This window comes from Pseudomonas zhanjiangensis (genome assembly GCF_041027545.1).
Taxonomy (GTDB): Bacteria; Pseudomonadota; Gammaproteobacteria; order Pseudomonadales; family Pseudomonadaceae; genus Aquipseudomonas; species Aquipseudomonas zhanjiangensis.
The window spans coordinates 55,817-111,812 of sequence record NZ_JBFTEG010000005.1; the positions used below are offsets into that span (position 1 = coordinate 55,817).

Sequence of the window (55,996 nt, forward strand, 5' to 3'; positions counted from 1 at the left end):
TAGTCTAGACCCGCCGCAGCAGCTATAGCGCGGGGCAAATGCAGGGCGGAATCGACAGGCCGGCGGATCGAAAGCCTGCCCGGCGAGCACTTGCGTATAATGCCCCGCTCGATTCGGAGGCCTCCCATGCTCGACCCATCACTGCGCATCCTCAAAGACGTGTTCGGCTACGACAGCTTTCGGGGGCGTCAGGGGGCGATCATCGAGCGGGTGGCCGGCGGCGGCGACGCCCTGGTACTGATGCCGACCGGCGGCGGCAAGTCGCTGTGCTTTCAGGTCCCCGCGCTGTTGCGCGAGGGCCTGGCGGTGGTGGTTTCGCCGCTGATCGCCTTGATGGACGATCAGGTCGCGACCCTGGACGAGCTGGGGGTGGCGGCGGTGGCCCTGAACTCCAGCCTGGGCGCCGATGAACAGCGCGAGATCGCCGAGCGCATCCGGCGCGGCGAGGTCAAGATGCTCTACCTGGCGCCCGAGCGCCTGGTCCAGCCGCGCATGCTGGCGTTCCTGCAAGGCTTGCAGATCGCCCTGTTCGCCATCGACGAGGCCCATTGCGTGTCGCAGTGGGGCCACGACTTCCGCCCGGAATACCTGCAGCTGGGCCAGCTCGCCGAGCTGTTTCCCGAGGTGCCGCGCATCGCCCTGACCGCCACCGCCGACCGGCGCACCCGCGAGGAAATCGTCACCCGCCTGCACCTGCAGGACGCCGAGCGCTTCCTGTCGAGTTTCGACCGGCCGAACATCTTCTACCGCATCGTTCCCAAGGAGCAGCCGCGCAAGCAGCTGCTGAACTTCCTGGCGGCGCGCAAGGGCGATGCCGGCATCGTCTACTGCCTGTCGCGCAAGAAGGTCGAGGAAGTCGCCGCCTTCCTCAGCGAACAGGGCTTCCCGGCGCTGCCGTACCACGCCGGGCTGGCCAATGACCTCCGCGCCTATCACCAGAAGCGCTTCCTCAACGAGGAGGGGCTGATTATGGTGGCGACCATCGCCTTCGGCATGGGCATCGACAAGCCCAACGTGCGTTTCGTCGCCCACCTCGACCTGCCCAAGTCGCTGGAGGCCTATTACCAGGAGACCGGCCGGGCCGGTCGCGATGGCCTGCCGGCGGATGCCTGGATGGCCTATGGCCTGCAGGACGTGATCTTTCTCAAGCAGATGCTCAACAACTCCGAGGGCGACGAGCGGCACAAGCGGGTCGAGCAACACAAGCTCGATGCCATGCTCGCCCTCTGCGAGGAGACCCGCTGCCGACGCCAGGTGCTGCTGGCCTATTTCGACGAGGAGATGGCACAGCCCTGTGGCCACTGCGACAACTGCATCGACGGCGTGCAGACCTGGGATGCCACCGAGCCGGCGCGCCAGGCCCTGTCGGCGATCTACCGCAGCGGCCAGCGCTATGGCGTCGGTCACCTGGTCGATCTGCTGCTCGGCCGCGACAACGACAAGGTGCGCAGCCTAGGCCATCAGCACCTGTCGGTGTTTGGCGTCGGCAAGGCGCTCGGCGAGAGTGAGTGGCGCTCGCTGTTCCGTCAGCTGGTGGCCCGCGGCCTGGCCGATGTCGACCTCGAAGGCTTTGGCGGGCTGCGCCTGTCCGACAGTTGCCGACCCCTGCTGCGTGGCGAGGTGAGTCTGCAGTTGCGTCGCGACCTGAAACCGGCGCAAGGCAGCAAGGCCTCCAGCAGCGCGGCCAGCCAACTGGTTCGCGGCGATGAGCGCGAGCAGTGGGAGGCCCTGCGCGCCCTGCGCCGCAAGCTCGCGGAGGAGCATGGGGTGCCGCCTTATGTGATCTTCCCCGATGCCACCCTGCTGGAGATGCTGCGCAGCCAGCCGACCACGCTGGCGCAGATGGCGACGGTCAGTGGCGTCGGCGCGCGCAAGCTGGAGCGCTACGGCGAGGCCTTTCTCGAGGTGCTGGCTGGCACGGCCGAGGCGCCGCAGGTGGTCAGCGACCTGCGCCATGAGCTGACCAGCCTGGCACGCGCCGGCATGACCCCGCAGCAGATCGCCGGCCAGCTCAACTGCAGCGAGAAGAGTGTCTATGCGCTGCTGGCCGAGGCCATCGGCAGCCAGCAGTTGTCCCTCGAGCAGGCGCTGGATTTGCCCGAGGCGCTGCTGGGCGAGATCCAGGATGCCTTCCTCGACGGCGAAGGCGAACTGCCGCCCGTGGCGGCGATCAGCCAATCCTTCGCCGGCCGGGTCGAGGAGGGCGTGCTGCACTGCGTGCGTGCTGCACTGCAGGCGGAGTTCGAGGCCTGATGCCAGGCGCGGCAGGTTCGATCGGAGTGTCAGACTGCTGACGCGGTTAATCGACAATCTTGTGGCGTTACCGGCTTGCGGCTAAGGTGTGCGCAAGCCTCCAGCAGATGAGTTCAAGGTGTCCCTTCCTCACGCCTGGTTGGACGATGTGCGTCCCAGCCCCTATGCCGATCAGCTTGCCCTGGGGTTTCGCTGGCTGCGCTTCGTCCGGCCGCTCGAGCGGGAATACCGCAGCTCTAAATCGGACGACTATTTCGAACTCAAGCGTATCGCCCTGAGCGTCGCCATGCTGTTGTGGCTGGCCTTTGCGGTGTTCGACGGGATCCAGGTGCAGCAGCCTTTTCTCGCCTGGATCCTCATGGTGCGCCTGGCGGTGTTCGTGCTGTTGCTGGTCTGCGCGGGGCTGATCCTGCAGCGCAAGCATCGGGACCTGCTGCAGCCCTTGAGCCTGCTGTGCATTCTGGCGCTTGGGGTGGGCGCCGCCCTGGTCGTGGGGATCGCTCACCAGGCCGACCCGAATTACCCCTATGAGGGCTTGCTGCTGGTCAGCATGGCCGCCTACTTTGTGGTCGGTTTGCGCCTGGGCGAGGCCCTGTTCTGCGCCGCGGTGGTGCTGCTGGTGTACCTGTGTGCCGAGCTGTGGGCGGGATTGCCGGCCGCGCGGCTGATCAACAACCTGCTGTTTCTGTCGTTTGGCAACCTGATCGGCGCCATCGGCTGCTACCTGCTCGAATACAAGTCCCGCGAGCATTTTCTGATCAGCCGGCTGATGCAGGTGCTGGCCGAACACGACAGCCTGACCGGGCTGCACAATCGGCGCAGTTTCAACCGTCATTTCGCCCGCCTGCTGGGCCAGGCGCGGCGTGCGCATCAGTCCCTGGCCCTGCTGCTGTGTGATATCGACCACTTCAAGGCCTACAACGATTGCCACGGCCACCAGGCCGGCGACCACGCGCTGCAGCGCGTGGGGGCGCTGCAGCGCGTGGGGGCGCTGCTACAGGACGCTGCGCGGCGCCCGCTGGACATGGCCGTGCGCCTGGGCGGCGAGGAGTTTGCCGTGTTGCTGTACGACATCCCCGCGGCCGAGGCGCTGGGGCGGGCCGAGGCGCTGCGTATCGGCCTGGAGCAGCAGATGATCGAGCACCCCGGTTCCGCCACCGCTTCGGTGTTGACCATGTCCATCGGCGTCGCCTACCTGTCGCCAGTCGAGGGTGGCGAGTTGACCCAGTTGTACGAGCGCGCCGATCGGGCGCTGTACGAGGCCAAGGCCTTCGGTCGCAACCGGGTCGCGACCTAGCCGCTGCCTTCGCCCATCGCTGCCGGCGCTGCAGTCTGACCGATTTTGCCCCAACAGATGGCGTCGCCGGTGAATGCCCGGACCGCTACGCCGGTGCTAGCATCGACGGCCTTTGCCTGGGAGTTTCTATCTGATGGATCGACTGATTCAAGCCAACGGCCAACCCCATTTCGGCATCTTTGCCGAGGCCCCCGGGCTGATCAATCACCGCGACTTCGACTTCCGCTCACCCATGGGCCGGCGCCTGGGAAGCCTGGCCAAATGGCGGCGTTTTCACCAGTTCCAGTACTTCGGCCTGATCAGCGACCAGCTGATCGGCGGCTGCGCCCTGGCCGACTTGAGCCTGGCCGGGGTCGGTTTCGTCTACCTGTTCCATCCGCCCAGCGGGCGCATGCTCGAGCGCCAGTTCAAGCTGCCCCTGGGCCTGGGCACGCGTTTCTCCCAGCGGCCGGACGACGGCATCTGCCAGCTGCGCAGCGGCCGCAACCTGTTGCGTTTGGAGAACCTCGGCGCCTCGCGGGAAAAGCGCCTGCTGGTCGAGCTGGATGACGGCCTGCGCATCGATGCACGCTTCTCCGAGAGCGAGCCCGGTTTCCAGCCGATGTGCCTGAACACCCCCACTGCGGTGAATGGTTGGACCTATGCCCAGAAAGTGGCCGGTGTGCGCTGCAGTGGCCGGGTCAGCAGCAGCCTGGGCGATTTCGACCTGGCGGCCATCGACGCCTTTGCCCATCACGACTGGACGGCCGGCTACATGCGCCCGCAAACCCACTGGAACTGGGCCTGCCTGTCCGGCCAGGCGGCTGGCCGGCGGGTCGGCCTGAACCTGTCCTGTGGCGTCAACGAGACCAGCTTCACCGAGAACTGCTACTGGCTGGACGGCGAACTGATCAAGGTCGACACCGTGCGCTTCGCCTTCGACCGCGAGCAGCCGCTGCAACCCTGGGCCATCGACTCCCATGATGGCCAGGTGGCGCTGCGTTTCGAGGCGCGGGGGTTGCACCGCCAGCGCAGTAACCTGGGTATTCTCGCCAGCGACTTCAAGCAGGTGTTCGGCCGCTTCTGCGGCGTCCTGCGCCCGGCCGGGCGGGACCAAGTGGTGATCGACAACCTCTGGGGTTTTGTCGAGGATCAGTACGTGAAGTGGTGAGGCGAGTGTGCGTGGGGCTTGCCTCCGTCGAGTTGTTCTGGTTAGCTGGCTAATTATTAGTTTTTGACGATTATAAGAGCCGTTATCCATGTCGCAATCCGATCAACACCGCTTCGCCATGCAAGTCGCTCAGCTATCCCGTGCCTGGCGCGCTGAAATGGACCGCCGCCTGGTCGGCCTGGGTCTGTCCCAGGCGCGCTGGCTGGTGCTGCTGCACCTGTCGCGCTTCGATGAGCTACCTACCCAGCGCGAGCTGGCGCAAAGCGTCGGCGTCGAGGGGCCGACTCTGGCCCGTCTGCTCGATGGTCTGGAGTCGCAGGGGCTGGTCAGCCGTCAGGCCGTGCCGGAGGACCGCCGGGCGAAGAAGATCGCCCTCAGCCCCCAGGCCCAGCCATTGATCGAGAAGATCGAGGCCATCTCCACCCAACTGCGCCTGGAGGTGTTCGCCGGCATCGACGAGGACGACCTGCGCCGCTGCCAGCAGGTGCACAAGCGGATTCTGAGTAACCTGGAAAAGCGCTGATGGGGCAGGACCTGCCCGCCCTGCAGGCGCGCTTCGGCGCGCGCTACCCGCAGTGGCTGCTGGCGGTATTGATGATTGGCAGCATGGCCATGGTGCTGGCCTCGACCAGTATCAACGTGGCGCTGCCGGCGATCATGGCGGATTTCGCCATTGGCCGGCCGCTGGCCCAGTGGCTGTCTACCGGCTTTCTCGCCGCAATGACCGCGGGCCTGTTGCTGGCCGCCTGGGCCCATGCGCGCTTGGGCGCGCGCCGCACCGCCCAGTTCGGCTTGCTGCTGTTCATCCTCAGCTCCCTGCTGGCCTTGGTGGCCCAGGCCGCCTGGCAACTGATCGCCCTGCGCGTGGTCCAGGGCCTGTGCGCCGGGATCATCCAGCCGCTGGCCGTGGTGCTGCTGTTTCGCATCTTCAGCGGCGGCGGGCGCGGCATGGCCCTGGGTCTCTACGGCCTGGGGGTGATGGTGGCGCCGACGCTGGGGCCGACCATCGGCGGCTATCTGGTCGACCACTTCGGTTGGGTGGCGGTGTTCTGGCTGCCGCTGCCGATGTGCCTGCTGGCCTTGTTCGGCGGGCAGTGGCTGTTGCCCAGCCGGCGCGAGAAAACCACGCCGTTTCTGGATGTCTGGGCCTTCGCGCTGCTGTGTCTGGGGCTGTTCGGCCTGCTCGGTGCCTTGGCCGAGGCGCAGCGTTTCGCCTGGCAGGCGCCAAGGGTGTGGGCGACTGCGTTGCTGGGCGTGCTGGCGGTCGCCGGTTTCCTCTGGCGCAGCGCCCACAGCGCGCATCCGCTGCTGCCTCTGCGGCTGTGGCGCCACACCGGCTTTCGCAATGCCGGCTGGGTGGCGTTGACCCTGGGCGTCGGCCTGTATGGCTCGACCTACCTGATCCCGCTCTACCTGCAAACCATCGAGGGCTACAGCGCCGGGCGCGCCGGCCTGTTGTTGCTGCCCACCGGCCTGCTGATGGGGATTGCCTCCTTTGCCGGCGGCTGGCTGAGCGATCGGCTGTCGGCGGCCATGCTGCTGGTCAGTGGTCTGCTGGTGTTCGCCGTGTCGGCCGGCGGCCTGGGCTGGCTCGGGCAGGGCGCCTCCTTTGCCGTGTTGTGTTTCTGGGCCTCGATCGGCCGGATCGGTCTCGGTCTGCTGCTGCCGGCCCTGAGTACCGGGTCACTGGACGTGCTCGGGCCGGAAGAGCTGGCCCAGGGCGCCGGCAGTATCACCTTCGTGCGTCAGCTTGGCGGGGCTTTTGGCGTCAATATTTTAACGTTTTTCCTCGAGTGGCGGCACGAGGCGGAGGGCGGCAATCTTCTCGCCGAGGCGCAGGCCTTCCAGCAGAGCTTCTGGTTGCTGGCCGCGGTCTTTGCCCTGACGGTTCTGGCCGCCTGGCGAGTCCGTGCGGTCAAGAGCTGACTGCTCGTCCGTCAGCTTGTCAGTTTATTGACTAATGCCCTGGGCTTTTGCGTATGATGGCCAACTGCTTTGATGCGGCCGGCGCGCGCGGGTGCGCAAGTCTGCGATTCACGGCCATACTGACTGACTAGCCGGGAGCGACAAGGAACGTAATTCCCGACGCAATAAATTTGCTGCGCCTTTCTCTCGTCACCGGCGGGATGCACACGCCTCGGTGTGGGTGATGCTATGAACGGCAGCAGGGTAACCGGGAGCGTCGATATGACTCGGGTTCAACAGTGGCTGCTGGGCCTCGCCTCCAGTTCGGCTTTTTATTCGGGCGTCGTGCCTGCCCTGGGGTTGGGTGAGATCACCCTGCATTCGGCGCTGAATCAGCCGCTGGAAGCTGAAATCGAGTTGCTGCAGGTCGCCGACCTCAGTGCCAGCGACCTGTCGGTGCGCCTGGCCCCGGCAGAGGTGTTCAGCCGTGCCGGCGTCGATCGCCTGGTATTTCTCAACGACCTGCGCTTCACCCCCCTGTTGCGCGGCAGCACCAGCGTGATTCGCGTGGTGTCGAACCAGCCGGTGCGTGAGCCCTACCTGAATTTCATCGTCGAGGTGGCGCGCCCCAACGGCCAGTTGCTGCGTGAGTACACCGTTCTGCTCGATCCGCCGGGGTCCTCCGCCTATCGGGCGCTGGCGACGGTTCCTGCCGCGCCCGCCGCGCCGGTGCGCACCTCGACCCTCGCCACGCCAGCGGTCCAGCCCGCCGCTACGCACGGGCAGCGTTATCGGGTGGTTGCCGGTGACAGCCTGTGGAAGATTGCCGCGCGTCTGCGCGCCGCCGGCAGCGAGGCGTCCCAGCATGCGCTGATGGGCGATATCCTGGCCCTCAATCCCCAGGCCTTCAGCAATGGCGACAGCAGCCAGCTACGTCTCGGCGCGGATCTGCTGCTGCCGGACTCCGCCGGTGTCGCCGCCGCGCCGCCGGTCGAGCCGCAGCTGGTGGCCGCCGCGCCTGCTGCGCCGGCGCCCGAGCCGATCGATTCGCAGGTCGAAATGCTTGCCCAGGCGCAGCAGCGGGTGGATCAGGAGCTGGCCGAGCAGGCAGCGGAGAATACCCAGCTGCAGCAGGGGCTGGCCGAGCTGCAGGCGCAACTGCAGCAGCTGCAGGCGCAGATGAGCGACAAGGATCGCCAGCTGGCCGAGTTGCAGGCCCAGTTGGCCGCGCGCGAGACGCTGCCCCAGGCATCCCAGGCGTCCGAAGCGCCAGTGCCGGTGCTGGAGGCGGCGCCAGCGACGGAACCGGCGAGCGGCGCCACTGGAGGCTGGCGAGCTGCGGGAGTGGCGGCATTGGCGGCGTTGCTGGCCGCCATTCTCGGGCTGGTCTGGCGCGGACGACGTCAGGCCGAGCAGCCGGCTCGGCACGAGCCGCAGCTGCCCGAGGTCGCTGCAAGCGAGGCTGGCACCCCGCAGCCATCGGCCCCGGTTGCGCCAGCGCCTGTGGCCGCACCTGTGGTGGCCACGCCGGCGGCGAAGGCGCCAGCGGCGCCGGTGGTGGTACCCGGCGATGCCCTGGAAGGCGCCAATATCTACATCGCCTTCGGCCGTCTTGGCGAGGCCGCCGCCGCCCTGCGCAAGGCACTGCAGGCCAATCCGCAGCGTAGCGATATCCGTTTCCGGCTGCTGGAGGTGCTGGCGCAGCAGGGCGATGCCCAGGCGTTCGCCCGCGAAGAGGCGATTCTGCGCGCCGCCGGCTTTACCGCGGCGCGGATCGACCAGCTCAAGGCGCGCCACCCGGAACTGTCTGCGCTCAACAGCGACCCGCTGGAGAATGCCGTGCTGGAGCTGGACGAGACGGCGCCCCTGGCTGGCGCCGAAGCCATGGTCGAGGACGACTTCCAGCTCAATCTCGACGACCTGTCGTTGGATGCGGACTGGGACCTGGTCAGCCCCTTTACCCCCGGTGGCAGCAACAAGGCCGACAGCGCGCCGGACTCGTTCGCCGATGCGCCGCCGCTCGGCCAGCCCGATGCGGCCGAGCTGGATGGCGATCGCGATCCGCGCAACCCCTTCGCCAAGTCGATGCTGGTGGAGGAAACCACGGCCGATGGCTGGCTGCAGGAAGGGCAGGAAACGGGCGAGCATGCCCTGGTGGGCGATGAGGCGACCTTTCTGGATGACCTCGATCAGTTGGCCGGCAGCCAGGCCAATCTCATCAAGCTCAACCAGGCCCTGGCCTACATCGAGCAAGGCAATCTGGGCAGCGCCTGCGACATGCTCAACGAGGTCATCAATGACGGCGATGACCAGCAGAAGCAGCAGGCGCGCAAGCTGCTGGCCAGGATCGCCTAGGCCGCGGCGGCGCGTGCCGGTCGGGCAGGCGCCGCGAGCCGAGGGCGTTATCATCACGGCCCAATATTCCGGAGTTCGCCATGGCCCCGCGCAAAGCCGAAGTGATCATTACCTATTGCACGCAGTGCCAGTGGCTGCTGCGTGCCGCCTGGTTGGCCCAGGAGTTGCTATCGACCTTTGCCGACGATCTGGCCAGGGTCAGCCTGGAGCCCGGGCGTGGCGGGGCGTTTCGTATCACCTGCGACGGCGTGCAGATCTGGGAGCGCAAGGCCGATGGCGGCTTCCCCGAGGCCAAGGTGCTCAAGCAGCGGGTACGCGACCAGATCGATCCGGGGCGCGACCTGGGCCACAGCGACCGGGTAGGCCAGGCCTGATCAGCGCGCCAGGCGGGCGGAGACGAAGATCGTCAGGATGATCAGGCAGCCGCCCAGGAACATGCGCAGGGTCGGTACCTCGCTGAACAGCCACCAGGCGAAGGCGATGCCGTAGACCGGCTCCAGGGCGAAGATCAGCGCGGCGCTGCGTGCCTTGAGCACGCGCAGGCTGGAGACGAACAGGCTGTGCGCCAGGCCGGTGCAGAATATCCCCAGCAGGGCCAGCCACAGCCAGCTGGACAGGCTGGTCGCGGCCAGCAGCGGCCAGGCGGCGGGCATGAAGCACAGCAGCACCGTGAGGTTCTGGCAGAGCGCCGCCCTGACCGGGTCGACCCCTGCCGTGCTGGCGCGGTTGAGCAGCGACAGCAGGGCAAACAGCAGGCCGGAAAATATCGCCCACAACAGGCCGGCGGTGGCCTGGCTATGCAGGTCGAACTCCGGCGTCACCAGCACCAGGCCCAGGCTGACCATGGCGACCATGGCGAACTCGCTGGGGCGCGTGCGCTCGCGAAACAGCAGGCCCTCCAGCAATACGGTGAAGGCCGGAAAACTGGCGAAGCCGAGGGTGGCGATGGCCACCCCGGAGACATTTACCGCCTCGAAGAAGCTCATCCAGTGACTGCCCAGCAGCAGGCCGCCGAGTGCCAGCGGGAGCAGTTGCCGCACGCCGCTGCGCGCGCCGCCTTTCTGGCCGAACAGCTGGGCGAACAGGGCCAGCGCCAGCACCGCGAACAGTGCGCGGCCGGTGGCGATGGCCAGGGCGTCGCTGGCCGCCAGCTTGCCGAAGATGCCCGACAGGCCGAACATCAGGGCGCCCAGATGAATGGCCAGCAGGGCCTTGCGTTCGCTCATGCCAGGCGCGAGCCGTTGGGTAGCGCACGGTCGAAGCCGGCCAGCACCACCTTGCCGTCGGCGTCGTGGACGCCCGTTACCAGAACCTCCGAGCGTACCCCGGCGATGCGCTTGGCGGCGAAGTTGCACACGCACAAAACCTGGCGCCCGAGCAACTCGGCGCAGCCATAGTGCTCGGTGATCTGGGCGCTGGAGGTCTTCACACCCAGCTCGCCGAGGTCAATGGTCAGTATGTAGGCCGGCTTGCGCGCCTTGCTGTTGGGTTCGGCCGACACGACCGTGCCCACGCGCAATTCCACCCGCTGGAAATCGTCCCATTCGATCTGCTGCATGCTGCCTCCGTTGCGATAACCGCGAGCAGTCTAGGGGCGCCGCGGGGCGATTGTCTGTCGCCGGACTCGCGGATTTTGTCGCGCTACTCGCGGCGCTGGCGCAAGGCGCGCGGGGTGCAGCCGAAGCGCCGTGAGAGGGCGGCGGTGAAGGCGCTCTGCGAGCCATAGCCGACCCGCGCGGCGATCTCGCCGACGGCCAGCGGGCTGTTCTGCAGCAGGTCAAGGCCCAGCTGCAGGCGTCGGTTGCGCACGTGCTCCATCGGCGTCTGCCCGGTCTCGGCAAGAAAGCGCGCGTGGAAGCGCGCGGCGCTGAGCCCCGCCAGGCGCGCCAGGTCGGCGACCTGCAGGGGGTGGGCGGCGTGCTGGTCGATATAGGCATCGATGGCCGCCAGCGGCAGGCGCCGCGCTTCGCCCGGGTGGCCGCTCTCGCTGACCAGGCTGGCCAGCAGCAGTGCGGCGCCCTGCTCGGCGATCACCGGGTCGTTGCTCGGGTTGGCGGCGAGCCAGCCGACCAGCTGGCCCTGTGCCGGCGCCAGCTGCAGTGCGCCGGGATTGTCGAGCAGGCTGCGGCCGGCATCGGCATGCCGGCCCAGGCGCTGCAGCAGCCACTGCTCGGAGGGTACGTCGAGGACCAGGCAGCGGCTGCCGTCGCGGCTGCCGCAGGCATGCTGGGTGTCGGCCGGGACCACGGCGAAGGTCAGCTGGCTCACCTGGCTGCCACGACCGCAGACCTCGAAATCCAGCTGGCCACTGAGGCCGAAGACGATCTGCGCATGGCTGTGACTGTGGCTGAGCAGTTCATGGCTGTAGTGACGCAAGGAGAGCAGCGATGTCATGGCAAAGTCCTCTAACGAGCTGGTCAGTCTACCTGCCGCCGGGGCAAAGGCCAGCGTCATCGAACCGCCATGTGGGTGTCACAAACCCTTCACCGCCGCCGCGCAAGCTCGTCGAAACCCTGCCGGAGGCCGCCCATGAGCAGCGCACAACTGGCCAAGCCCAGCCACAAGCAACGTGTCCGAACCCTGTGGATCTCCGATGTGCACCTGGGCACCCGGGATTGTCAGGCCGAGCACCTGGCCAGCTTTCTCAAGCGCTACCAGGCCGACAAGGTCTATCTGGTCGGCGACATCATCGATGGCTGGCGGCTCAAGGGCGGCATCTACTGGCCGCAGGCGCATACCAATGTGATCCGCCGCCTGCTGACCATGAGCAAGCGCGGCACCGAGGTGATCTACGTCACCGGCAATCACGACGAGTTCCTGCGCGGCTACTCCAGCCTGGTGCTAGGCAATATCCAGCTGGTCGACGAGGCCGAGCACGTCACCGCCGATGGTCGCCGGCTGCTGGTGATCCATGGCGACCAGTTCGACGTGATCACCCGCTATCATCGCTGGCTGGCCTTTCTCGGCGACTCGGCCTACGAGTTCACCCTGACCCTCAATCGCTGGCTCAATCACTGGCGGCGGCGCTACGGCTACGGCTACTGGTCGCTCTCGGCCTACCTCAAGCACAAGGTCAAGAGCGCGGTGAACTTCATCAGCGACTTCGAGGAGGCCATCGCCCATGAGTGCAGCAAGCGCGGCTTCAATGGTGTGGTCTGCGGGCATATTCACCACGCCGAGATTCGCCCGATGGGCGAGGTCGAGTACCTGAACTGCGGCGACTGGGTGGAATCCTGCAGCGCGCTGATCGAGCACCTGGACGGGCATATCGAGCTGTACCGGCTGGCCGACGACCAGGCCCTGCAGGCCCAGCTGCCCGGCGTGGCGGAAGCCGCGATCGAGCCGGCGGCATGAGGATCCTGATCGTCAGCGATGCCTGGCTGCCCCAGGTCAACGGCGTGGTCACCAGCCTGCAGGCCCTGGTCGGCGAGCTGCGTGGCCTGGGTCATCAGGTCAAGCTGCTGTCGCCGCAGGACTTTCGCGCCTGGCCTTGCCCGTCCTATCCGGAGATCCCGCTGGTCTGGGATCTGTGGCGAGTGGGGCCGGCGATTCGCGCGTTCCAGCCCGACTGCGTGCATCTGGCCACCGAGGGGCCGCTTGGCTGGGCCGCGCGGCGCTGGCTGGGCAAGCGTGGCCTGGCGTTCTCCAGCGCCATCCATACGCGCTTTCCCGAGTACATCCATACCCGCTGGCCGTGGCTGCCCTTGCGCTGGGGCTACGCCTTCCTGCGCGCGTTCCATCGACCCAGTCGGCACGTGTTGGTGACCACCGAGCGGCTGCGCGAGGAGTTCGCCGGCCGGGGCCTGCAGCGCCTGGCCCTGTGGCGCAAGGGCGTCGATACCGCTCTGTTCCACCCCGGCGAGGGGCGGCCAGCGCCGGCCGCGCCGGTGTTCCTCTATGTCGGGCGTATCGCCCCGGAGAAGAACCTCGAAGCCTTGCTCGAGCTCGACCTGCCCGGGGAAGTCCGCGTGGTCGGCGATGGCCCGCAACGCGAGGCCCTGCAGGCGCGCTACCCGCGGGTCAGGTTTGTCGGCTACCGGCATGGCCAGGCCCTGGCCGATGCCTATCGCCAGGCCAGCGTGCTGGTATTCCCGTCGCGCACGGATACCTACGGCCTGGTGATGCTCGAGGCCCTGGCCTGCGGCACGCCGGTGGCGGCGTTTGCCGTTCCCGGTCCGCTGGACGTGCTGGAGGCGGGCGTCACCGGGGTGATGGCCGATGACCTGCGCGAGGCCTGCCTGGCCGCGCTGGAGCTGGATCGAGAGTGCTGCGCAGAGCGGGCGGCGCGACAATCCTGGGGCCATTCGGCGCTGGAGTTCCTCAGCCGCCAGCCACTGCTCGACGGCGAGCCCTGCCCGGGGCTGGAGCCGGTCGCGGAGCTGTAGACATAGGCCCGGGTGTCGCCTGCGCAAGCTGATTGGGGCGCGGCGATCAGGCTGTCATCGCCTCCACCAAAGAAGAAGCCGCCCGAGGGCGGCTTCCTGCTACATGATCACCTTGTCGCGCAGTTTCTCCGCGGCCTGCTGCAGCGCCTGGATCACCCGTTCCTTGTCGAAGTTCTGGATACCATTGGTGTCCAGGTACATGGAGAAGCCCGGCAGTTCGTGCTCGACGTAGCTGGAGCTGGCGCCCAGGTCGCGACGGAAGTCCACTACCTGGTAGATTTGCACCGGGCGGGAGAAGCCCTTGACGCTGATCTGGCCCTTGTCGCGGCACATGATCAGGTCCTTGACCAGCGAGTAGGTCTCGTGGGAGATGAGGATCTCCCCGGATTCGGCGGCGCTCTCCAGGCGGCTGGCCAGGTTCACGTCGCGGCCGATGATGGTGTAATCCATGCGCGTGTCGGCGCCGAAGTTGCCGACCGTGCAGTAGCCGGTGTTCAGGCCCATGCGGATCTCCAGGGGCTTGGTGATGCCCTGGGCGCGCCACTGCTGGCGCAGCACCTTCATGTGCTTGCGCATGGCGATGGCCATCGCGACCGCGGCCATGGCGTCCTTCTTGGCGCCCTTGCTGGAGGGGTCGCCAAAGAACACCATGACGCTGTCGCCGATGAACTTGTCGATGGTGCCGCCGTATTTCAGGCAGATCTTCGACATCTCGTTGAGGTAGCTGTTGAGCAGGTCGGTCAGGGCCTCGGCTTCCAGTTCCTCGGACAGCTCGGTGAAGCCCTTGATGTCGGAGAAGAACACCGTGAGCTTCTTGCGCTGGGTCTCCAGACGCACGGTCTTCTTGCCGCTGAAGATCGATTCCCATACCTGCGGCGACAGGTACTTGGCCAGGTTGCGCGCCAGCCGCGCGGCCTTTTCCTGCTCGCGCTTGATGTCGCTTTGTACCTGGGTCAGGCGGATACCCTGCTGGTTGACGAAGTAGGCGGTGATGAAGATGTACAGGCCGCTGCAGACGATGCTAACCAGGGCGACCAGCGGCGGTGTGTCGAGCTTCAGCTGCAGGTCGATGAGCATGCTGCTGAGCAGGCCGCCGCTGAAGGCGATCAGCGCCGCCAGGCCCAGGTAGCGCAGGCCGCCGATGACAAGCGAGCTGAACCCCAGGATCAGTAGGGCCATGAGGCTGGGAACCACCGAGAAGCCGAGCAGGGCCAGGGCCGCGCCGCTGTGCAGGGCGTCGACGAACAGCAGGATCTGTGCGGTTGCTTGCGGGTAATCGCGCTTGAAGCGCTGGCTCAGGTGATGGACCAGGTGGGGGTAGAGCAGGGCATAGGGCACCATCCACAGTATGTCGTAGCCGAAATGCTGGGTGTAGGTGCCCGCGGCGATGCTGGCAGCGATGGCGATATAGGCCAGCACCCGCGAGTAGTATTCGCGCAGTGGCGTGGTCGGCGCCGCACGGAGCCGGCTCGAGGTAATGGCATTCATGCGATGAAATGGATCCCTGCTGGATTTCTGACGCCTCTGCTGGGCGCTTGGGTAGTCTGCAAGCACTGGGCCAGGCTTGCGACAGAGCAGGGATCATAACCAAGCCGGGTAGGCCAGCCAAGCGGCGCATTCCGGCGCTCAGCGCTGGGTCGGCATGGCCGCCTGGTAGAGGGAGTTCTTCGGCCGGGCGAACACACGGCGCAGCATGGGCTCGAAGAAGCTCAGCGGCAGGTTGTCGTAGTCCGGGTCGAAGGCCGCGGCGTCGTAGCGTGCGCAGAACTCGATGGTTGCCTGGTACTGCGGGTGTTCCTTGAATTGCTCGCGCAGGTGGCGGTCCATGCCCAAGTGGTGGAAGAAGTAATAGCCCTGAAAGATCCCGTGTTTCTCGATCATCCAGTGATTTTCGGTGCTGACGAACGGCTTGAGGATGGCCGCGGCGATGTCCGGGTGGTTGTAGCTGCCCAGGGTGTCGCCGATGTCGTGCAGCAGCGCGCAGATCACGTATTCCTCGTCGCGCCCGTCGCGATGGGCGCGGCTGGCGGTTTGCAGCGAATGGGTCAGGCGGTCGACCGGAAAGCCGCCGAAGTCGCCGTCGAGCAGCTGCAGGTGATCGAGGATGCGCCCAGGCAGTTGCGCGGCGTAGGCGCTGAAGTCCTGGGCGATGATGGCCCAGTCCTCGGCCGTGCCGTCCTGCATGTGGGTGAAGCGGGCATGGGCATTCATCGGCTGTCTCCTGTCAGAACTTGATACGCCCGGTAAAGGCGTCCTTGAGCATCACCCAGTCGCCGACGAACGAGTACAGCGGATACTGGAAGGTGGCCGGGCGGTTCTTCTCGAAGACGAAGTGACCGACCCAGGCGAAGCCGTAGCCGGCCAGGGGCAGGGCGAGCAACCACAGCCATTGCTGGCTGGCCAGGGCATAGGCGAGTATGCCCAGCACCAGCAGGCTGCCCGCGTAATGCAGGCGGCGGCAGGTGGGGTTGCTGTGCTCCTGCAGGTAGTAGGGGTAGAACTCGGCGAAACTGCTGTAGCGTTTGGAATGGGTTGTGGTCATGGCGCGCCTCGGCTGATCGCGGTTGTTGCTCTGGCCGCGTCGGCCATTGAGCCGTCTGCGGTTTTTTTGCAGTCTATGCCGAGTCTTGCGGTGGGCCAGTGACATTGAGTGCCAGTTTAGTACCTTCGCCGCCAGGTCTCGGGCCGCGGCTTCTTTCGGACGCGAACAAGAAAAACATCATGAGCGAACGTACCACTTCATCGAGTTGGGCCCTGGGGATCGTCCAGGCGCTGGAAATGGGCGGCGTCGACTGCCAGGCGATCTTTCCTGAGCTGGGGCTGGACTATGCCGCGCTGCAGGACCCCGATGCGCGTTTTGCCCAGGACGCGATGACCCGGCTGTGGCAGCGCGCGGTGCAGCTGTCGGGCAATCCGGCAATCGGTCTGAACATGGCCAAGGTGGTGCGTCCGGCGTCCTTCCATGTGGTCGGCTACGCGTTGATGTCCAGCCGCACCCTGAGGGAGGGCTTGACGCGACTGGTGCGCTATCAGCGGATCATCGCCGAGGGCGCCGACCTGAGCTTTCGCCCGACCGCCGATGGCTACGAGCTGATCCTGGCCATCCACGGCGATCGGCTGCCGCCGGCCCGGCAGAGCGCCGAGGCCTCGCTGGCCTATGCCCTGGCATTCTGCCGCTGGCTGACCGGCAAGCCGATCAGGCCCCAGCGGGTGCTCCTGCAAGGCGAGCCGCCGGCCGACCCGGAGCCGTTCCGCCAGGTGTTCCAGGCGCCGTTGCAGTTCAACGCCGCGCACTACGCGTTGCTGTTCGAGCGAACCGATATGGAGATGCCGCTGCCGACCGCCAACGAGTCGCTGGCGCAGTTGCACGACCGCTTCGCCGGTGACTACCTGGCCCGCTTCTCCGAGAGTCGGGTGACCCATCAGGCCCGGCAGGTGCTGTGCCGGCTGCTGCCCCAGGGCGAGCCCAAGCGCGAGACCGTGGCGCAGGCGCTGCTGCTGTCGCAGCGCACCCTGCAGCGGCGCCTGCAGGAGGAAGGCACCAGCTACCAGCAGCTGCTCGACGACACCCGTCGCGAACTGGCCGAGCAGTATCTCGCCCAGCCCAACCTGACCCTGCTGGAGGTCTCCTACCTGCTCGGCTTCGCCGACCCGAGCAATTTCTTTCGTGCCTTTCGCCGCTGGTTCGGCATGACCCCCGGCGAGTACCGCGCCGCACTCTAGGGCCAGGCGCTCCCCCTGGCGCGTCGAGCGGCGGCCTCAGTGACGCCAGAAGGTGGGCATCAGCAACACCAGCACGGTGAGGATCTCCAGGCGGCCGAGCAGCATGCCGCCGGTCAGCAGCCACTTGGCGATATCCGGCAGGGGGGCAAAGTTGCCGGCCGGGCCGATGATGCTGCCCATTCCCGGTCCCACCCCGGAGACGGTGCTGGCGGCGCCGCTCAGGGCGGTGATCCAGTCCAGCCCGCACAGGGCCAGGGCCAGGGCGAGCAGGGCGATGGTGATGGTGAAGAAGAATGAGAAGGTGAGGATCGAGCGAACGATCTCGTCGTCCAGGCGGTGCTGGTTGTACTGCTGCTTGATCACCGCGCGCGGGTGCACCAGTTGCAGCAGGTTGGCCTTGAGCAGGATATAGGCGACCTGGAAGCGGAAGATCTTCAGACCGCCGGCGGTCGAGCCCGAGCAGCCACCGATAAAGCCCAGGTAGAAGAACAGCATGCCGGCGAAGCCACCCCAGAGGGTGTAGTCGCCGAGGGCGAAGCCGGTGGTGGTCATGATCGAGGTGGTGTTGACCGCCACGTGACGCACCGCCTCCAGCCAATGCAGCTCGGTGGTCAGGCTGTACCAGGTGCCCAGCGCCAGCCAGGTGGAGACCAGGATGCCGAGAAAGCCGCGCACCTGTTGGTCGCGCCACAGGGCCCAGTAGTTGCCGCGCATGATCGACACATAGAGCACGAACGGCAGGCTGCCGAGGATCATCACCAGCACCGAGACCCAGTGCACCGCCGGTTGCGCCCAGTTGCCGATCGAGCGGTCGGAGGTCGAGAAGCCGCCGGTGGCGATTGCCGACATGGTGTGGTTGATCGCGTCGAACAGGCCCATGCCGGCGCCACAGAAGGCCAGGACCCCGAGCAGGCTGAGACCCACGTAGGCGGCGATCATGTACTTGGCGACCATGTGCGAGCGCGGCATGACCTTCTCCGAGCGGTCGGAGGACTCGGTCTGGAACAGGCGCATGCCACCGATGCGCAGCATCGGCAGGATCGCCACGGCCATGGCGATGAAGCCGATGCCACCGAGCCAGTGCAGCAGCGAGCGCCAGATCAGGATGCCCGGCGACATGCTGTCCAGGCCGCTGAGCACGGTGGCGCCGGTGGCGGTAATGCCGGACATGCTTTCGAAGAAGGCGTCGGTGTAGCTCATGTGCTGGGTGAACATGAAGGGCAGGGAGGCGAAGGTGCATACCAGCACCCAGCTCGATACCGTCAGCATGTACATGTCACGGGGCCGCAGCTGAGTCTGCTCCGGACGGCCTTGGATCAGCATCGCCAGGCCGGCGATAAAGGTGATCAGGCTCGACCAGAGAAAGGCGTTGAGTTCGTGGGCGCGCTCGAACACCAGCAGGGTGAACATGGGAATGACCATGCTCACGGCCAGGGTGATCAGGAAGATGCCGTTGATGAACGCGATAATTCGTAGAGTCGGCAGGGCCATCTAATGGGTATCCGCAAGGCGTTGGCAGTGACGTCGATCGGGTGGCCGGGCCGGACGCTGCCGGGCTGGCCGCAATTGGGGTGCCTCAGTGTCTCCAGAACGCCGGCGTGACCAGTACCAGCACGGTGAGGATCTCCAGGCGGCCGAGCAGCATGCCAATGGTCAGCAGCCACTTGGCCGCATCCGGCAGGCTGGCGAAGTTGCCGGCCGGGCCGATGACCGGGCCCAGGCCGGGGCCGACGTTGCACACCGCCGTCGCCGCCGCCGTCAGGGCGGTGGTCCAGTCCAGGCCAATCAGGGCCAGGAGCAGGGCAATCAGGGCGATGGTGATGGTGAAGAAAAAGGAAAAGGTCAGGATCGAGCGGACGATGTCTTCGTCCAGGTTGTGCCCGTTGTACTTCTGCTTGAACACCGCGCGGGGGTGCACCAGCTGCTTGAGGCCGCTGCGCAGTAGGGTATAGGCCACCTGGAAGCGGAAGATCTTCAGCCCCCCGGAGGTCGAGCCGGAGCAGGCGCCGACGAAGGTCAGGTAGAAGAACACCATCACCGCGAAATCGCCCCACTGGCTGTAGTCGCCCAGGGCAAAGCCGGTGGTGGTGATGATCGATACCACGTTGAAGATGGTGGTGCGCACGGCATCGGCGAAACTGAACGAAGAATGCAGCCAGAGCCACAGGCTGACCAGCAGGCAGGTGACGGCCAGCACCGCGAAGAAGCCGAGTACCTGTTCGTCGCGCAGCAGGGCCGTGCGGTGGCCGCGCAGGGTCGCGACATACAGGGTGAAGGGCAGGCCGCCCAGCAGCATCAGTACCACCGCGACCCAGTGGGTGGCCGCGCCAAAGTGGGCCATGGAGCTGTCCGAGGTGGAGTAGCCGCCGGTGGAGATCGCGGTCATCGCATGGTTGATCGCGTCGAACCAGCTCATGCCGGAGAGCCAGAAGGCCAGGGTGCCGAGCAGGGTCAGGCCGACGAACACCGCGACTATGTACTTGGCCGCCACGTGGGAGCGCGGCATCACCTTGTCGCCCCAGTCGGACGACTCGGTCTGGAACAGGCGCATGCCGCCCACGCGCAGCAGCGGCAGGATCGCCACGGCCATGCCGATAAAACCGATGCCGCCCAGCCATTGCAGCAGCGAGCGCCAGATCAGCAGGCCCGGCGAGGTGCTGTCCAGGCCGGTCAGCACGGTGGAACCGGTGGTGGTGATGCCGCTCATGGTCTCGAAGAAGGCATCGGTGTAGCTGATATGGCGGATCAGCATCATCGGCAGCGCGGCGAACACACACACCACCAGCCAGCTGGCAGTGGTCAGCATGTACATGTCGCGCGGACGCAGCTGGGCGTCGACCGGGCGCCCCGAGCTGATCAGGGCGAGGCCGGCGGCGATGGTGATCAGGCTCGACCAGAGGAAGGCGGAGATGTCGTCGGTGCGCTCGAAGATCAGCAGGGTCAGCATGGGCAGGGTCATGCTGACGGCCAGGGTGATCAGGAAGATGCCGAGAATGAAACCGATGATGCGCAGCGTCGGCAAGGCCATGTAATAGGCTCGGTAGAGGGCGACAAAAGGCGCCATTTTACGCCTGCGGGCGCCGCTGTAAACCGGCGTCGCCCCGGGCTCACTCAGTTCGCGCGCAGGTTCGCGGGCCGGCGCCGGGGCCAGCCGGGGCGCCTTGTACCAGGCGCCGACGTGGCGCCCCGAGCCGGGCCCTGGTTTGGGTCCGCAGGCGGCGCCACGGGGCGACTGTCGGGTTTCGCTCAGGCGCCTCTATCCGCCGCTTTACAAGCGCCTGGCGCTGCATAGAATAGCCGCCAGGTGCCGGCCCTTGCCGGTTTCTGAGTCCATTCAAATCATGTCTAACGCAAATCCGTGTCTAACGTGCGGCGCCTGCTGTGCGTATTTTCGTGTGTCCTTCTTCTGGGGTGAGTGCCAATCGGCCGGTGGCAGCGTGCCGGACGAGCAGGTGGTGCTGATCACCCCGCAACGGGTCGCCATGCGCGGCACGGAGCACAAGCCGGCGCGCTGCGTCGCCTTGCTCGGCGATGTCGGCGAGGGGGTTCGTTGTACCCTGTACGAGCAGCGCTCCAGCCCCTGCCGCGAGTTCGAGGCGTCCTGGGCCAACGGCGAGCACAATCCGCGTTGTGACGATGCGCGACGGGCCTATGGGTTGCCGCCATTGACGCCGCCGCTGCAGCCGAGCATCTCGCCGGAACGCGTGGCCTGAGCCCCGGGGACTGGCAGTTTTTCTCCAAGGCAGACGCCTGAGGCTCTAGAATCCCTGCTTCTTTTGTTCGGGAGGTGGCCAATGGATGCTGTCGATGCTCTGCTCAGTCGTGTTTCGGTGCCGCGTTTGCGCGAGCCGGCGCCGGATGCCGCGCAGCGCGAGCTGTTGTTTCGCGCGGCGCTGCGTGCGCCGGACCATGGGCAACTGCGGCCGTGGCGTTTTCTCACCATCGAGGGGAGCGGACGCGAGCGGCTGGGCGAGTTGTTCGCCCAGGCCCTGAAGGCACAAGGTGATGAGGTCGGCGAGGATGCACTGGCCAAGGCGCGGGCCATGCCGCTGCGTGCGCCCTTGCTGGTGGTGGTGATCGCGCGGGTACAGGCGCATTTCAAGGTTCCCGCGCAGGAGCAGGTGATCGCCGCGGGCTGCGCCGCCCACGCCATGCTGCTGGCCGCCCATGCCCAGGGTGTCGGGGCGGTGTGGCGCACCGGTGAGCTGGCCTACGACGCCCAGGTGGCGCAAGGGTTGGGCTTGGCCGCGGACGAGCAGATCGTCGCCTTCCTCTATCTGGGCACGCCCGAGCGTGAGCTGCGCACGCCCCAGCCGCTGCAGGTGGCGGACTTCGTCAGCGCCTGGCCGGCCTGATCGGGCGCCTCAGTTACTGTCGAGCTGTTGCGTGGCGAGCGGCAGCAGCAGGCGGGCGATGAAGCCGCCCTGCGGGTGGTTGTCCAGCAGCAGGCGGCCGCCGTGCCGTTCGGCGGCGCGGCGGGCGATGGCCAGGCCCAGGCCATGGCCATGGCCGCTGGCGGTTTGTCCCGGTACGCGAAAGAAGGGTTCGCCCAGTTGCGCCAGGTATTCGGCCGGCACGCCAGGGCCGTGGTCGCGCACGCTCAGGCACAGCTGCTGATCCTGTCGTTCGACGCGCAGTTCGATCACCTGGCCGGCCGGGTTGAAGCGCAGCGCATTGCGCAGCATGTTATCCAGTGCCCGCTCGAGCATGTCCGGCCAGCCTTTCAGTGTCACGCCCGGCTCCACGCTGATGGTGATTCGTTGCTGCGGTGCATCGATCAGCGCCTCTTCCTGCAGTTTGTGCAGCAGCGCCGCCAGGTCGACGGGACGCGCGGCGCCGGGGTCGGCATCCAGGCGGGCGAGGGCGAGAATCTCGCCGATCAGGGCTTCCAGCCGGTCGCACTCGCGGGTCAGGCGTGGCCAGAAATCCTCGCGTTGGTCAGGGGGGGCGCGCTCGGCCAGCGCCAGGGCCACGCGCAGGCGAGCCAGGGGCGAGCGCAATTCGTGGGAAACGTCGCGCAATAGCTGACGCTGGCTGCCGATCAGGCCCTGCAGCCGTGCGCCCATGCGATTGAAGTCGCGGGCCAGGACCCCCAGTTCGTCGCGCCGGTTGGCCAGGCGGGCGAGGCTGTTCTGCTGGTAGGCAGTCTGGCCAAGATCGTGCACGGCACCGCGCAGTCGGTCCAGCGGACGGGTAATCGACAGGGTCAGTAACAGGCTGAACAGGGTCAACACGACCAGGGCGATGGTCAGCGCGCTCAGCGGCCAGAGCAGGCCGCCGCGCTGCCAGGCCGCCAGCTCGGGGTGCGGGATGCGGTAGATGAACAGATAGGTCTGGCCGGTCTGCGGGCTGCTGTAGTCGGTGGTCAGGCGGCGCCAGGGCAGGCGCCGGTCATTCGGCCGGCGCGCCTCGAAGGCGGCGGCCCGGCGCGGGAAGGTGCCCTTGACCAGTGGCTGGCCGTTGTCGCCGAGCACTTGGACGTCGATGCGAAAGTCGCGCCTGTGCTGCTCGAGAAACTGCTGCGCGGCCTCGGCGCCCTGGGACTCATAGAGCTCGGTCCAGGTCTCGGGCACACCTTGCAGGGCCGGATGTTGGCTGAGGATCCAGGCATCCTGATTGAGGACGCGGCCCAGCAGCATGGACAGTCCGGCGACCAGGGCGATGGCCAGCCAGAAACTGGCGAATATGCGCCAGAACAATGAACGCACGGAAACTCCTTACTGACGACAAAACCCATCAGGCCGGGGCCTGATGGGTGGTTGCCGCGAATGGTGGCCCCTTATTGGGCTTTCTTCGCCTGCTCTGCCTGCCAGGCCTTGAAGGCTTGGCGTTCGGCGCGGCGCTCTTGCATTTTCTTCAGCTGCTCGTCGAACGCCTTCTGCTGCTCGGGCTTGAGCAGGGCGCGGATGGCACTGTGCTGCTGGTCCTGGGCGGCTTGCAGTTCGTCCTGCAGGGCCTTCTGCTCGGCGGCCGGGAGCTTGTCGAGGTAGCGCTGGGTGATCTCGTGGCGGCTCTTCATCTGCTCGCCCATCAGCTTGCGGACTTCCCGTTGCTGCTCCCGGCTCAGGTCGAGCTCCTCGAACATTCGCGGGCCATGCCGGCCATCGAAGCCGCCATGGCGTGGGCCGTCGTCGGGCATGGCCATGGCCAGGGTCGGCAGGGTCAGGGCGAGCAGCAGGGCGGTGAGGGATTTGCGCATGGTGATTCTCCTTGTCTGGGAACCGGTCAGTTACCGGATGAGCCCAGTCTAGGGAAGGCAAGGTCAAGGGCAGTCAGGCCAGGGTAAAGCTTGGGTAAAGAGCTTCCGCCGCTCAGCCGCTGTAGTAATAGCCGCGGCCACGCAGGGCGACGATACGCGGCCTGCCGTCGGGATGCGGGCCGAGTTTCTTGCGCAGGTTGCTGACGTGCATGTCCAGGCTGCGGTCATAGAGCGTCAGCTTGCGGCCCAGGGCCAGTTGCGCCAGCTCCTGCTTGTCGACCGGCTCGCCGGGCTGGCGCAGCAGGGCCTCGAGCACGCGGCCCTCCGAGAGGGTGAGCGGCACCTCGTGGTCGCCGATGCTGGCCACACCGCGAGCCTGGCTGTAACACAGGTCGCCCAGCTGCAACTGGCTCGGGGTCGCCGCCGTCTGGCTGCGGCGCAGCACGGCGCGCAGCCGGGCCGTCAGCTCACGGGGGTCGCAGGGCTTGGCCAGGTAATCGTCGGCGCCCAGTTCCAGGCCGAGAATCCGGTCCAGCGGTTCACCCCGTGCCGAAAGCATCAGCACCGGCAGTTCGGGGTGCTCGCCGCGCAGCTGCTTGAGCAGTTCCAGGCCGCTGCCGTCGGGCAGCATGACGTCGAGCACCACGGCGTCCGGCGCCTGTTCGGCGAGGGCGCGGCGGGCACTGATGCCATCATGGCAGGCGTTGACCTGGAAGCCTTCCTGGCTCAGCCAGCTGGCAAGCAACTCGCAGAGTTCGATGTCGTCATCGATAAGCAGTAGGGCACTCATGACCGGCTCAGTTGATCCACTCGCGCCTGGTGCGGCGGTTGCCGCGCAGCAGGGCGCCGAGCAGGGTGCCAAGCAGCGTGGCGGCGACGCCGATGACGAACCAGAGTTGCTGTTCGCTGATCAGCCGGGCGGGCACCGCGGCCTGGGTCTTCTGCAGCTGCAGCTTGAGGCGCCGGTTTTCCTGGCGCAAACGCTGTAGCTGGGCGCTGTCGCGTTCGCCGTTATTGGCCAACATGGCGGCGTTGGCCTGCAACTCGGCGCCCAATTCCTCGCGCTGCTGCTCGCTGGTGGCCAGGCGTTGCTCCAGCTCGTCGATCCGGGCATGGGCGCTGAGCAATGCCGCGTCCCCCGGGTCCGGGGTCTGTTCTGCGTGCAGATGAAGGGGAAGCAAGGTGGCGGCAAGCAGCCACGGCAACAGAACTGGACGCATCGGAGCTCCTATTTCCTCAGGGCGGAGACGGCCTGGTAGCGGCTGTCAGGGCAGAACCAGCTTGAACGGTTTGACCTGCACCGCGGCATAGACGCCGGCAGCCCGGTAGGGATCGGCCTCGGCCCAGGTCTGGGCGGCGCTGAGGGAGTCGAACTCGGCGACGATCAGACTGCCGGAAAACCCCGCCGGACCTGGGTCGCTACTGTCGATGGCCGGGTGAGGTCCGGCCAGGACCAGGCGCCCCTCGCTCTTGAGTTGCTCCAGGCGCGCGAGGTGAGCCGGGCGCGCGGCGAGGCGTTGGTCCAGGGAGTTTTCGACGTCGGTGGCAATGATGGCGTAGAGCATGTCTGTCCTTAAAACACATGGGCGGCAGGCGGTCTGGGTTGCCGCTGCGGGATAGGCAGGTGAGGTCGAGCAATGCTGAGTCGGCGCCGACTTTCCAGATCGCGGGGCAATCGGTCTCGGCAGTCGGCCGGGTACCAATAGTTCAACGAACTGCGAGTAACGCCAGCATGAATCGGCGTGTGCCGGCATAATAGCAAACCTGAATGACTGAGAAACTGCCCCGATGGAAGTCGATCTGCACTGCCATAGCACCGCTTCCGATGGTGCGCTTGCCCCCGCCGCGGTGGTGGCGCGCGCGCATGAGCGCGGCGTGCGGCTATTGGCCCTGACCGATCACGACACGCTCGACGGGCTGGACGAGGCCCGGGCTACGGCGCAGGCGCTGGACATGCGGCTGGTCAACGGAATCGAGCTGTCCTGTACCTGGGGGGGGGCGACCATTCACGTGCTTGGCTACGCCTTCGACAGCGAGGCGCCGGCCTTGTGCCAGTCGATCGCCGAGCTGCACGAGGGTCGCTGGCTGCGAGCGGCGGAGATCGCCAGGCGCCTGGAGGCCAAGGGCATGCCCGGTGCCCTGCAGGGCGCGCGAGCGATCCAGGGCGAACTGGGTGACAGCGGCAATGCCCCGGCACGGCCCCATTTCGCCGAGTTTCTGGTGCGTGCCGGCCATGTCAAGGACCGCGCCGAGGCGTTCCGCAAGTGGCTGGGCTCGGGCAAGCTGGGTGACGTCAAGCAGCACTGGCCGGCCATGCAGCAGGCGATTGCCTGTTTGCAGCAGGCCGGCGCCTGGATCAGCCTGGCGCACCCGTGGCAGTACGACTTTACTCGTACTAAGCGACGCAAATTGATTGCCGATTTCGCTGCCGCCGGTGGCCATGCCCTGGAGGTGGTCAACGGCATGCAGCCGGCCGAGCAGGTCGGTGGTCTGGCAATCCTCGCGCGTGAGTTCGGTCTGCTGGCGAGCGCCGGCAGCGATTTCCATGCACCCGGCGACTGGTCCGAATTGGGCATGTACCGCCCGCTACCGGAAGACCTGTCGCCCCTTTGGACGCGTTTCCAGCATGTCCAGCAGCCTACTGCAATCTGAACAGGGATTAAGCGTGAGTCAATTCTTCCAGGTTCACCCGGAGAACCCGCAGCCGCGCCTGATCAAACAGGCGGTGGAGATCATTCGGGCGGGTGGGGTGGTGATCTACCCCACCGACTCCTCCTATGCCGTCGGCTGCCGGATTGGCGATAAAGGCGCGCTGGAGCGGATTCGCCGCCTGCGGCAGCTGGACGACAAGCACAACTTCACCCTGGTCTGTCGCGACCTGTCCCAGTTGAGCCTGTTCGCCAAGGTCGACACCGGCGCCTTTCGTCTGTTGAAGACCCATACCCCCGGGCCCTATACCTTCATCCTCAATGCCACCCGCGAAGTGCCGCGCATGTTGTTGCATCCCAAGCGGCGGACCATCGGCCTGCGCGTGCCGCATCACCCGATTGCCCACGACCTGTTGGCCGAGCTCGACGAGCCGATGATGAGCGTCAGTCTGATCCTGCCGGGTGAAACGCTGCCGATGAGCGATCCCTACGAGATGCGCCAGCTGCTCGAGCATCAGGTCGACCTGATCATCGACGGCGGCTTCGGCGGGTTGGAGGCCTCCACCGTGGTCGACCTGACGGAGGATGAGCCCCGGGTGATGCGTGTCGGCTGCGGTGATCCCGAGCCTTTCGGCGAGGCCTGAGGGGCCTCGCCCGGGGCATGGGAGTCGGTCGGACGGTTACAGAATCAATGCCACGAGAATGGCCACCAGCAAAATGATGACAAAATCGTTGCCGCTGAGCGCGCCGGCCGCGGGCAGCGTGTCGATGCGCTGGGCGAGGCTGGCCGCTTCGCTGCTGGTCAGGGCATTGACCCGCTCCTTGGCCGCGGCCGGTGGCACATCCATGGCCAGCAGCTGTGCCCTGACGTCGTCTCGGTCAAGAAACGCCTGGAGCTTGTCGCGATCGGCCGAGTGGTCGTGCTCGGCAAGAGCCTCTTGGGTGCCGATCATGCCGGAGTAGCTTGGTAAGCTGGTGGCGGCAAGCATGCTGGCGGCCAGCACAGTGATCACCAGCTTGCAGCGGATGCTAGGGACTTTCATGGCGAACTCCCCTGAGTTGACGATTCGCCGGCGGCGAATCTGGCTGGACGAATGTGTCTACTGCCGTGGACCTCTGGACGAAGAGTACGCCTGTCGGCATTACCCAATAGACTAGTCGACCGGCCGGCTGGTTCAGCGGTCGTTTTTCCCGCTCTGGGCTTGATGCCCGCTATACTTCGCCCCTCGTTGGCTTGTTTAGGAAAACCGGTTTGAGCTTCGTCGATTCTGAGCGCCGCGTGCTCTCTGGCATGCGCCCCAGCGGGCGCCTGCACATTGGTCACTACCACGGAGTATTGAAGAACTGGATACGGCTGCAGCATGAGTACGAATGCTTCTTCTGCATCGTCGACTGGCATGCCCTGACCACCGATTACGACGAAGTCTCCGGTATCTCCCAGCTGGTCATGGACATGGCGGTGGATTGGCTGGCGGCTGGGGTCAGCCCCAGCTCGGCGACCCTGTTCATTCAGTCGCAGGTGCCCGAGCACGCCGAACTGCACCTGCTGTTGTCGATGATCTGCCCGCTCGGCTGGCTGGAGCGGGTGCCGTCCTACAAGGAGCGGCAGGAGCCTCAGCAGAGCAAGGACCTGTCGACCTATGGCTTTCTCGGTTATCCGTTGCTGCAGGCGGCGGATATCCTGCTGTACCGTGCCGGGGTGGTGCCGGTGGGGGTCGATCAGTTGCCGCATATCGAGTTCTGCCGCGATATCGCCCGGCGTTTCAACCACATGTACGGCCGCGAGCCGGGCTTCGAGTTGAAGGCCGAGGCGGCCATCGTCAAGTTGGGCAAGAAGACCGCCACCCTCTACAACAACCTGCGTCGTGCGTTCCAGGAACAGGGTGACGTCGAGGCGCTGGAAACCGCCCGGGCATTGCTCAAGGATCAGCAAAGCATCACCCTCGGCGACAAGGAGCGCCTGTTCGGTTACCTCGAGGGCGGCGGCAAGGTGATCCTGCCCGAGCCGCAGGCGCTGCTCAGCGATGCGCCCAAGCTGTCCGGGCTCGATGGGCGCAAGATGGCCAAGTCCAACGGCAACGCGATCTTCCTGCGCGACAGCTCCAGCGAGGTCGAGGAGAAGATCAAGCGCATGCCGACCGACCCGGCGCGGGTGCACCGCAACGATCCCGGCGAGCCGGAGCGCTGTCCGGTCTGGCCGCTGCATCAGGTCTATTCCAGTGCCGATACCTGCGCCTGGGTGCAGCAAGGCTGCCGCGAGGCGGGCATCGGTTGCCTGGAATGCAAGGGACCGTTGATCGACGCGGTGTGCAAGGAGTTGCAGCCGATCCAGCTGCGTGCGGTCGACTATCAGAACAGCCCGGACCTGGTGCGCAACATTCTTGCCGAGGGCGCCGAGCATGCCCGCGACGAGGCCCGCGAAACCCTGAGCGAAGTCCGTCTGGCCCTGGGCCTGAACTACCGCTGAGCACTGCCTGGAGCAGGTCCCATGCCGACGCCGCCAACCGATGAGCCCACCGACAGCCAGGCAGGTGCCCAGCAGGAGCTGCCATTCGCCCTGGTCTACGGTCAGGCGGTGACCGAACTGCCGTTGGACCTGTATATCCCGCCGGATGCCCTGGAGGTGTTTCTCGAAGCCTTCGAGGGGCCGCTGGATCTGCTGCTGTATCTGATTCGCAAGCAGAACATCGACGTGCTGGACATTCCAGTGGCGGAGATCACCCGCCAGTACATGGGTTATGTCGAGTTGATGCAGTCGGTGCGCCTGGAGCTGGCCGCCGAATACCTGGTCATGGCGGCCATGCTCGCCGAGATCAAGTCGCGCATGCTCCTGCCGCGCTCCAGCGAGGCCCAGGAGGAAGAGGACGACCCGCGTGCCGAGCTGATTCGTCGTTTGCAGGAATACGAGCGTTACAAGGCCGCCGCCGAAGGCATCGATATGCTACCGCGGGTGGGCCGTGACCTCAGCGTGCCGCGCCTGGAGGCGCCCCAGGCCAAAGCGCGCAGGCTGTTGCCGGATGTCAGCCTGGAAGAGCTGCTGCTGTCGATGGCCGAGGTGCTGCGCCGCGCCGATATGTTCGAGAGCCATCAGGTCACGCGTGAGGCCTTGTCGACCCGCGAGCGCATGAGCGAGGTGCTGGAGCGTCTCAAGGGCGGCGCGTTCGTCCCCTTCGTCGAGCTGTTCGCGGCGCACGAGGGGCGCCTGGGCGTGGTGGTGACTTTTATGGCGGTGCTCGAGCTGATCAAGGAGTCCCTGGTCGAGCTGGTGCAGAATGAGGCCTATGGGCCTATCCACGTGCGTGCGCGAGCGGAGTGAGCATGAATCTCAACGATCCCCGTGAATTGGCCGGCCTGCTGGAAGCCTTCTTGCTGGCCTCGGGCAAGCCGCAGTCGCTGGAGCGGCTGCTCGAGCTGTTCGAGGAGCGCGAGCGGCCCGAGTCGACGGTGTTCAAGGCGGCATTGGAGTTGTTGCGTCAGTCCTGCGAGGGGCGCGCCTTCGAGCTCAAGGAGGTGGCTTCCGGCTATCGCCTGCAGGTGCGCGAGCGCTTTGCGCCCTGGGTCGGACGCCTGTGGGAGGAACGCCCGCAGCGCTATTCGCGGGCCATGCTGGAGACCCTGGCGCTGATCGCCTATCGCCAGCCGATCACCCGTGGCGAGATCGAGGACGTGCGTGGCGTCGCGGTGAACAGCCATATCGTCAAGACCCTGCTGGAGCGCGAGTGGATTCGCGTGGTCGGCTATCGCGATGTGCCGGGACGGCCGGCGATGTTTGCCACCACCAAGGCGTTTCTCGACCATTTCAACCTGCAGAACCTCGACGAGCTGCCACCGCTGGCGGCCCTTCGCGAACTGGAACCCGAGCCGGCGCTGGCGTTCGACGAGGAGGCGGCGGTGCCCGAGGGGCTGCAGGCGCGGGCCGATCTGGCGCTGGGCGAGCCGCCGGCGGCCGAGCCCCGCGAGCAGACCAGTTTCAGCAGCCTGCTGGCCGAGCTGGACTCGATGGAGCAGGGGCTGAAAACCGATTTCGCCGATCTGGCCGAGCAGATGGCGGATGATGCCGAGGCCAGTGAGCTGTCTGAGCTGGCGAACCAGGATGAACCGCCTCGCCACTGAGGCCGGCGCCGCACAGGCGAGTCATTGCGACTGGACCGCTAGCTGCTGCCCAGATGCCGATCATCGAATAGCCAGCGCGGCGCCTGGCTGCCGTCTAGCCTGAATCCGTGCTTGTTGGTTGCGAACGGCGTATGATGCGCGCCCTTCGACGGCCTACTGTCGTCCATCACTAGAGAAACACCGGGAGGTGCCCAGATGAGTGAATCCGAAGAATACAGCCCAGCAGGCGAGAAGCTGCAGAAGGTCCTGGCGCGCATGGGGTTGGCCTCGCGCCGCGAGATCGAGGCCTGGATCGCCGGCGGCCGGGTCAAGGTCAATGGTGCGCTGGCCAGTCTCGGCCAACGCGTCGACCTGCATGACGCCATCGCCATCGACGGTCGCCTGGTCAAGCGCGAAGAGGCCGCGGAAAGCGTGCGTCGCGTGCTGATCTACAACAAGCCGGACGGCGAGATTTGCACCCGCGACGACCCCGAGGGGCGCCCGACGGTATTCGACCGCCTGCCGCGGCCGAAAGAGGGGCGCTGGATCAATATCGGTCGCCTCGACATCAATACCACCGGCTTGCTGATGTTCACCACCGATGGCGAACTGGCCAACCGCCTGATGCACCCGTCCTACCAGATGGACCGCGAGTACGCCGTGCGCGTACGCGGCGAAGTCGACGAGGAGATGATCGAGCGGCTCAAGGCCGGGGTCATGCTCGAGGACGGACCGGCGAAATTCACCGACATCAAGGAAGCGCCGGGTGGCGAAGGCTTCAACCACTGGTATCACTGCGTGGTCATGGAGGGTCGCAACCGCGAGGTGCGCCGCCTGTGGGAGTCCCAGGGGGTGGTGGTCAGCCGTCTGAAGCGCGTGCGCTTTGGTCCGGTGTTCCTGACCTCCGACCTGACCATGGGCCGCTGGCGTGAAATGGGCCAGCGCGAGGTGGATATCCTCAGCGAAGAGGTGGGCCTCAAGCCCAAGGCCCTGCCGGACATGAAGGAAAAGACCCGCGACAAGCTCGATCGTCTGCAGCGCAAGTCGGCCAAGCCGGTTGGTCGCGCTGAGCGCTCGCCGCGCACCTTGCGCCCGGCCCATGGTGGCCCGGCGGAAGGCGAGCAGGGGCGCGCGGGGCGTGGCACGCGCGGCGAGGGCAAGGGGACGCCGGTCGCCGAGCGGCCGCAGGACATGAGCAAGAAGCGTCCTGGCGGTGCCAAGCCGAGCCGCGCTGGCGTCGAGCTGGCGGATCGGCCGGCACGCAAGCCGGCGGGTGCGCCAGGCAAGCGGCGCACGCCTGCCGCCGGCGACGGGCAGCGCCCAGGCTTCGGCCGCGGCCCGCGCAAGCCGCAGTAAGCGTGGCTTCGCTGGCTTGTTGTCAGCGGTACAAGAAAGGGACGCCGAGGCGTCCCTTTTTTTGTCTGCAGTTGCGCCGCGCGCTGGCCTAACCGGCCATGCTCAGGCGATTGCGCCCATCGCGCTTGGCCACATAGAGGGCGCTGTCGGCGCGCCGCAGCAGGCTCTCGACGGACTCGCCGGGCAGCAGGGTGGCGCAGCCGATGCTGATCGACAGGTCGATGGCCTGACCTTGGGCCAGGCACTGAAGGCCGAGTACGGCTTGGCGCAGACGCTCGCCGACGATGCCGGCGGCCTCGCGGCAGGTGCCGGAGAGCAGCACCAGGAATTCTTCGCCGCCGTAGCGGAACACCATGTCGACGTTGCGCAGCTGGCTCTTCAGGCTGGTGGCGACGGCCTTGAGCACTTCATCGCCGACGCTGTGGCCGTGCTGGTCGTTGATCCGCTTGAAATGATCCAGATCGAGCATCAGCAGCGACAGTGGTTGCAGGTTGCGGCGGGCCAGGTCGACCTCGCGCTGCAGGATCTGGTCCATGGCAATGCGGTTGCCGGTGTTGGTCAGCGGGTCGCGCAGGGCCTTCTGCACCGCGCTGCGGTAGAGCAGCGCGTTGCGCAGGGGGAACAGCAGGCTGGCGAGCAGCGACTCCAGTTGCGCCAGTTCCTCGTCGCTGAAGCGCAGCTTGCGGCGGAAGATCAGTTCACCGAGGTATTCGCCTTCGTGACTCAGGCGGTAGCCGGCGCTGTGGCTGGCGCGCTCGCCGAACTCCAGGCGCAGGTCGCCGGCTGAATGCTGGTAGGCCAGGGCGTCAAGCGGCACCAGGCGCTGCACGGTGCTGAAGAACAGTTGCAGGATGCGCTCCACCTCCAGGCTGGTTTGCAGCTGCAGGGTGAGCTGCTGGCGCAGCTGGGCCAGGCTGATCGGCCGCAGCGACTGCGTGCGATTACCGGAATAGCCCAGGCGCTGGAGTTTGGCCGTATCGAAATCGATGGTGTTGGTCTGGCTGGGAGTAACCATGAGTGCTCAACCTCTGGCGCGTTTTATGCGGCGATATAGGGGGTAGAGCGAAATTCATGCCAGCAATTGGGATTATTGAAAAAGACGCTTTAAATCAGTGGCTTGCGTGTTTCATTTGGATATCTGGCATGGCATGTGGCTATCAGTTGCCGCTTTCCCGTCGCGCGCACCGGCAATTGCCTGCCGGTCGCGCGATGAGCGCCAATTTCTTGCCAGCCGGCGTTGCCGCCGGCGCGGTCTGCCTCATTGGGCGTCGAAGGCCTGGCCATTGACGCCGCTGCTGTCCGGGCCCATCAGGTACAGGTAGACCGGCATGATCGCTTCGGCTGGCGGGTTGTTCGCCGGGTTCTCCCCCGGATAGGCCTGGGCCCGCATGTCGGTGCGGGTGGCGCCCGGATTGACGCTGTTGGCGCGCACCGGCGCGACGCCGTCCACTTCGTCGGCCAGTACCTGCATCAGGCCTTCGGTGGCGAACTTGGAGACCGCATAGGCGCCCCAATAGGCACGCCCCTTGCGACCGACACTGCTGGAGGTGAATATCACCGAGGCGTCGCTGGAGAGCTTGAGCAGCGGCAGCAGGGCGCTGGTGAGCATGAAGGCGGCATTGACGTTGATCTGCATCACGCGCATGAAGTTGTCGCCGGAGAGCTGTTCCAGCGGCGTGCGGGGGCCGACGATCGCGGCATTGTGCAGCAGGCCGTCGAGCCGGCCGAACTCGCGTTCGATCATGGCGGCCAGTTCGTCGTACTGGTGCGGCAGCGCGGTTTCCAGGTTGAACGGAATCACCGCCGGTTGCGGGTGGCCGGCGGCTTCGATGGCGTCATAGACCCGGCTCAGGTGTTCCTCGGTCTTGCCCAGCAGCAGCACGGTGGCGCCGTGGGCGGCAAAGGTCTGTGCCGCCGCGGCGCCGATGCCGCGGCCGGCGCCGGTGACCAGGATGATCCGATCCTTGAGCAGGTCGGGGCGGGCGCTGTAGTCGAACATGGTGATCTCCTCGGCAGGGCGGCGCGTCTCGGGGGATAGGACTGGCAAGGGGCGCGGCCAACAGTAAATGAGTGTATGTCTAGACAGGGAGGCGCCGCGCCGATGGACGGGCGCTGGCCGCTATGGCTCAGCAGCCGCACAGCGCCCGGTCGAGCAGGGCGCGCAGTTGCGCCGGTTGTTCGACCACCGAGTCTGCGCCCCAGTGGCGCGGGTTGTCGTCCGGGTGGATATAGCCGTAGGTCACCGCCACCGTCTTGCAACCCGCCGCCTGGCCGGCCTCTATGTCGCGTGCGTCGTCGCCGATGAACAGGGTCTCGCCAGGCTGCACGCCAAGTTGGGCGCAGGCCAGCAGGAGCATTTCCGGGTCGGGCTTGCTGCGCCTGACATGGTCGGGGCATACCAGAACGGCTGCGCGCTGGGCCAGGCCGAGTTGCTGCATGATGGGTTCGGCGAAGCGCAGCGGCTTGTTGGTGGCGACGCCCCAGCGCAGTTTGGCCAGCTCGATGTCCGCGAGCAGCTCGATCATGCCCTCGAAAGGGCGGGTCAGAACGGCGCAGTGGTGCTGGTAGCGTTCGAGAAATTCCAGGCGCAGGGCCTCGAACCGCGCGTCCTCGGGGTCCATGGCGAAGCTGGTGGCGACCATGGCGCGGGCGCCGCCGGACACCTGGTCGCGAATCCGCTGGTCATCGATGGGGGCCAGGCCGCGCTCGACGCGCATCGCCTGGCAAATGGCGATAAAATCCGGCGCGCTGTCGAGCAGGGTGCCATCCATGTCGAACAGAACTGCGCGCAAACGCATTGGGCGTGTCATTGGCTATTTCCCTCGCTGCGCCGGAGTCTGTTTTGGCGCGAGGCAAGGCACGAGTCGTGAAGTTTGGCTATTCCAAATGAGCGGCGAGAAACGCCGCATCGCGCCAAAACAGACCCGGCCCTATGGGTTGCGTCAGAAAATCGGCCATGCGTTGTTGCTGTCCTTGGCAATGGAACAACCATTGCCTGCGGCCGGCGCCTAGCCTGGCCGGTTTTCTGGCGGCAACGCAGCAGGGAAATAATCAATGGCACGCCCTAGGCCTCCTTGAGCGTCTGGATCATGTAGTTGACGTCGACGTCCGCCGCCAATTTGTAATGCTTGGTCAGCGGGTTGTAGGTCAGGCCGATGATGTCCTTGACCTGCAGGCCCGCCGCGCGGCTCCAGGCGCCCAGCTCGGAAGGGCGAATGAACTTCTTGAAGTCGTGGGTGCCGCGCGGCAGCAGGCGCAGCAGGTACTCGGCGCCTATGACCGCGAACAGGTAGGCCTTGGGGTTGCGGTTGATGGTCGAGAAGAACACCTGGCCGCCCGGCTTGACTAGGCGGTAGCAGGCGCGGATCACCGAGGACGGGTCCGGCACGTGCTCGAGCATCTCCAGGCAGGTGACCACGTCGAACTGTTCGGGCATCTCCTCGGCCAGCGCTTCGGCGGTGATCTGCCGGTACTCGACCGATACGCCGGATTCGAGCTGGTGCAGTTGGGCCACGGCCAGGGGCGCCTCGCCCATGTCGATGCCGGTCACGGTCGCGCCGCGCTGGGCCATGGCCTCGCTGAGGATGCCGCCGCCGCAGCCCACATCGAGCACGCGCTTGCCGGCCAGGCCGACACGCTCCTCGATCCAGTTGACCCGCAGCGGGTTGATGTCGTGCAGCGGCTTGAATTCACTGTCGCGATCCCACCAGCGATGGGCTAGGGCTTCGAATTTGGCGATTTCGGCGTGGTCGACGTTGCTCATAGTTTTTCCTGGATAAAACGGCAAGCCCGAGGCTGTATGCGCCTATGGTGCCAGTTTCATGGCGTGGAGTGGTCGCCTGGTGGCGAGCCAGTGTATGTCAGTTTGTCGCAGCGTCGCCTTGCCGCGCCGGGGGCATCCGGCAGGGGGCGCTTGCCGATGCCGCTTGGCGGCGTGGCGCGCGATCAGCGGTTGGCGATTCTGGCTCCCCAGGCCTGGGCATTGGCGATGATCTGCGCTTCGTCCAGGCGGGTCAGTCTGCCGCCGTCGAGCAACTGCTTGCCGCCAACCCAGAGGTGCTCGACGCAGTGGCGGCTGCTGGCATAGATCAATTGCGAAACCGGGTCGTACACCGGCTGCTGGGCCAGGCCGGAGAGGTCGAAGGCGACCAGGTCGGCACTCTTGCCCAGCTCCAGCGAGCCGACCTGGTCGTCCAGGCCGAGGGCGCGGGCGCCGTTGAGGGTGGCCATGCGCAGGGCGCGGTGAGCGTCGAGGGCTGCGGCCGAGCCGGCCACGGCCTTGGCCAGCAGGGCGGCGGTACGGGTTTCGCCGAGCAGGTCGAGGTCATTGTTGCTGGCCGCGCCGTCGGTGCCGATGGCAACGTTGACGCCGGCCTGCCAGAGCCGTTCCACCGGGCAGAAGCCGCAGGCCAGCTTGAGGTTGGACTCGGGGCAATGGATCACGCTGCTGTTGCTGGTCGCCAGCAGCTCCAGGTCATCCTCGTCGACCTGGGTCATGTGCACGGCCTGGAAGCGCGGGCCGAGCAGGCCCAGGCGGGCGAGGCGCGCCAGGGGGCGCTCGCCGCGCTGGGACAGGCTCTGTTGCACCTCGAAGGCGGTTTCATGCACGTGCATATGGATGCCGGCGTCCAGTTCCTCGGCCAGCATGCGAATGTTTTCCAGCTTGTCGTCGCTGACCGTGTAGGGCGCGTGCGGGCCGAAGGCGACCTTCAGGCGCGGGTGCTGCTTGAGGTCGTCGAACAGCTCCAGGCCCTTGCGCAACGCTTCGTTGGCATCGCGGGCGCCGGGGATGGGGAAATCCAGTACCGGAATGTTGATCTGTGCGCGGATGCCGCTCTTGTGCACCAGTTCGCTGGTCACTTCGGGGAAGAAGTACATGTCCGAGAAGCAGGTGATGCCGCCCTTGAGCTGCTCGGCGATGGCCAGCTCGGTGCCGTCCTGGACGAAGCGCTCATCCACCCAGCGCGCTTCTGCCGGCCAGATATGCTGCTCCAGCCAGGTGCTCAGCGGCAGGTCGTCGGCCAGGCCGCGGAACAGGGTCATGGCGGCATGGCCGTGGGCGTTAACCAGGCCGGGGGTCAGCAGGCGGCCGGGCAGCTCGCGCACTTCCAGGGCCTGGTGCTGGAGGGCTTCGGCGCGCGGCGCGATCAGTACGATGCGTCCGTCGCGGATGCCCAGGCCGTGCTCGCGCAGCACCACGCCGGCGGGTTCGACCGGGACCAGCCAGGTGGGAAGCAGGAGGAGGTCGAGCGGGGCGGCGGGCATGGGCGAGGTTCCGGCGGGCTGAAAGCCTCGAGTTTATAGGGGAACGCCCGGCGCTTGAAGTCGCCCGGCCGCAGATACCTCGGTCGGCTTGGTGCGCGGGGGGGGTAGGCTGGTCCAGTCTGGCGTATCTCCGAGCCGATGCGCGTGCAGTCGCCGAGGGCTTCTCTGCGTATAATGGTCGGCTTTTTCCAGGGTGAGGTGAACCATGCGCGAGCAGTTGCTAGCGGCAGAGAAGATTACGGCCATCGAATGGCGTGATGGCGCTCTGTATCTGCTCGATCAGCGCCTGCTGCCATTCGAGGAAAGCTGGCAGGCCTGCCATTCGGTTGCCGCCGTGGCCGAGGCGATTCGCAGCATGGTGGTGCGTGGCGCGCCGGCCATCGGCATCAGCGCCGGCTATGGTGCGCTGCTCGCGGCGCGTGCGCGCCTCGAGGCGGGGGGCGACTGGCGGGCGGCCCTGGAGGTCGATCTGCAGTTGCTGGCTGATTCGCGGCCGACCGCAGTCAATCTGTCCTGGGCGCTCAATCGCATGCGCGATCGTTTGCAGCGCTTGAAGGAGGGCGACGATCCGCTGCTGGCCCTGGAAGCCGAGGCGCAGCAGATCCATCAGAGCGATCGCGAGGCCAACCTGACCATGGCCCAGCTGGGCGTCGAGCTGATCCGCAAGCACCAGGGCAATGCGCAGAACCTGATGACCCACTGCAACGCCGGGGCCCTGGCGACCGGTGGCTTCGGCACCGCGCTGGGGGTGATTCGCGGGGCGCATCTGGAGGGCCTGGTCGAGCGCATCTATGCCGACGAGACCCGGCCCTGGCTGCAGGGCTCGCGCCTCACCGCCTGGGAGCTGGCCCGCGACGGCATCCCGGTGAGCGTGAATGCCGATTCGGCTGCGGCGCACCTGATGAAGACCCATGGCATCACCTGGGTGATCGTCGGCGCCGACCGCATCAGTGCCAATGGCGATGTGGCCAACAAGATCGGCACTTACCAGCTGGCGATCAATGCCATGCACCATGGCGTGCGCTTCATGGTGGTGGCGCCGAGTTCGACCATCGACATGGCGCTGGAGAGTGGCGAGGAGATTCCGATCGAGGTGCGCGATGGGCGCGAGCTGCTGGAGCTGGAGGGTCGTTCGATGGGCGACGCGGTGGGCGTGCTCAATCCGGTGTTCGATGTGACGCCGGCGGACCTGATCGATTTCATCGTGACTGAAAAGGGCGTGGTCGAGCGCCCGGATGCGGCGAAGATGGCTCGCCTGATGTGCCGCAAGCGCCTGCATTGAGTGCGATCGCCGGGCGCTTGCCGGCGCCCGGGCTCGTGCCGGGCGGGGATAGGTGCGGGGCGGTGATTGTGGTAAGCTCCGCCAGTTTTCAGGGGCGCCCGTTGCGGTCGCCTTCACTGCGCAGATACATGGCATAACTCATTGATTTGTCGTGAGTCGCTGCAGGCCTTGGGTCGCAGCGGCGAGCCCTTCCTCGTTCAGGACGAATGGCGTGGGGTTTCACCAGAAAAAAGGAATCAGGCTACTCATGGGCGAACTGGCCAAAGAAATCCTCCCGGTCAATATCGAAGACGAACTGAAGCAGTCTTACCTCGACTACGCGATGAGCGTGATCGTCGGGCGAGCCCTGCCGGATGCGCGTGATGGCTTGAAGCCCGTGCATCGTCGCGTGCTGTTCGCCATGAGCGAGCTGGGTAACGACTGGAACAAGGCGTACAAGAAATCCGCCCGTGTGGTCGGTGACGTGATCGGTAAGTACCACCCGCACGGCGATACCGCGGTGTACGACACCATCGTTCGCATGGCCCAGCCATTCTCCCTGCGCTACCTGCTGGTCGATGGCCAGGGCAACTTCGGTTCGGTCGACGGCGACAACGCCGCAGCCATGCGTTACACCGAAGTGCGCATGACCAAGCTGGCCCACGAGCTGCTGGCCGACCTGCACAAGGAAACCGTCGACTGGGTGCCGAACTACGATGGCACCGAGCAGATCCCGGCGGTCATGCCGACCAAGATCCCCAACCTGCTGGTCAACGGCTCCAGCGGTATCGCCGTAGGCATGGCCACCAACATCCCGCCGCACAACCTGGGCGAAGTAGTCGACGGCTGCCTGGCGCTGATCGACAACCCCGAGTTGTCGGTCGACGAGCTGATGCAATACATCCCGGGGCCGGACTTTCCCACCGCGGCGATCATCAACGGTCGCGCCGGCATCATCGAGGCCTATCGCACTGGCCGTGGGCGCATCTATATCCGCGCCCGGGCCGAGGTCGAGGATATCGACAAGGTCGGTGGTCGCCAGCAGATCGTGGTCACCGAGCTGCCCTACCAGCTGAACAAGGCGCGCCTGATCGAGAAGATCGCCGAGCTGGTCAAGGAGAAGAAGCTCGAGGGCATCACCGAGCTGCGCGATGAGTCCGACAAGGACGGCATGCGCGTGGTCATCGAGCTGCGCCGCGGCGAGGTGCCGGAGGTGATCCTCAACAACCTTTACGCCCAGACCCAAATGCAGAGCGTGTTCGGCATCAACGTGGTGGCCCTGATCGACGGCCAGCCGAAGGTGCTCAACCTCAAGGACATGCTCGAGGCCTTCATCCTGCATCGCCGCGAGGTGGTGACCCGGCGTACCGTGTTCGAGTTGCGCAAGGCGCGTGAGCGCGGCCATATCCTCGAAGGCCAGGCGGTGGCGCTGTCCAACATCGACCCGGTTATCGCGCTGATCAAGGCCTCGCCGAGCCCGGCCGAGGCCAAGGAGGCGTTGATCGCCACGGCCTGGGAGTCGACCGCGGTCGAGGCCATGGTCGAGCGCGCCGGCGCCGATGCCTGCCGTCCGGAAGGTCTGGATCCGCAGTATGGCTTGCGCGAGGGCAAATACTTCCTCTCGCCGGAGCAGGCCCAGGCCATTCTCGATCTGCGCCTGCACCGCCTGACCGGCCTGGAGCATGAGAAGCTGCTGGGCGAGTATCAGGAGATTCTCAACCAGATCGGCGAGCTGATCCGCATCCTGACCAGCTCCGTGCGCCTGATGGAAGTCATTCGCGAGGAGCTGGAGAGCGTCAAGGCCGAGTTCGGCGACAAGCGCCGCACCGAGATTCTCGATACCCGTCTCGACCTGACCCTGGGTGACCTGATCACCGAAGAGGAACGGGTGGTGACCATCTCCCACGGCGGCTATGCCAAGTCGCAGCCGCTGTCGGCCTACCAGGCCCAGCGTCGCGGCGGCAAGGGCAAGTCGGCCACCGGGATCAAGGATGAGGACTATATCGAGCACCTGCTGGTCGCCAACAGTCATGCCACGCTGCTGCTGTTCTCCAGCAAGGGCAAGGTCTACTGGCTGAAGACCTACGAGATTCCCGAGGCGTCGCGCGCTGCGCGCGGCCGTCCGCTGGTCAACCTGCTGCCGCTGGACGAGGGTGAGTACATCACCACCATGCTGCAGATCGACCTGGAGGCCCTGCAGCAGCAGAGCGGTGGCGCCGACGAGGACCTGGACGACGCCGACGAAGCAGTGATCGAGGGCGAGCTCGATGAGGCTGGCGAAGCCGCCGAGGTCGAGGAAGTCGACGGCGAGACCGCCGAGCTGGTGGCCGAGCCCACGGGCGCCTACATCTTCATGGCCACCGCCTTCGGTACCGTCAAGAAGACCCCGCTGGTGCAGTTCAGCCGCCCACGCTCCAATGGCTTGATCGCCCTGAAGCTCAAGGAGGGCGACACCCTGATCGCTGCCGCCATTACCGACGGCGCCAAGGAAGTGATGCTGTTCTCCGATGCCGGCAAGGTCATTCGTTTTGCCGAAAGCGTCGTACGCGTCATGGGGCGTGGGGCCCGCGGTATTCGTGGCATGCGTATCGGCAAGGATCAGCAGCTGATCTCCATGCTCATCCCCGAGTCGGGCGCGCAGATTCTCACCGCTTCTGAGCGTGGCTTCGGCAAGCGCACCGCGCTGAGCAAGTTCCCGCGCCGCGGTCGTGGCGGCCAGGGCGTGATCGCCATGGTCACCAAGGAGCGCAACGGCAAGCTGATCGGCGCCATTCAGGTGCAGGACGGCGAGGAGATCATGCTGATTTCCGATCAGGGCACGCTGGTGCGCACCCGAGTCGGTGAGGTTTCCAGTTCCGGTCGCAACACCCAGGGCGTGACCCTGATCAAGCTGGCCAAGGACGAGAAGCTGGTCGGTCTGGAGCGCGTGCAGGAGCCGTCCGAAGAGGAAACCGAGGAACTGCTCGAAGGCGAGCCGGTGTCCGTTGATGACGCCGCTGTCGTGGAGCAGGGCGAGGAAGAGTAAGCCGTCGGGCTCGGGCGGGCGCCGGCGAGGCGCCTCGCCCGGCCGGGCTGGCTAGGGGTCGAGAATGCGCCGACGCCTCGGGGCGACGGTGACCGGTGATTTGAGAGAGAAAGACGTGAGCAAGCGAGCCTTTAATTTCTGCGCCGGCCCGGCCGCGCTTCCCGAAGCTGTACTGCAACGCGCCCAGGCGGAGCTGCTCGACTGGCAGGGCAAGGGCCTGTCGGTGATGGAGATGAGCCATCGCAGCGACGAGTACATGGCCATTGCCGCCAAGGCCGAGCAGGATCTGCGCGACCTGCTCGCCATTCCCGATGACTACAAGGTGCTGTTTTTGCAGGGCGGCGCCAGCCAGCAGTTCGCCGAGATTCCGCTCAACCTGCTGCCCGAAGAGGGTGTGGCCGACTACATCGACACCGGCATCTGGTCGAAGAAGAGCATCGAGGAGGCGCGTCGTTACGGCCACATCAATGTCGCCGCCAGCGCCAAGGCCTACGACTACTTCGCCATCCCCGGGCAGAACGAGTGGCAGCTGTCGAAGAATGCCGCCTACCTGCACTACGCCAGCAACGAAACCATCGGCGGCCTGCAGTTCGACTGGGTTCCCGAGGTCGGCGACGTGCCACTGGTGGCGGACATGTCCTCGGACATCCTCTCGCGACCGATCGACGTCTCCAGATACGGCCTGATCTATGCCGGCGCGCAGAAGAATATCGGCCCCAGCGGCCTGGTGGTCACCATCGTCCGCGAAGACCTGCTCGGTCGCGCGCGCAGCGCCTGTCCGACCATGCTCAACTATCAGATCGCCGCCGACAACGGCTCGATGTACAACACCCCGGCCACCTTCTCCTGGTACCTCTCGGGCCTGGTGTTCGAGTGGCTGAAGGCGCAAGGCGGGGTCGAGGCCATGGAGCAACGCAACCGCGCCAAGAAGGATCTGCTGTACGGCGCCATCGACGCCAGCGAGTTGTACAGCAACCCGATCGCCCACAATGCCCGTTCCTGGATGAACGTGCCGTTCCGCCTGGCCGACGAGCGCCTGGACAAGCCCTTCCTGGCCGGTGCCGAGGCGCGTGGCCTGCTCAACCTCAAGGGGCATCGCTCGGTCGGCGGCATGCGTGCCTCGATATACAATGCGGTAGGTCTCGATGCGGTGCAGGCGCTCGTGGCCTACATGGCGGAATTCGAGAAGGAGCACGGCTGATGACGGATGCGATGTCCGAGCAGGAACTGCAGGCCCTGCGCCTGCGCATCGACAACCTCGACGAGAAGATTCTCGAGCTGATCAGCGACCGTGCGCGCTGCGCCGAGGAAGTCGCGCGGGTCAAGATGAAAGCCTTGCCCGAGGGCGAGAAGCCGGTGTTCTACCGGCCCGAGCGCGAGGCCCAGGTGCTCAAGCGCATCATGGCGCGCAACCAGGGGCCGCTGGACAACGAGGAGATGGCGCGCCTGTTCCGCGAAATCATGTCCTCCTGCCTGGCCCTGGAGAATCCGCTGAAGGTCGCCTACCTTGGCCCTGAAGGCACCTTCTCCCAGGCGGCGGCGATGAAGCACTTCGGCCATGCGGTGGTCAGCGTGCCGATGGCGGCGATCGACGAGGTGTTTCGCGAAGTGGCCGCCGGTGCGGTCAACTTCGGTGTGGTGCCGGTGGAGAATTCTACCGAAGGGGCGATCAACCACACCCTGGACAGTTTCCTCGAGCACGACATGGTCATCTGCGGCGAGGTCGAGCTGCGCATCCACCACCACCTGCTGGTCGGTGAAACCACCAAGACCGACAAGATCACCCGCATCTATTCCCATGCCCAGTCCCTGGCCCAGTGCCGCAAGTGGCTGGATGCCCACTACCCGAACGTCGAGCGCGTGGCGGTGTCGAGCAACGCCGACGCGGCCAAGCGGGTCAAGAGTGAGTGGAACAGCGCGGCCATTGCCGGTGACATGGCGGCCACGCTCTACGGTCTGACCAAGTTGGCGGAGAAGATCGAAGACCGCCCGGACAACTCCACGCGCTTCTTGATCATCGGCAGCCAGGAAGTGCCGCCGACCGGCGACGACAAGACCTCGATCATCGTTTCCATGCGCAACAAGCCGGGCGCCCTGCACGAGTTGCTGGTGCCGTTCCACAACAATGGCATCGACCTGACCCGTATCGAGACGCGGCCGTCGCGCAGCGGCAAGTGGACCTATGTGTTCTTCATCGACTTCGTCGGCCACCACCGCGACCCGCTGATCAAGGATGTGCTGGAGAAAATCAATCAGGAGGCCGTGGCGCTCAAGGTGCTGGGGTCCTATCCCAAGGCGGTTCTCTGACACGAGCGGCGCAGGCATGCAGCGGTCTTGCGCGGGTGGCCGTCGCCGCACCCGTGCCGACTGCGATAGTGCTGCGCCGGACTTCGAGGCATTGTTATGAGTTGTGATTTCCTCGCCCTGGCCCAGCCAGGCGTGCAAAAACTGTCACCCTACGTGCCGGGCAAGCCGGTGGACGAACTGGCTCGCGAGCTGGGCCTCGATCCGGCGGGCATCGTCAAGCTGGCCAGCAACGAGAACCCGCTGGGCCCCAGCCCCAAGGTAGTGGAGGCGATCCGCGGCGAGCTGGCCGAACTGACCCGCTATCCGGACGGCAATGGTTTCGCCCTGAAGAGCCGCTTGGCGGAGCGCTACGGCGTAACGCCGCAGCAGGTCACCCTGGGCAATGGCTCCAACGATATTCTCGAACTGGTGGCCCGCGCCTACCTGGCGCCGGGCTTCAATGCCGTGTTCAGCGAACACGCCTTCGCCGTCTACCCGATCGCCACCCAGGCCGCTGGCGCGCAAGGCAAGGTGGTTCCGGCCAAGGATTTCGGTCATGACCTGGCGGCGATGCTTGCCGCCATCGACGCCGACACCCGGGTGGTGTTCATCGCCAACCCGAACAATCCGACCGGTACCTGGTTCGGCCCGCAGGCGCTCAGCGACTTCCTCGCCGCCGTGCCGGAGCGGGTGCTGGTAGTGCTGGACGAGGCCTATATCGAATATGCCGAAGGGGGCGAGCTGCCGGATGGCCTCGACTACCTGGCGCGCTATCCCAACCTGCTGGTTTCGCGCACCTTCTCCAAGGCCTACGGCCTGGCCGCGTTGCGTATCGGCTACGCGATCAGTTCGGCGCAGATTGCCGACGTGCTCAATCGCGTGCGTCAGCCGTTCAACGTCAACAGCCTGGCCCTGGCCGCGGCTTGCGCCGCGCTGGACGACACCGAATACCTGGCGAAGAGCCGGCAGCTGAACGATGCCGGCATGGCCCAGCTGGAAGCCGGCTGTCGTGCGCTCGGCCTGGGCTGGATCGCGTCCAAGGGCAATTTCATCGCCATCGATTTCGCTCGCGACACCACGGCGATCAATCAGGCCCTGTTGCGCGAAGGGGTGATCGTACGGCCGGTGGCCGGCTACGGCATGCCCAACTACCTGCGCGTATCCATCGGCTTGCCCGAGGAGAACGCGCGCTTCCTCAAGGCGCTGGCCAAGGTATTGGGCGCGTGAGTGGGTCCAAAGCCGTTGCCCAGGCTCAAGGCAAGGCCGGCGGCGCGCTGATCGGTCGCCTGGTGGTGGTCGGTCTGGGCCTGATCGGTGGTTCGTTCGCCAAGGGCCTGCGCGAGCGCGGCCTGTGCCGGGAGGTGGTGGGCGTCGATCTGGACCCCGAGTCGCGGCGCCTGGCCGTCGAGCTGGGGGTGGTCGATCGCTGCGAGGAACAACTGGCCGCCGCCTGTCATGGCGCCGAGGTGATTCAGCTGGCGGTGCCTATCCTTGCCATGGAGAAGCTGCTGGCCGAGCTGGCCAGGCTCGACTTGGGCGATGCGCTGCTGACCGATGTGGGCAGTGCCAAGGGCAACGTGGTGCGCGCCGCGCGCCAGGCCTTTGGCGAGCTGCCGGCGCGTTTCGTGCCGGGCCATCCGATTGCCGGCTCCGAGCAGAGCGGGGTAGAGGCGGCCAATGCCGAGCTGTTCCGCCGGCACAAGGTGATCCTGACGCCGCTGGAACAGACCGACCCACAGGCCGTGCAACTAATCGACCGGCTCTGGCGCGAGCTGGGCGCCGATGTCGAGCACATGCAGGTCGAGCACCATGACCAGGTGTTGGCGGCAACCAGTCATCTGCCCCACCTGCTGGCATTCGGTCTGGTCGACTCGCTGGCCAAGCGCAGCGAGAACCTGGAGATTTTCCGTTACGCCGCTGGTGGCTTTCGCGATTTCACGCGGATTGCCGGCAGCGACCCGGTGATGTGGCACGACATCTTCCTCGCCAACCGCGAAGCCGTGCTGCACAACCTGGACCTGTTTCGCGACGACCTCGACGCCTTGCGCGACGCAGTCGACGCAGGGGACGGGCATCAACTGCTGGGCGTGTTTACCCGCGCCCGCGTGGCCCGCGAGCATTTCAGCAAAATTCTGGCCCGTCGGGCCTATGTGGACGCTATGCACTCGAATGATCTGATTTTTCTGGCCAACCCTGGCGGCACACTTTCCGGGCGGATTCGCGTGCCCGGCGACAAATCCATCTCGCACCGCTCGATCATGCTTGGCTCCCTGGCCAAGGGTGTCACCGAGGTCGAGGGCTTCCTCGAGGGTGAAGACGCCCTGGCGACCCTGCAGGCCTTCCGTGACATGGGGGTGGTCATCGAGGGGCCGCACCACGGCCGGGTGACCATCCATGGCGTCGGCCTGCACGGCCTGCAGGCGCCGCCCGGGCCCATCTACTTGGGCAACTCCGGCACCTCCATGCGCTTGCTCGCCGGCCTGCTGGCCGGGCAGTCGTTCGACACCACCCTGACCGGCGATGCCTCGCTGTCCAAGCGGCCGATGAACCGCGTGGCCAAGCCGCTGCGGGAAATGGGTGCGGTCATCGAGACCGCGGCCGACGGCCGTCCGCCGCTGACCATTCGCGGCGGCCAGCGCCTTGGCGGCATGAGCTACGAAATGCCCATGGCCAGCGCCCAGGTCAAGTCCTGTCTGCTGTTGGCAGGGCTCTACGCCGCCGGGGAAACCTCGGTGACCGAGCCGGCGCCGACCCGCGATCACACCGAGCGCATGCTGCGCGGCTTCGGCTATCCGGTACGGGTCGACGGCAGTACCGCCAGCCTCGAATCCGGCCATGAGCTGGCCGCCACCCATATCGAGGTACCTGCGGATATTTCCTCGGCGGCCTTCTTCCTGGTGGCCGCCAGCATCGCCAAGGACTCCGAATTGGTCCTCGAGCATGTCGGCATCAACCCGACCCGTACCGGGGTGATCGATATCCTCAAGCTGATGGGCGGTGATATCAGCCTGGAGAACCAGCGTGAGGTCGGCGGCGAGCCGGTGGCCGACATTCGCGTGCGCTCGGCCCAGCTCAAGGGCATCGATATCCCCGAGCACCTGGTGCCGCTGGCCATCGACGAGTTCCCCGTGCTGTTCGTCGCCGCGGCCGTGGCGAGTGGGCGTACCGTGTTGCGCGGCGCCGAAGAGTTGCGGGTCAAGGAGTCCGACCGTATCCAGGTGATGGCCGACGGGCTGCAGGCGCTTGGCGTGCAGGTCGAGCCGACCCCGGACGGCATCATTATTGACGGCGGCACTATGGGTGGCGGTGAGGTCTACAGTCACGGCGATCACCGCATCGCTATGGCATTCAGCGTGGCCTCGCTGCGGGCCAGTGCGCCGATTCGCATCCATGACTGCGCCAACGTCGCCACCTCGTTCCCCAACTTCCTCGCCCTGGCGGCGCAGGTCGGCATCCGGGTTGCCGAGGAGGGCGCATCATGATCGCTCAGGCACCGGTAATCGCGATCGACGGGCCAAGCGGCTCGGGCAAGGGCACGGTAGCCGGGCTGTTGGCCAAGAAGCTGGGTTGGGGGCTGCTCGACTCCGGCGCGCTCTACCGTCTGCTGGCATTTGCCGCGCGCAACCATGGCGTCGATCTGACCAACGAAGAGGCCATGAAGGTGCTCGCCGCGCACCTCGACGTGCAGTTCGTCGCCGGCGGCAAGGGCCAGGGCCAGCGCATCATCCTCGAGGGCGAGGAGGTGACCGACTCGATCCGCAACGAGCAGGTTGGGGCGGGTGCCTCGCAGGTCGCCGCGCTGCCGGCGGTGCGCGAGGCGCTGCTGCAGCGCCAGCGGGCCTTCCAGGAAATGCCTGGGCTGGTCGCCGACGGTCGGGACATGGGCACCGTGGTATTTCCCGATGCGCCGTTGAAGGTGTTTCTCACCGCCAGCGCCGAGGAGAGGGCGCGGCGGCGCTACTTGCAGTTGAAGGCCAAGGGCGATGATGTTAATCTTGCGAGTCTTCTCGAAGAGATTCGTGCGCGCGATGAGCGTGATACCCAGCGCGCAGTGGCCCCGCTCAAACCGGCGGCCGATGCGATTCAGCTGGATTCCACGGAGTTGACAATCGAGCAGGTGCTTGAACGGATTCTGAGCGAAGTCGCCCTGCGCGACCTCGCCGGATGATCAGAGCCGCGGCTGCTTAAGCCGATGAGCTCGCAAGGAGGCATGCGGGAGACCAGTCCCAGTCCCGCAGGCCTCTTTTTACATAAACGTACCCACATTGTCTGGAGTGTGGTTTGGGCAGATTCCCTGCCCTGAATCAACAGGAATCAACATGAGCGAAAGCTTTGCAGAACTTTTTGAAGAAAGCCTGAAATCCCTCGACATGCAGCCGGGTGCCATCATCACCGGCATCGTGGTCGACATCGACGGTGACTGGGTTACCGTGCATGCCGGCCTGAAGTCCGAGGGCGTCATCCCGCTCGAGCAGTTCTACAACGATGCTGGCGAGCTGACCATCAAGGTCGGTGACGAAGTCCATGTCGCGCTGGACGCGGTTGAAGATGGCTTCGGTGAAACCAAGCTGTCCCGCGAGAAAGCCAAGCGCGCTGAGTGCTGGATTGTTCTGGAAGCAGCTTTCGCTGCCGAGGAAGTGGTCAAGGGCGTTATCAACGGTAAGGTTAAGGGCGGCTTCACTGTCGACGTTAACGGCATCCGTGCGTTCCTTCCGGGTTCCTTGGTCGATGTCCGTCCGGTGCGTGATACCACCCACCTGGAAGGCAAAGAACTCGAATTCAAGGTCATCAAGCTGGACCAGAAGCGCAACAACGTTGTCGTTTCCCGCCGCAGCGTGCTGGAAGCCGAGAACAGCGCCGAGCGCGAAGCTCTGCTGGAATCCCTGCAGGAAGGCCAGCAGGTCAAGGGTATCGTCAAGAACCTCACCGACTACGGCGCGTTCGTGGATCTGGGTGGCGTCGACGGCCTGCTGCACATCACCGACATGGCCTGGAAGCGCATCAAGCACCCGTCCGAGATCGTCAACGTTGGCGACGAGATCGACGTCAAGGTCCTCAAGTACGATCGCGAGCGTAACCGCGTATCGCTCGGCCTGAAGCAGCTGGGCGAAGATCCATGGGTTGCCATCAAGGCCCGTTACCCGGAAGGCACCCGTGTCATGGCGCGCGTCACCAACCTGACCGACTACGGCTGCTTCGCAGAGCTGGAAGAAGGCGTGGAAGGCCTGGTGCACGTATCCGAAATGGATTGGACCAACAAGAACATCCACCCGTCCAAGGTCGTTCAGGTCGGCGACGAAGTGGAAGTTCAGGTTCTGGATATCGACGAAGAGCGTCGTCGTATCTCCCTGGGTATCAAGCAGTGCAAGACCAACCCGTGGGAAGACTTCTCCGGCCAGTTCAACAAGGGCGACAAGATCTCCGGCACCATCAAGTCGATCACCGATTTCGGTATCTTCATTGGTCTGGATGGCGGCATCGACGGCCTGGTTCACCTGTCCGACATCTCCTGGAACGAAGCCGGTGAAGATGCCGTTCGCCGCTTCAAGAAGGGCGACGAGCTGGAGACCGTTATCCTCTCCGTTGATCCGGAGCGCGAGCGCATCTCCCTGGGCATCAAGCAGCTGGAAGACGATCCGTTCTCCAACTACGTTGCCGTCAACGACAAGGGCACCATCGTTCGTGGCACCGTGAAGGAAGTGGACGCCAAGGGCGCTATCATCGACCTGGGCAACGATATCGAAGCGACGCTGAAAGCCTCCGAAATCAGCCGTGACCGCGTTGAAGACGCGCGCAACGTGCTGAAGGAAGGCGAAGAAGTCGAAGCCAAGATCATCAGCGTCGACCGCAAGAGCCGCGTGATCAGCCTCTCGATCAAGTCGAAAGACGTTGAAGACGAGAAGGAAGCGATCAAGGAAATGCGTAAGCAGGAAGTAGAAGTGACCGGTCCGACCACCATTGGTGATCTGCTCCGTGCACAAATGGAGAAGCAGGGCTAATCCCCAGCCAATCCTGAAAAGGGCGACTTCGGTCGCCCTTTTTTGTGCCTGCGATTTGGTCTTGGCGATCGCCGGGCTCAGTCCGGCAGGTGTCTGGCGTGGGGCGGCAGCGAAGCCGGCCTGCTGGTGTCGATCTGCGCTCGAAATGCGGTATAGAAGGTGGTCGAGCGGGCTCGCGCAGCTGTTCCGGGCGGAGGCCGAGGAGCGTCTATCGGCTCGTTCTATTGCTTTGCCGTGTCTGGCGAGTGGCCGGGGCTTTTTCTAACACCTTGTTTTTCGGGCTATTCAATCGCGCCGCAACATGCTACAAACAAAACAGGTCAAGTGATCTAGCCGCTTGAAAACGAAGGGAAAACCATGACCAAGTCGGAGTTGATCGAGAGAATTGTCACCCATCAGGGACAGCTTTCATCCCGGGATGTCGAGCTGGCCATCAAAACCATGCTGGAACAGATGTCCCAGGCACTGGCGACTGGTGACCGCATCGAGATCCGTGGCTTCGGCAGCTTCTCCCTGCACTATCGCGCCCCGCGCGTGGGCCGCAATCCCAAGACCGGCCAGTCGGTGCGCCTGGATGGCAAGTTCGTCCCGCACTTCAAGCCGGGCAAAGAGCTGCGTGATCGGGTAAACGAAGACGAATAGGACGCGTCGATGCGAGGCGAGTCTTTTCTGCTGACCGGCTGCTAGCTAGTGCCGTCTGCGCACTCCCGAGCATCAATGGCAGGGAATTCTGTCGGCTGCTCTCGTTGGCTGGCGGGCACTTGGTCCGCCGTCTGCTCATTTCTTGAACCTGTATGAGCTTCCCGTCGGGGCCCGGCAATTGCTGTGTGGTTGGCCAGTGTGAGCCTTGTGCTCGACACCACTGCTATTGGGGGGCAAGTGATCAGGCGCTGCTCAGTCATGCTGGCGCGAAATCCATTCTGTTGCTCCTGTCCTTCACGGCACTGCCACGGCTCTGCAAAGGGGAAGGGCGTCGATAGCCAAAGCGTTTCGGCATTGCTCGCGGCAGGTCACGGTTGTCGTGGAACGTTTCTGGGAAACTATTGCCATAGGTGGCTCATACGCGCAGAAGGATGATGCAGCGCCTGGCGGCGAGGTATCCAGGGATGGTGGCATAACTGGTATCTGTTGGAGTTCGTTTGAATATGCAAGACCTATCACCGCAGCCTTTGCGCGATGACGAAATCGATCTCGTCGAGCTGATTCAGTCGCTGTTCCGGCAGAAGTACCTGATTCTTGTCGTTGCAGGGCTGGTAACCCTGGCGGCGGCGGCCTACGCCTTTTTCGCCACGCCGAGCTACGAGGTGCAGAGTGTGCTGCGCCCCGTGGAGCAGGGCAGGCTCGACGAGTTGAATGGCACCGGCATCTACCAGCTGAGCCCTGATGAAGCCTTGGGTCGGGTCGCGGTCGGCCTGTCATCCTATGAGGCGCGCTTGCAGTTCTTCCGCGATCACCAGGCGCTGTTCGCCGGCTTGCCCGACTCGGGGCGAACGCTGGAGCAGGCGTTCGAGGAGTTCAACCGCTCGGCGTTCAGCATGCTGCAGCCCGATCCGAAGAAAACCAATAACCTCAGCGGTTATGTCGGACTCTCCCTCACCTACCCCGAAGGGGTCGATGGCGTGGCGGTGGTCAACGGTCTGGTTTCTGCGGTGATCCAGGCCGAACGCCAGCGCGTAGCGGCGGACCTGCAGGTGCTGATAGCCAATCGCCTGGCGGCCTTGGATAACAACATCGAGGCGGCGCGAGCGAGTTATGAGGCGAGCAAGCAGGCACAGATCGCGGCGCTGCTGGAAGAGGATGCGTTGCGCAAGGCGCAACTGCGCGATGAACTGCAGGCCCTGCGTGTTGAACTGCAGACGCGGCGAGAGAATCGTATCAAGCAGCTCGATGAGGCCACCCAGATTGCCGAGTCGCTGGGCATCAACAAACCCACCACACCTTCGGCCATGGCCGACGCTCGAGGCCAGGGCCAGGTTTACCGCACCGAGGTCAACAGTCGTGAAATTCCCCTGTATTTCATGGGTGTCCAGGCGCTGAGCGCCGAGCGGCAAGCCTTGCGCGAGCGGGAGTCGGATGACTTCAGTGAACCGCGGATTGCCGAAATAGAGAAGGAGCTGGCATTGCTCGGGAACAACCGTCAGGTGGAGATTCTCGAGCGGCGCAAGGATGAAGACCTGTACCTCAAGGATCTTGCGCAGTGGCGCCAGGAGGCGGCGCAGCTAAAGGGGATCAGGTTCGACAGCGAGGATCTGCAGTTGGTGCGGATCGATCGTGTCGCGCTCGAACCGCTGGCACCAGTCAACCCGAAGAAGGTGCTGGTCATCGGGTTGGGCGGCATCGCCGGGTTGATGCTCGGTGTGTTTCTGGCTTTGGTGCGCAATCTGATGAGAACGAGGGGCGGGAAAGTTTCGTCCACGCAATAGGCCTCGGCCACTGGATCGGCCTTTTGTCGGGGTTGTGATCAGGCTCACAACTATTCCACTGGTCGGCCCGCCTGGTTTGGGATCCTGTCAAGACTTGCATTGTTTCTGGTTGCTGGCAGAATGCCGCCAGCCGACAGCCTCGTAACCAGCTGGACTCGCTCTATTCCGGGGTTTTGGAGAAGGCGCAGACAAGTTGATGAGGGCAGTCGCGCGGCACCAAGGACCGCTGCCCAGGCTTGAGCGGCCCCGTATTTCTCTTGAAGATGGATCTTAGTCGTGAACGCAATCTCTCCAGTAGCGCATCCAGCCCCCAGCGATGAAATCGACCTGATTGCGCTGGTCCAGTCGCTTTGGAGGCAGAGGCTGCTGATTGGCCTGGTCACTCTATTGACCGGTGTCTTGGCTGCGGCCTATGCCTTCATCGTCACCCCCGAGTACCAGGTTCAAAGCGTATTGCGCCCGGCGCTGATCAAGGATCTGGATGGCCTGAATCGCACCGGTGTGTATAAACTCACTCCAGCCCAAGCCATGCAGCGTGTCGGTGCCGCATTGGATTCCTATGAGCGCCGCCTAGAGTTCTTTCGCGCCAACCAGGGGCTGTTCGAGGCCTTGCGCGAACCGGGTCGGAGCCTCGAGCAGACCTTCGAGAGCTTCAACCGGGACGCATTCAAGATGCTCCAGCCTGACCCGAAGAAGACCGATAACCTCAGCGCCTTCGTCGGCATCCAGTTGACCTATCCTGCGGATATCAATGGCGTAGCCTTGGTCAACGGTCTGGTTGAATTCGCCCTGGCTTCCGAGCGGGAGCGGATTGCGGCCGACCTGGCCACGCTGGTCAAGAATCGCCTGCATCACCTCGATTTGCAGATTGCTGCGGCCCGCGCTAGCTACGATGCCAGCAAGGAAGCCAAGATTGCCGCGCTGCTGGAGGCCGATAGCCTCAAGCGAGCAAAGCTGCAGGATGAACTCAAAGCTTTGCGCCAGCAGCTCAGGACCCGACGCGATAACCGTGTTGCCCAGCTGGATGAAGCGATTCGTATCGCCAAGTCGTTGGGTATCGGCAAGCCGACGACGCCGTCGGCGCTGGGTGAGGGCGAGCGAGCGAGCCAGGGCAGTGTGATCCGCACCGAAGTCAATAATCAGCAGATTCCGCTGTATTTCATGGGCAGCGAGGCCTTGGAGGCCGAGCGCAATGCGCTGTTGCAGCGTCGTTCCGACGATTTTACCGAACCGCGTATCGCGGAAATCGCCAAGGAGCTGCAGTTGCTGGCGCAGAACCGCCAGGTTGAAGTGCTCAACAAGCGAGAAAATGAGGACCTGTTCCTCAAGGATCTGGCGACCTGGCGCGAAGAGGCCGCCCGTTTGCGTAATCTGCAATTCGAAGTGGCCGGCCTTAAATTGGTGAGCGTCGATCAGGTGGCGGTCGACCCGCTGAAACCGATCAAACCCAAGAGGGCCTTGATCCTCGCATTGGGCCTGGTGCTTGGCGGCATGTTGGGGGTGTTTATCGCGCTGTTGCGCAATATGGCGCGTCGCATCCCCAAGACGGCTAACTCGGCCTATTAACTGAACGCTTAGCGCTACGGCTAATGCTTTGGTGGTAGGGCGCCCCGACGAGTATTGCTATAGGGTGCAGGTGCGCAAGCAACCTGCATCAAGCGGCCCTGAGCCTTCTATGCATTCGTGACGGCGAGGGCATAGCCGCCGCTCGTTAGGCGTCATGGGCAGTGGCTCTGCAGATACAAGCAACGGACCGCCCTGGCGAGTTACTACTGGCCAGCCATCGTTAATGGATTAACAGAGATCGACGTCATGGATTACCCGGTTATTCGCCATCACGGCGCCAAAGACGGCGTGACCGGCTCCTGCCACCAGTTGCTGATGGATGAACAGCACAGCGTGCTGATCGACTGCGGCCTGTTTCAGGGGGCGGAAACCTCTGCCGATGGCAAGGCGGGGGCCGATCGCCTGGCGATCGAGTTTCCCCTGGAGACGATCAAGGCGCTGGTCGCCACCCATGTGCATATCGACCACGTTGGGCGTATTCCCTATCTGCTGGCCGCGGGCTTCAAGGGCCCCATCCTGTGTAGCGAGCCTTCCGCCAGGCTCCTGCCGATCGTCCTGGAGGACGCCTTCAAGCTCGGCGTCAGTCGTGATCAGCGACAGGTCGAGCGCTACGTCAGGTTGGTCGAACAGCGCATCATTGCTTTGCCCTACCAGACCTGGTTCACCTTGCAGGATAGCCAGAGCCTCAGTTGCCGGATCCGCCTGCAGCGAGCCGGGCATATCCTCGGTTCGGCCTATGTCGAGATCGACCTGCATTACCGCCAGTCCGGGGCGAAGCGTCGCATCGTCTTCTCCGGCGACCTGGGCGCGCCCCATGCACCGCTGCTGCCGGCGCCAAGGCCGCCCTACCGCGCCGATATCCTGGTGATCGAGAGCACCTACGGCGACCGCCTGCATGAGGATCGCCGCAGTCGACGTCAGCGTCTGGAGGATGTCATCGAGCAGGCGCTGGCCGACCAGGGCACGCTGCTGATCCCCGCGTTCAGCATCGGCCGCACCCAGGAGCTGATCTACGAGCTGGAAGACATCATCCACCGCAAACTCAAGCTGGGCAGAGCCGGGCAGGGCGTGGCCGTGGACGAGCCCGCGAGTGCCAAGGCCGGCGGGTCCAGCGTCGACTGGCCCCAACTGCCGATCATTCTCGACTCGCCCCTGGCCAGCCGCTTTACCCAGGCCTACCGCGATCTGCAACCCTTCTGGGGCCAGGAGGCGCTGCAACGCGTCAAGCAGGGCCGCAACCCGCTGGGCTTCGCGCAGCTGATCACGGTCGACAGTCACCGGGAGCACGAGGCCATGGTGCGTCACCTGGCTCAAACCGTTCGTCCGGCCATCGTCATTGCGGCGAACGGAATGTGTGGCGGTGGTCGAATAGCCAATTACCTCAAGGCCATGCTGCATGACCCGCGGCACAACCTGCTGTTCGTCGGTTACCAGGCCAGGGGAACGCCCGGGCGCGCCATCCAGACCCATGGCGCGCGGGGCGGTTATGTGGATCTGGACGGGAAGCGCTATGAGATTGGCGCCAAAATTCATACCATAGGCGGCTATTCCGCCCACGCCGACCAGAAGGGGCTGCTCGGTTTCGTGACCCGAATGCGTGATTGGCCCAGCCAGGTGCGCATCGTTCACGGTGAAGCCAGGGCCAAGAGCGAGCTAGCCGAGCGCATCCAGGCCCGCTACCGGCAGGCCAAACGGAGCGTGGAGGTGGTCATCCCTTCTGGCGCCGACCAGTAACTCGCCTGGCGGTCGGAGGGGAGCTGGCGGCTTAATGAAGAGGTGGCTTCGCGCTCATTTGGAGCGTCCGATCCATTGGCATGAGGCAATGGACCATTCGATGCGGCCGGTAGCGTCAAACCGGCGGCCAACAGGAGTACAGGGTCGGCCCGGCAAGCGCCACCGATACAGTTGTTTAGCCTATGAATGCAAGTGCGACACAGATTCGCTGCCGTGAAGAGCAGGCCTCGGCCTGGTACCTCGTGCAGTGCAAGCCCCGTCAGGATGAGCGCGCGGAAGACAACCTGCTGCGCCAGGGCTACGCCTGCTACCGTCCGCAGCACAGCCGCGAACGGATACTGCGTGGCCGGCGACAAACCATCGCCGAATCGCTGTTCCCCGGTTACCTGTTTATTCAACTGGCTGCCGATGGCAACTGGGCGCCGTTGCGCTCGACCCGTGGCGTCAGTCGCGTGATCGGCTTTGGCGGCATGCCGCTGCCCGTGGACGACCGTTTGATCAAGCAGCTACGACAACGCGCCGCAGCGGGCATCGAGCAACTGTTCCAGGCCGGCGATAGGGTGCGTATCACCACAGGCAGCTTCGCCGAGCTCGACGCGATATTCACGGCGATGGATGGCGAGCAGCGGGTGGTCCTGCTGCTCAACCTGCTCAGCCGCCAGCAACGCATCAGCGTGCCGCTGGCAAGCATCAAAAAGATAGATTGAATGCACCTCGGCATTGGCCGGGGTCAAGGTTTCACCCTGGCCAGGCCAGGACAATTCAAGCAATGACGTTCTCAGGAAACCAACGGTAAATCCTGGGGCGGTAGCGTGTCTGATCCAGCTGCTGCACCACTGGAGGCTGGCAGCGCTTTTAAACTTGTAGGAGCGGCTTCAGCCGCGAAAAACGCAATACAGCTGGCGGAAACCATTAATCGCCACGCAATGAGCGCGCAATCGGCAGCTTAGCCGACTGCCAAGATACCAGCGGGCACGCAGCGTCGGGCTGGGTCAACGAGAGCCCCCGAGGGCTTCCCCGCTCAAGCTACAACGAACACCCGGCAAGGGTGACTGAAATGCACCGGAGCATAGG

The 55,996-nt window shown here is 65.4% G+C and carries 50 protein-coding genes; 31 read left to right on the forward strand and 19 right to left on the reverse strand.

Going from position 1 to position 55,996, the window contains the following annotated elements; genetic code table 11:
• Nucleotides 1–126 precede the first annotated feature (126 nt).
• The 7 genes from recQ (at nt 127) to AB5S05_RS08565 (ending at nt 9,334) form a co-directional block, all read left to right on the forward strand.
• Complete coding sequence (recQ, locus tag AB5S05_RS08535; RefSeq protein ID WP_369287075.1) at nt 127–2,253, forward strand: DNA helicase RecQ; 2,127 nt, start codon at nt 127–129, stop codon at nt 2,251–2,253.
• 118 nt (nt 2,254–2,371) lie between these two features.
• Nucleotides 2,372–3,550, forward strand: a complete 1,179-nt coding sequence (locus tag AB5S05_RS08540; RefSeq protein WP_369287076.1) for a GGDEF domain-containing protein — start codon at nt 2,372–2,374, stop codon at nt 3,548–3,550.
• 133 nt (nt 3,551–3,683) lie between these two features.
• On the forward strand, nt 3,684–4,700 hold the full coding sequence (locus tag AB5S05_RS08545) for a DUF2804 domain-containing protein (RefSeq protein ID WP_369287077.1): 1,017 nt from the start codon (nt 3,684–3,686) through the stop codon (nt 4,698–4,700).
• 88 nt (nt 4,701–4,788) lie between these two features.
• Nucleotides 4,789–5,223, forward strand: a complete 435-nt coding sequence (locus AB5S05_RS08550) for a MarR family transcriptional regulator (protein ID WP_369287078.1) — start codon at nt 4,789–4,791, stop codon at nt 5,221–5,223.
• Nucleotides 5,223–6,626 (forward strand): DHA2 family efflux MFS transporter permease subunit, encoded by a 1,404-nt coding sequence (locus AB5S05_RS08555; protein WP_369287079.1) that lies wholly within the window; start codon nt 5,223–5,225, stop codon nt 6,624–6,626. The genes AB5S05_RS08550 and AB5S05_RS08555 overlap by 1 nt, the downstream gene beginning before the upstream one ends.
• Nucleotides 6,627–6,887: 261 nt before the next feature.
• Nucleotides 6,888–8,960, forward strand: coding sequence for a FimV/HubP family polar landmark protein (locus AB5S05_RS08560; protein ID WP_369287080.1), 2,073 nt, complete (start codon nt 6,888–6,890; stop codon nt 8,958–8,960).
• Between the two features lie 80 nt (nt 8,961–9,040).
• Nucleotides 9,041–9,334: an Rdx family protein gene (locus tag AB5S05_RS08565; RefSeq protein ID WP_369287081.1), complete on the forward strand. Its 294-nt coding sequence runs from the start codon at nt 9,041–9,043 to the stop codon at nt 9,332–9,334.
• Here AB5S05_RS08565 and AB5S05_RS08570 read toward each other — a convergent pair whose 3' ends face one another.
• The 3 genes from AB5S05_RS08570 to AB5S05_RS08580 all read right to left on the reverse strand — a co-directional run bounded on the left by AB5S05_RS08570 (nt 9,335) and on the right by AB5S05_RS08580 (nt 11,354).
• Entirely contained in the window at nt 9,335–10,186 is an 852-nt protein-coding gene (locus tag AB5S05_RS08570) for a DMT family transporter (RefSeq protein ID WP_369287082.1), read from the reverse strand.
• Complete coding sequence (locus AB5S05_RS08575; protein WP_369287083.1) at nt 10,183–10,518, reverse strand: tRNA-binding protein; 336 nt, start codon at nt 10,516–10,518, stop codon at nt 10,183–10,185. The genes AB5S05_RS08570 and AB5S05_RS08575 overlap by 4 nt, the downstream gene beginning before the upstream one ends.
• Before the next feature lie 83 nt (nt 10,519–10,601).
• Nucleotides 10,602–11,354 (reverse strand): AraC family transcriptional regulator, encoded by a 753-nt coding sequence (locus AB5S05_RS08580; protein WP_369287084.1) that lies wholly within the window; start codon nt 11,352–11,354, stop codon nt 10,602–10,604.
• Between the two features lie 135 nt (nt 11,355–11,489).
• On the opposite strand from AB5S05_RS08580, the gene AB5S05_RS08585 reads away from it, so the two are divergent.
• Nucleotides 11,490–12,314 carry a UDP-2,3-diacylglucosamine diphosphatase gene (locus AB5S05_RS08585; protein ID WP_369287085.1) on the forward strand — a complete coding sequence of 275 codons (825 nt, stop codon included), beginning with the start codon at nt 11,490–11,492 and terminating at the stop codon, nt 12,312–12,314.
• Entirely contained in the window at nt 12,311–13,345 is a 1,035-nt protein-coding gene (locus AB5S05_RS08590) for a glycosyltransferase family 4 protein (protein ID WP_369287086.1), read from the forward strand. Before AB5S05_RS08585 ends, AB5S05_RS08590 begins: the two co-directional genes overlap by 4 nt.
• Nucleotides 13,346–13,444: 99 nt before the next feature.
• Here AB5S05_RS08590 and AB5S05_RS08595 read toward each other — a convergent pair whose 3' ends face one another.
• From AB5S05_RS08595 to AB5S05_RS08605, 3 genes are all read right to left on the reverse strand, one after another.
• On the reverse strand, nt 13,445–14,833 hold the full coding sequence (locus tag AB5S05_RS08595) for an adenylate/guanylate cyclase domain-containing protein (protein WP_369287087.1): 1,389 nt from the start codon (nt 14,831–14,833) through the stop codon (nt 13,445–13,447).
• 138 nt (nt 14,834–14,971) lie between these two features.
• Complete coding sequence (locus AB5S05_RS08600) at nt 14,972–15,556, reverse strand: HD domain-containing protein (RefSeq protein WP_369287088.1); 585 nt, start codon at nt 15,554–15,556, stop codon at nt 14,972–14,974.
• 13 nt (nt 15,557–15,569) lie between these two features.
• Nucleotides 15,570–15,887, reverse strand: a complete 318-nt coding sequence (locus AB5S05_RS08605) for an Mpo1-like protein (protein WP_369287089.1) — start codon at nt 15,885–15,887, stop codon at nt 15,570–15,572.
• A 179-nt stretch (nt 15,888–16,066) separates the two neighbouring features.
• On the opposite strand from AB5S05_RS08605, the gene AB5S05_RS08610 reads away from it, so the two are divergent.
• Nucleotides 16,067–17,068, forward strand: a complete 1,002-nt coding sequence (locus tag AB5S05_RS08610; protein WP_369287090.1) for an AraC family transcriptional regulator — start codon at nt 16,067–16,069, stop codon at nt 17,066–17,068.
• 36 nt (nt 17,069–17,104) lie between these two features.
• Here the strand turns inward: AB5S05_RS08610 and AB5S05_RS08615 are convergent, their stop codons facing one another.
• Both AB5S05_RS08615 and AB5S05_RS08620 read right to left on the reverse strand, forming a co-directional pair.
• Nucleotides 17,105–18,559, reverse strand: coding sequence for a TrkH family potassium uptake protein (locus tag AB5S05_RS08615; protein WP_369287091.1), 1,455 nt, complete (start codon nt 18,557–18,559; stop codon nt 17,105–17,107).
• Nucleotides 18,560–18,644: 85 nt separating this feature from the next.
• Nucleotides 18,645–20,096 (reverse strand): TrkH family potassium uptake protein, encoded by a 1,452-nt coding sequence (locus AB5S05_RS08620; protein WP_369287092.1) that lies wholly within the window; start codon nt 20,094–20,096, stop codon nt 18,645–18,647.
• Nucleotides 20,097–20,409: 313 nt separating this feature from the next.
• On the opposite strand from AB5S05_RS08620, the gene AB5S05_RS08625 reads away from it, so the two are divergent.
• Nucleotides 20,410–20,781, forward strand: coding sequence for a YkgJ family cysteine cluster protein (locus tag AB5S05_RS08625; protein ID WP_369287093.1), 372 nt, complete (start codon nt 20,410–20,412; stop codon nt 20,779–20,781).
• Nucleotides 20,782–20,862: 81 nt separating this feature from the next.
• Nucleotides 20,863–21,423, forward strand: a complete 561-nt coding sequence (locus AB5S05_RS08630) for an NAD(P)H nitroreductase (protein WP_369287094.1) — start codon at nt 20,863–20,865, stop codon at nt 21,421–21,423.
• A 9-nt stretch (nt 21,424–21,432) separates the two neighbouring features.
• Here AB5S05_RS08630 and AB5S05_RS08635 read toward each other — a convergent pair whose 3' ends face one another.
• From AB5S05_RS08635 to AB5S05_RS08655, 5 genes are all read right to left on the reverse strand, one after another.
• Nucleotides 21,433–22,776 carry a sensor histidine kinase gene (locus AB5S05_RS08635; RefSeq protein ID WP_369287095.1) on the reverse strand — a complete coding sequence of 448 codons (1,344 nt, stop codon included), beginning with the start codon at nt 22,774–22,776 and terminating at the stop codon, nt 21,433–21,435.
• 71 nt (nt 22,777–22,847) lie between these two features.
• On the reverse strand, nt 22,848–23,267 hold the full coding sequence (locus AB5S05_RS08640) for an LTXXQ domain protein (protein WP_369287096.1): 420 nt from the start codon (nt 23,265–23,267) through the stop codon (nt 22,848–22,850).
• A 112-nt stretch (nt 23,268–23,379) separates the two neighbouring features.
• Nucleotides 23,380–24,057, reverse strand: coding sequence for a response regulator transcription factor (locus AB5S05_RS08645; RefSeq protein ID WP_369287097.1), 678 nt, complete (start codon nt 24,055–24,057; stop codon nt 23,380–23,382).
• 7 nt (nt 24,058–24,064) lie between these two features.
• Nucleotides 24,065–24,487, reverse strand: a complete 423-nt coding sequence (locus tag AB5S05_RS08650) for an MreC domain-containing protein (RefSeq protein ID WP_369287098.1) — start codon at nt 24,485–24,487, stop codon at nt 24,065–24,067.
• A 45-nt stretch (nt 24,488–24,532) separates the two neighbouring features.
• Complete coding sequence (locus AB5S05_RS08655) at nt 24,533–24,832, reverse strand: YciI family protein (RefSeq protein WP_369287099.1); 300 nt, start codon at nt 24,830–24,832, stop codon at nt 24,533–24,535.
• 223 nt (nt 24,833–25,055) lie between these two features.
• Between AB5S05_RS08655 and AB5S05_RS08660 the strand changes: the two genes are divergently transcribed.
• Together AB5S05_RS08660 and AB5S05_RS08665 are read left to right on the forward strand one after the other, a co-directional pair.
• Nucleotides 25,056–25,919 (forward strand): PHP domain-containing protein, encoded by an 864-nt coding sequence (locus AB5S05_RS08660; protein ID WP_369287100.1) that lies wholly within the window; start codon nt 25,056–25,058, stop codon nt 25,917–25,919.
• Nucleotides 25,920–25,932: 13 nt separating this feature from the next.
• The gene (locus tag AB5S05_RS08665) at nt 25,933–26,559 is read left to right on the forward strand and encodes an L-threonylcarbamoyladenylate synthase (RefSeq protein ID WP_369287101.1); all 627 of its coding nucleotides are present in this window, start codon (nt 25,933–25,935) and stop codon (nt 26,557–26,559) included.
• A gap of 36 nt (nt 26,560–26,595) precedes the next feature.
• Here AB5S05_RS08665 and AB5S05_RS08670 read toward each other — a convergent pair whose 3' ends face one another.
• The gene (locus tag AB5S05_RS08670; RefSeq protein WP_369287102.1) at nt 26,596–26,958 is read right to left on the reverse strand and encodes a PA2779 family protein; all 363 of its coding nucleotides are present in this window, start codon (nt 26,956–26,958) and stop codon (nt 26,596–26,598) included.
• A 209-nt stretch (nt 26,959–27,167) separates the two neighbouring features.
• Between AB5S05_RS08670 and AB5S05_RS08675 the strand changes: the two genes are divergently transcribed.
• From AB5S05_RS08675 to rluB, 4 genes are all read left to right on the forward strand, one after another.
• On the forward strand, nt 27,168–28,382 hold the full coding sequence (locus tag AB5S05_RS08675) for a tryptophan--tRNA ligase (RefSeq protein ID WP_369287103.1): 1,215 nt from the start codon (nt 27,168–27,170) through the stop codon (nt 28,380–28,382).
• Nucleotides 28,383–28,403: 21 nt separating this feature from the next.
• Nucleotides 28,404–29,231: a segregation and condensation protein A gene (locus tag AB5S05_RS08680; protein ID WP_500180040.1), complete on the forward strand. Its 828-nt coding sequence runs from the start codon at nt 28,404–28,406 to the stop codon at nt 29,229–29,231.
• A gap of 2 nt (nt 29,232–29,233) precedes the next feature.
• Nucleotides 29,234–30,028: an SMC-Scp complex subunit ScpB gene (gene scpB / locus AB5S05_RS08685; RefSeq protein WP_369287104.1), complete on the forward strand. Its 795-nt coding sequence runs from the start codon at nt 29,234–29,236 to the stop codon at nt 30,026–30,028.
• A gap of 195 nt (nt 30,029–30,223) precedes the next feature.
• Entirely contained in the window at nt 30,224–31,363 is a 1,140-nt protein-coding gene (gene rluB, locus AB5S05_RS08690) for a 23S rRNA pseudouridine(2605) synthase RluB (RefSeq protein WP_369287105.1), read from the forward strand.
• Between the two features lie 88 nt (nt 31,364–31,451).
• Here the strand turns inward: rluB and AB5S05_RS08695 are convergent, their stop codons facing one another.
• From AB5S05_RS08695 to AB5S05_RS08715, 5 genes are all read right to left on the reverse strand, one after another.
• Nucleotides 31,452–32,378, reverse strand: coding sequence for a GGDEF domain-containing protein (locus tag AB5S05_RS08695; RefSeq protein ID WP_369287106.1), 927 nt, complete (start codon nt 32,376–32,378; stop codon nt 31,452–31,454).
• Between the two features lie 243 nt (nt 32,379–32,621).
• Entirely contained in the window at nt 32,622–33,362 is a 741-nt protein-coding gene (locus AB5S05_RS08700) for a YciK family oxidoreductase (RefSeq protein WP_369287107.1), read from the reverse strand.
• A gap of 127 nt (nt 33,363–33,489) precedes the next feature.
• Entirely contained in the window at nt 33,490–34,161 is a 672-nt protein-coding gene (mupP, locus tag AB5S05_RS08705; RefSeq protein WP_369287108.1) for an N-acetylmuramic acid 6-phosphate phosphatase MupP, read from the reverse strand.
• Between the two features lie 266 nt (nt 34,162–34,427).
• Entirely contained in the window at nt 34,428–35,126 is a 699-nt protein-coding gene (gene ubiG, locus AB5S05_RS08710; protein WP_369287109.1) for a bifunctional 2-polyprenyl-6-hydroxyphenol methylase/3-demethylubiquinol 3-O-methyltransferase UbiG, read from the reverse strand.
• A 182-nt stretch (nt 35,127–35,308) separates the two neighbouring features.
• A complete protein-coding gene (locus tag AB5S05_RS08715) occupies nt 35,309–36,628 on the reverse strand; it encodes a TRZ/ATZ family hydrolase (RefSeq protein WP_369287110.1) in 1,320 nt (439 codons plus the stop codon).
• Between the two features lie 205 nt (nt 36,629–36,833).
• On the opposite strand from AB5S05_RS08715, the gene mtnA reads away from it, so the two are divergent.
• From mtnA to rfaH, 13 genes are all read left to right on the forward strand, one after another.
• On the forward strand, nt 36,834–37,910 hold the full coding sequence (mtnA, locus tag AB5S05_RS08720) for an S-methyl-5-thioribose-1-phosphate isomerase (protein WP_369287111.1): 1,077 nt from the start codon (nt 36,834–36,836) through the stop codon (nt 37,908–37,910).
• 247 nt (nt 37,911–38,157) lie between these two features.
• A complete protein-coding gene (gene gyrA, locus AB5S05_RS08725) occupies nt 38,158–40,914 on the forward strand; it encodes a DNA gyrase subunit A (protein WP_369287112.1) in 2,757 nt (918 codons plus the stop codon).
• Nucleotides 40,915–41,029: 115 nt separating this feature from the next.
• Nucleotides 41,030–42,115 (forward strand): 3-phosphoserine/phosphohydroxythreonine transaminase, encoded by a 1,086-nt coding sequence (serC, locus tag AB5S05_RS08730; RefSeq protein WP_369287113.1) that lies wholly within the window; start codon nt 41,030–41,032, stop codon nt 42,113–42,115.
• A gap of 11 nt (nt 42,116–42,126) precedes the next feature.
• Nucleotides 42,127–43,221, forward strand: coding sequence for a prephenate dehydratase (gene pheA / locus AB5S05_RS08735; RefSeq protein ID WP_369287223.1), 1,095 nt, complete (start codon nt 42,127–42,129; stop codon nt 43,219–43,221).
• A 96-nt stretch (nt 43,222–43,317) separates the two neighbouring features.
• Complete coding sequence (gene hisC, locus AB5S05_RS08740) at nt 43,318–44,427, forward strand: histidinol-phosphate transaminase (RefSeq protein ID WP_369287114.1); 1,110 nt, start codon at nt 43,318–43,320, stop codon at nt 44,425–44,427.
• Between the two features lie 47 nt (nt 44,428–44,474).
• Nucleotides 44,475–46,682 (forward strand): bifunctional prephenate dehydrogenase/3-phosphoshikimate 1-carboxyvinyltransferase, encoded by a 2,208-nt coding sequence (locus tag AB5S05_RS08745; RefSeq protein ID WP_369287224.1) that lies wholly within the window; start codon nt 44,475–44,477, stop codon nt 46,680–46,682.
• The gene (gene cmk, locus AB5S05_RS08750) at nt 46,679–47,368 is read left to right on the forward strand and encodes a (d)CMP kinase (RefSeq protein ID WP_369287115.1); all 690 of its coding nucleotides are present in this window, start codon (nt 46,679–46,681) and stop codon (nt 47,366–47,368) included. The genes AB5S05_RS08745 and cmk overlap by 4 nt, the downstream gene beginning before the upstream one ends.
• Before the next feature lie 151 nt (nt 47,369–47,519).
• Nucleotides 47,520–49,199 (forward strand): 30S ribosomal protein S1, encoded by a 1,680-nt coding sequence (gene rpsA, locus AB5S05_RS08755; RefSeq protein WP_369287116.1) that lies wholly within the window; start codon nt 47,520–47,522, stop codon nt 49,197–49,199.
• 357 nt (nt 49,200–49,556) lie between these two features.
• Nucleotides 49,557–49,841, forward strand: a complete 285-nt coding sequence (gene ihfB / locus AB5S05_RS08760; protein ID WP_090444703.1) for an integration host factor subunit beta — start codon at nt 49,557–49,559, stop codon at nt 49,839–49,841.
• Nucleotides 49,842–50,344: 503 nt separating this feature from the next.
• Complete coding sequence (locus tag AB5S05_RS08765; protein ID WP_369287225.1) at nt 50,345–51,622, forward strand: Wzz/FepE/Etk N-terminal domain-containing protein; 1,278 nt, start codon at nt 50,345–50,347, stop codon at nt 51,620–51,622.
• 276 nt (nt 51,623–51,898) lie between these two features.
• Nucleotides 51,899–53,188: a Wzz/FepE/Etk N-terminal domain-containing protein gene (locus AB5S05_RS08770; protein WP_369287117.1), complete on the forward strand. Its 1,290-nt coding sequence runs from the start codon at nt 51,899–51,901 to the stop codon at nt 53,186–53,188.
• A 246-nt stretch (nt 53,189–53,434) separates the two neighbouring features.
• Nucleotides 53,435–54,922: an MBL fold metallo-hydrolase RNA specificity domain-containing protein gene (locus AB5S05_RS08775; RefSeq protein WP_369287118.1), complete on the forward strand. Its 1,488-nt coding sequence runs from the start codon at nt 53,435–53,437 to the stop codon at nt 54,920–54,922.
• Nucleotides 54,923–55,104: 182 nt separating this feature from the next.
• On the forward strand, nt 55,105–55,629 hold the full coding sequence (gene rfaH, locus AB5S05_RS08780) for a transcription/translation regulatory transformer protein RfaH (RefSeq protein WP_369287119.1): 525 nt from the start codon (nt 55,105–55,107) through the stop codon (nt 55,627–55,629).
• The last annotated feature ends 367 nt before the right edge of the window (nt 55,630–55,996 follow it).

What these genes read in the sequence shown, in the direction of transcription:
- AB5S05_RS08585 (WP_369287085.1), top strand. Translation starts at nt 11,490, where the DNA reads ATGAGCAGCGCACAACTGGCCAAGCCCAGCCACAAGCAACGTGTCCGA.
- AB5S05_RS08545 (WP_369287077.1), top strand. Translation starts at nt 3,684, where the DNA reads ATGGATCGACTGATTCAAGCCAACGGCCAACCCCATTTCGGCATCTTT.
- hisC (WP_369287114.1), top strand. Translation starts at nt 43,318, where the DNA reads ATGAGTTGTGATTTCCTCGCCCTGGCCCAGCCAGGCGTGCAAAAACTG.
- rluB (WP_369287105.1), top strand. Translation starts at nt 30,224, where the DNA reads ATGAGTGAATCCGAAGAATACAGCCCAGCAGGCGAGAAGCTGCAGAAG.
- AB5S05_RS08610 (WP_369287090.1), top strand. Translation starts at nt 16,067, where the DNA reads ATGAGCGAACGTACCACTTCATCGAGTTGGGCCCTGGGGATCGTCCAG.
- cmk (WP_369287115.1), top strand. Translation starts at nt 46,679, where the DNA reads ATGATCGCTCAGGCACCGGTAATCGCGATCGACGGGCCAAGCGGCTCG.
- AB5S05_RS08560 (WP_369287080.1), top strand. Translation starts at nt 6,888, where the DNA reads ATGACTCGGGTTCAACAGTGGCTGCTGGGCCTCGCCTCCAGTTCGGCT.
- AB5S05_RS08620 (WP_369287092.1), bottom strand. Translation starts at nt 20,096, where the DNA reads ATGGCCTTGCCGACGCTGCGCATCATCGGTTTCATTCTCGGCATCTTC.
- AB5S05_RS08765 (WP_369287225.1), top strand. Translation starts at nt 50,345, where the DNA reads ATGCAAGACCTATCACCGCAGCCTTTGCGCGATGACGAAATCGATCTC.
- AB5S05_RS08605 (WP_369287089.1), bottom strand. Translation starts at nt 15,887, where the DNA reads ATGACCACAACCCATTCCAAACGCTACAGCAGTTTCGCCGAGTTCTAC.
- ihfB (WP_090444703.1), top strand. Translation starts at nt 49,557, where the DNA reads ATGACCAAGTCGGAGTTGATCGAGAGAATTGTCACCCATCAGGGACAG.
- mupP (WP_369287108.1), bottom strand. Translation starts at nt 34,161, where the DNA reads ATGCGTTTGCGCGCAGTTCTGTTCGACATGGATGGCACCCTGCTCGAC.
- AB5S05_RS08575 (WP_369287083.1), bottom strand. Translation starts at nt 10,518, where the DNA reads ATGCAGCAGATCGAATGGGACGATTTCCAGCGGGTGGAATTGCGCGTG.
- AB5S05_RS08590 (WP_369287086.1), top strand. Translation starts at nt 12,311, where the DNA reads ATGAGGATCCTGATCGTCAGCGATGCCTGGCTGCCCCAGGTCAACGGC.
- AB5S05_RS08555 (WP_369287079.1), top strand. Translation starts at nt 5,223, where the DNA reads ATGGGGCAGGACCTGCCCGCCCTGCAGGCGCGCTTCGGCGCGCGCTAC.
- AB5S05_RS08670 (WP_369287102.1), bottom strand. Translation starts at nt 26,958, where the DNA reads ATGAAAGTCCCTAGCATCCGCTGCAAGCTGGTGATCACTGTGCTGGCC.
- scpB (WP_369287104.1), top strand. Translation starts at nt 29,234, where the DNA reads ATGAATCTCAACGATCCCCGTGAATTGGCCGGCCTGCTGGAAGCCTTC.
- recQ (WP_369287075.1), top strand. Translation starts at nt 127, where the DNA reads ATGCTCGACCCATCACTGCGCATCCTCAAAGACGTGTTCGGCTACGAC.
- gyrA (WP_369287112.1), top strand. Translation starts at nt 38,158, where the DNA reads ATGGGCGAACTGGCCAAAGAAATCCTCCCGGTCAATATCGAAGACGAA.
- AB5S05_RS08640 (WP_369287096.1), bottom strand. Translation starts at nt 23,267, where the DNA reads ATGCGCAAATCCCTCACCGCCCTGCTGCTCGCCCTGACCCTGCCGACC.
- AB5S05_RS08565 (WP_369287081.1), top strand. Translation starts at nt 9,041, where the DNA reads ATGGCCCCGCGCAAAGCCGAAGTGATCATTACCTATTGCACGCAGTGC.
- rfaH (WP_369287119.1), top strand. Translation starts at nt 55,105, where the DNA reads ATGAATGCAAGTGCGACACAGATTCGCTGCCGTGAAGAGCAGGCCTCG.
- AB5S05_RS08650 (WP_369287098.1), bottom strand. Translation starts at nt 24,487, where the DNA reads ATGCGTCCAGTTCTGTTGCCGTGGCTGCTTGCCGCCACCTTGCTTCCC.
- AB5S05_RS08655 (WP_369287099.1), bottom strand. Translation starts at nt 24,832, where the DNA reads ATGCTCTACGCCATCATTGCCACCGACGTCGAAAACTCCCTGGACCAA.
- AB5S05_RS08680 (WP_500180040.1), top strand. Translation starts at nt 28,404, where the DNA reads ATGCCGACGCCGCCAACCGATGAGCCCACCGACAGCCAGGCAGGTGCC.
- AB5S05_RS08550 (WP_369287078.1), top strand. Translation starts at nt 4,789, where the DNA reads ATGTCGCAATCCGATCAACACCGCTTCGCCATGCAAGTCGCTCAGCTA.
- AB5S05_RS08645 (WP_369287097.1), bottom strand. Translation starts at nt 24,057, where the DNA reads ATGAGTGCCCTACTGCTTATCGATGACGACATCGAACTCTGCGAGTTG.
- rpsA (WP_369287116.1), top strand. Translation starts at nt 47,520, where the DNA reads ATGAGCGAAAGCTTTGCAGAACTTTTTGAAGAAAGCCTGAAATCCCTC.
- AB5S05_RS08700 (WP_369287107.1), bottom strand. Translation starts at nt 33,362, where the DNA reads ATGTTCGACTACAGCGCCCGCCCCGACCTGCTCAAGGATCGGATCATC.
- AB5S05_RS08630 (WP_369287094.1), top strand. Translation starts at nt 20,863, where the DNA reads ATGGATGCTGTCGATGCTCTGCTCAGTCGTGTTTCGGTGCCGCGTTTG.
- pheA (WP_369287223.1), top strand. Translation starts at nt 42,127, where the DNA reads ATGTCCGAGCAGGAACTGCAGGCCCTGCGCCTGCGCATCGACAACCTC.
- mtnA (WP_369287111.1), top strand. Translation starts at nt 36,834, where the DNA reads ATGCGCGAGCAGTTGCTAGCGGCAGAGAAGATTACGGCCATCGAATGG.
- AB5S05_RS08615 (WP_369287091.1), bottom strand. Translation starts at nt 18,559, where the DNA reads ATGGCCCTGCCGACTCTACGAATTATCGCGTTCATCAACGGCATCTTC.
- ubiG (WP_369287109.1), bottom strand. Translation starts at nt 35,126, where the DNA reads ATGAGCAACGTCGACCACGCCGAAATCGCCAAATTCGAAGCCCTAGCC.
- AB5S05_RS08715 (WP_369287110.1), bottom strand. Translation starts at nt 36,628, where the DNA reads ATGCCCGCCGCCCCGCTCGACCTCCTCCTGCTTCCCACCTGGCTGGTC.
- AB5S05_RS08570 (WP_369287082.1), bottom strand. Translation starts at nt 10,186, where the DNA reads ATGAGCGAACGCAAGGCCCTGCTGGCCATTCATCTGGGCGCCCTGATG.
- AB5S05_RS08580 (WP_369287084.1), bottom strand. Translation starts at nt 11,354, where the DNA reads ATGACATCGCTGCTCTCCTTGCGTCACTACAGCCATGAACTGCTCAGC.
- AB5S05_RS08595 (WP_369287087.1), bottom strand. Translation starts at nt 14,833, where the DNA reads ATGAATGCCATTACCTCGAGCCGGCTCCGTGCGGCGCCGACCACGCCA.
- AB5S05_RS08600 (WP_369287088.1), bottom strand. Translation starts at nt 15,556, where the DNA reads ATGAATGCCCATGCCCGCTTCACCCACATGCAGGACGGCACGGCCGAG.
- AB5S05_RS08775 (WP_369287118.1), top strand. Translation starts at nt 53,435, where the DNA reads ATGGATTACCCGGTTATTCGCCATCACGGCGCCAAAGACGGCGTGACC.
- AB5S05_RS08660 (WP_369287100.1), top strand. Translation starts at nt 25,056, where the DNA reads ATGGAAGTCGATCTGCACTGCCATAGCACCGCTTCCGATGGTGCGCTT.
- AB5S05_RS08625 (WP_369287093.1), top strand. Translation starts at nt 20,410, where the DNA reads ATGTCTAACGCAAATCCGTGTCTAACGTGCGGCGCCTGCTGTGCGTAT.
- AB5S05_RS08695 (WP_369287106.1), bottom strand. Translation starts at nt 32,378, where the DNA reads ATGGTTACTCCCAGCCAGACCAACACCATCGATTTCGATACGGCCAAA.